At 38.4% G+C, this 53,379-nt stretch carries 52 protein-coding genes and 1 tRNA gene (1 of these 53 cut by a window edge); 22 read left to right on the top strand and 31 right to left on the bottom strand.

The features are described from left to right. The 5 genes from H5968_RS03190 to ureE form a co-directional block, all read right to left on the bottom strand. Positions 1 to 657, bottom strand: the 5' portion of a protein-coding gene (locus H5968_RS03190) for an acetamidase/formamidase family protein (RefSeq protein WP_187038782.1). Its footprint begins 306 nt before the window's first position; 657 of the gene's 963 nt are visible here — the first part of the coding sequence; its start codon is at positions 655 to 657; its stop codon lies beyond the left edge, outside the window. A gap of 95 nt (positions 658 to 752) precedes the next feature. After that, positions 753 to 1,541, bottom strand: a complete 789-nt coding sequence (locus tag H5968_RS03195; RefSeq protein WP_187038783.1) for a lipase family protein — start codon at positions 1,539 to 1,541, stop codon at positions 753 to 755. A 410-nt stretch (positions 1,542 to 1,951) separates the two neighbouring features. Continuing rightward, on the bottom strand, positions 1,952 to 2,548 hold the full coding sequence (gene ureG / locus H5968_RS03200) for an urease accessory protein UreG (RefSeq protein ID WP_096572392.1): 597 nt from the start codon (positions 2,546 to 2,548) through the stop codon (positions 1,952 to 1,954). Between the two features lie 84 nt (positions 2,549 to 2,632). Further along, the gene (locus H5968_RS03205) at positions 2,633 to 3,322 is read right to left on the bottom strand and encodes an urease accessory protein UreF (protein ID WP_187038784.1); all 690 of its coding nucleotides are present in this window, start codon (positions 3,320 to 3,322) and stop codon (positions 2,633 to 2,635) included. Then, positions 3,297 to 3,755, bottom strand: a complete 459-nt coding sequence (gene ureE / locus H5968_RS03210; protein ID WP_187038821.1) for an urease accessory protein UreE — start codon at positions 3,753 to 3,755, stop codon at positions 3,297 to 3,299. Before ureE ends, H5968_RS03205 begins: the two co-directional genes overlap by 26 nt. A gap of 52 nt (positions 3,756 to 3,807) precedes the next feature. Here ureE and H5968_RS03215 point away from each other — a divergent pair, with 52 nt between their 5' ends. After that, entirely contained in the window at positions 3,808 to 3,972 is a 165-nt protein-coding gene (locus H5968_RS03215) for a hypothetical protein (RefSeq protein WP_187038785.1), read from the top strand. 146 nt (positions 3,973 to 4,118) lie between these two features. Here the strand turns inward: H5968_RS03215 and H5968_RS03220 are convergent, their stop codons facing one another. From H5968_RS03220 to H5968_RS03235, 4 genes are all read right to left on the bottom strand, one after another. Continuing rightward, on the bottom strand, positions 4,119 to 4,460 hold the full coding sequence (locus H5968_RS03220) for a cupin domain-containing protein (protein ID WP_187038786.1): 342 nt from the start codon (positions 4,458 to 4,460) through the stop codon (positions 4,119 to 4,121). A gap of 157 nt (positions 4,461 to 4,617) precedes the next feature. Then, complete coding sequence (locus H5968_RS03225) at positions 4,618 to 5,028, bottom strand: hypothetical protein (RefSeq protein ID WP_187038787.1); 411 nt, start codon at positions 5,026 to 5,028, stop codon at positions 4,618 to 4,620. Between the two features lie 40 nt (positions 5,029 to 5,068). Next, entirely contained in the window at positions 5,069 to 6,163 is a 1,095-nt protein-coding gene (locus tag H5968_RS03230; protein ID WP_187038788.1) for a DJ-1/PfpI/YhbO family deglycase/protease, read from the bottom strand. 186 nt (positions 6,164 to 6,349) lie between these two features. Then, on the bottom strand, positions 6,350 to 6,751 hold the full coding sequence (locus H5968_RS03235) for a DUF2267 domain-containing protein (protein WP_096572398.1): 402 nt from the start codon (positions 6,749 to 6,751) through the stop codon (positions 6,350 to 6,352). A gap of 372 nt (positions 6,752 to 7,123) precedes the next feature. Between H5968_RS03235 and H5968_RS03240 the strand changes: the two genes are divergently transcribed. Then, positions 7,124 to 7,546, top strand: a complete 423-nt coding sequence (locus H5968_RS03240; protein WP_187038789.1) for a DUF6335 family protein — start codon at positions 7,124 to 7,126, stop codon at positions 7,544 to 7,546. 569 nt (positions 7,547 to 8,115) lie between these two features. Here H5968_RS03240 and H5968_RS03245 read toward each other — a convergent pair. Then, positions 8,116 to 9,009, bottom strand: coding sequence for a hypothetical protein (locus tag H5968_RS03245; RefSeq protein ID WP_187038790.1), 894 nt, complete (start codon positions 9,007 to 9,009; stop codon positions 8,116 to 8,118). A gap of 812 nt (positions 9,010 to 9,821) precedes the next feature. Here H5968_RS03245 and H5968_RS03250 point away from each other — a divergent pair. Then, the gene (locus H5968_RS03250) at positions 9,822 to 12,407 is read left to right on the top strand and encodes an adenylate/guanylate cyclase domain-containing protein (RefSeq protein WP_187038791.1); all 2,586 of its coding nucleotides are present in this window, start codon (positions 9,822 to 9,824) and stop codon (positions 12,405 to 12,407) included. Between the two features lie 492 nt (positions 12,408 to 12,899). Then, a complete protein-coding gene (locus tag H5968_RS03255) occupies positions 12,900 to 13,388 on the top strand; it encodes a hypothetical protein (protein WP_187038792.1) in 489 nt (162 codons plus the stop codon). Between the two features lie 522 nt (positions 13,389 to 13,910). On the opposite strand, the gene H5968_RS03260 is transcribed toward H5968_RS03255, so the two are convergent. The 7 genes from H5968_RS03260 to H5968_RS03290 all read right to left on the bottom strand — a co-directional run bounded on the left by H5968_RS03260 (position 13,911) and on the right by H5968_RS03290 (position 21,015). Then, complete coding sequence (locus tag H5968_RS03260; RefSeq protein WP_187038793.1) at positions 13,911 to 15,233, bottom strand: YcjF family protein; 1,323 nt, start codon at positions 15,231 to 15,233, stop codon at positions 13,911 to 13,913. A 484-nt stretch (positions 15,234 to 15,717) separates the two neighbouring features. Beyond that, the gene (locus tag H5968_RS03265) at positions 15,718 to 16,323 is read right to left on the bottom strand and encodes a Uma2 family endonuclease (RefSeq protein ID WP_137668256.1); all 606 of its coding nucleotides are present in this window, start codon (positions 16,321 to 16,323) and stop codon (positions 15,718 to 15,720) included. A gap of 122 nt (positions 16,324 to 16,445) precedes the next feature. After that, a complete protein-coding gene (gene radC, locus H5968_RS03270) occupies positions 16,446 to 17,177 on the bottom strand; it encodes a DNA repair protein RadC (protein ID WP_096572405.1) in 732 nt (243 codons plus the stop codon). 208 nt (positions 17,178 to 17,385) lie between these two features. Then, entirely contained in the window at positions 17,386 to 19,440 is a 2,055-nt protein-coding gene (locus H5968_RS03275) for a ribonuclease R family protein (protein ID WP_187038794.1), read from the bottom strand. A gap of 548 nt (positions 19,441 to 19,988) precedes the next feature. Continuing rightward, a complete protein-coding gene (gene rpsR / locus H5968_RS03280; RefSeq protein WP_096572408.1) occupies positions 19,989 to 20,204 on the bottom strand; it encodes a 30S ribosomal protein S18 in 216 nt (71 codons plus the stop codon). A gap of 3 nt (positions 20,205 to 20,207) precedes the next feature. Further along, a complete protein-coding gene (rpmG, locus tag H5968_RS03285) occupies positions 20,208 to 20,402 on the bottom strand; it encodes a 50S ribosomal protein L33 (RefSeq protein ID WP_096572409.1) in 195 nt (64 codons plus the stop codon). 43 nt (positions 20,403 to 20,445) lie between these two features. Further along, positions 20,446 to 21,015 (bottom strand): RDD family protein, encoded by a 570-nt coding sequence (locus H5968_RS03290; protein ID WP_187038795.1) that lies wholly within the window; start codon positions 21,013 to 21,015, stop codon positions 20,446 to 20,448. A gap of 230 nt (positions 21,016 to 21,245) precedes the next feature. Here H5968_RS03290 and glp point away from each other — a divergent pair, with 230 nt between their 5' ends. Next, positions 21,246 to 22,469, top strand: coding sequence for a gephyrin-like molybdotransferase Glp (gene glp / locus H5968_RS03295; RefSeq protein ID WP_187038796.1), 1,224 nt, complete (start codon positions 21,246 to 21,248; stop codon positions 22,467 to 22,469). A gap of 184 nt (positions 22,470 to 22,653) precedes the next feature. On the opposite strand, the gene H5968_RS03300 is transcribed toward glp, so the two are convergent. Next, on the bottom strand, positions 22,654 to 23,340 hold the full coding sequence (locus H5968_RS03300) for a DUF4230 domain-containing protein (RefSeq protein WP_187038797.1): 687 nt from the start codon (positions 23,338 to 23,340) through the stop codon (positions 22,654 to 22,656). A gap of 469 nt (positions 23,341 to 23,809) precedes the next feature. Between H5968_RS03300 and H5968_RS03305 the strand changes: the two genes are divergently transcribed. Beyond that, positions 23,810 to 23,986 carry a type II toxin-antitoxin system HicA family toxin gene (locus tag H5968_RS03305; protein WP_187038798.1) on the top strand — a complete coding sequence of 59 codons (177 nt, stop codon included), beginning with the start codon at positions 23,810 to 23,812 and terminating at the stop codon, positions 23,984 to 23,986. Between the two features lie 106 nt (positions 23,987 to 24,092). Here the strand turns inward: H5968_RS03305 and H5968_RS03310 are convergent, their stop codons facing one another. Then, complete coding sequence (locus H5968_RS03310) at positions 24,093 to 25,670, bottom strand: B12-binding domain-containing radical SAM protein (protein ID WP_187038799.1); 1,578 nt, start codon at positions 25,668 to 25,670, stop codon at positions 24,093 to 24,095. A gap of 192 nt (positions 25,671 to 25,862) precedes the next feature. Between H5968_RS03310 and H5968_RS03315 the strand changes: the two genes are divergently transcribed. The 7 genes from H5968_RS03315 to H5968_RS03345 all read left to right on the top strand — a co-directional run bounded on the left by H5968_RS03315 (position 25,863) and on the right by H5968_RS03345 (position 31,496). Beyond that, the gene (locus tag H5968_RS03315) at positions 25,863 to 26,159 is read left to right on the top strand and encodes a hypothetical protein (protein WP_255427034.1); all 297 of its coding nucleotides are present in this window, start codon (positions 25,863 to 25,865) and stop codon (positions 26,157 to 26,159) included. A 73-nt stretch (positions 26,160 to 26,232) separates the two neighbouring features. Further along, positions 26,233 to 26,550: an RNA-binding protein gene (locus H5968_RS03320; RefSeq protein WP_187038800.1), complete on the top strand. Its 318-nt coding sequence runs from the start codon at positions 26,233 to 26,235 to the stop codon at positions 26,548 to 26,550. Between the two features lie 94 nt (positions 26,551 to 26,644). Beyond that, positions 26,645 to 27,559 carry a hypothetical protein gene (locus H5968_RS03325; RefSeq protein ID WP_187038801.1) on the top strand — a complete coding sequence of 305 codons (915 nt, stop codon included), beginning with the start codon at positions 26,645 to 26,647 and terminating at the stop codon, positions 27,557 to 27,559. A 313-nt stretch (positions 27,560 to 27,872) separates the two neighbouring features. Continuing rightward, positions 27,873 to 28,079, top strand: a complete 207-nt coding sequence (locus tag H5968_RS03330) for a hypothetical protein (RefSeq protein ID WP_187038802.1) — start codon at positions 27,873 to 27,875, stop codon at positions 28,077 to 28,079. Continuing rightward, positions 28,069 to 28,458 carry a type II toxin-antitoxin system VapC family toxin gene (locus H5968_RS03335; RefSeq protein WP_187038803.1) on the top strand — a complete coding sequence of 130 codons (390 nt, stop codon included), beginning with the start codon at positions 28,069 to 28,071 and terminating at the stop codon, positions 28,456 to 28,458. Before H5968_RS03330 ends, H5968_RS03335 begins: the two co-directional genes overlap by 11 nt. 477 nt (positions 28,459 to 28,935) lie before the next feature. Then, positions 28,936 to 30,447 carry an AAA family ATPase gene (locus H5968_RS03340; RefSeq protein WP_187038822.1) on the top strand — a complete coding sequence of 504 codons (1,512 nt, stop codon included), beginning with the start codon at positions 28,936 to 28,938 and terminating at the stop codon, positions 30,445 to 30,447. Between the two features lie 557 nt (positions 30,448 to 31,004). Beyond that, positions 31,005 to 31,496 (top strand): SH3 domain-containing protein, encoded by a 492-nt coding sequence (locus tag H5968_RS03345; RefSeq protein WP_096572896.1) that lies wholly within the window; start codon positions 31,005 to 31,007, stop codon positions 31,494 to 31,496. 47 nt (positions 31,497 to 31,543) lie between these two features. Here H5968_RS03345 and sbcC read toward each other — a convergent pair whose 3' ends face one another. Next, the gene (gene sbcC / locus H5968_RS03350) at positions 31,544 to 34,567 is read right to left on the bottom strand and encodes an exonuclease subunit SbcC (protein WP_187038804.1); all 3,024 of its coding nucleotides are present in this window, start codon (positions 34,565 to 34,567) and stop codon (positions 31,544 to 31,546) included. 588 nt (positions 34,568 to 35,155) lie between these two features. Here sbcC and H5968_RS03355 point away from each other — a divergent pair. Together H5968_RS03355 and H5968_RS03360 are read left to right on the top strand one after the other, a co-directional pair. After that, positions 35,156 to 35,923: a hypothetical protein gene (locus H5968_RS03355; protein ID WP_187038805.1), complete on the top strand. Its 768-nt coding sequence runs from the start codon at positions 35,156 to 35,158 to the stop codon at positions 35,921 to 35,923. A gap of 390 nt (positions 35,924 to 36,313) precedes the next feature. Next, positions 36,314 to 38,557 (top strand): pyridoxal-dependent decarboxylase, encoded by a 2,244-nt coding sequence (locus H5968_RS03360; RefSeq protein WP_187038806.1) that lies wholly within the window; start codon positions 36,314 to 36,316, stop codon positions 38,555 to 38,557. Positions 38,558 to 38,793: 236 nt separating this feature from the next. Here H5968_RS03360 and H5968_RS03365 read toward each other — a convergent pair whose 3' ends face one another. The 5 genes from H5968_RS03365 to H5968_RS25040 all read right to left on the bottom strand — a co-directional run bounded on the left by H5968_RS03365 (position 38,794) and on the right by H5968_RS25040 (position 43,318). Continuing rightward, positions 38,794 to 40,119, bottom strand: coding sequence for an ABC transporter substrate-binding protein (locus H5968_RS03365; RefSeq protein ID WP_187038807.1), 1,326 nt, complete (start codon positions 40,117 to 40,119; stop codon positions 38,794 to 38,796). 195 nt (positions 40,120 to 40,314) lie between these two features. Beyond that, positions 40,315 to 40,406 (bottom strand) — tRNA-Ser (locus H5968_RS03370). Positions 40,407 to 40,628: 222 nt separating this feature from the next. Next, positions 40,629 to 41,561 (bottom strand): 15-cis-phytoene synthase CrtB, encoded by a 933-nt coding sequence (gene crtB / locus H5968_RS03375; protein WP_096572425.1) that lies wholly within the window; start codon positions 41,559 to 41,561, stop codon positions 40,629 to 40,631. Continuing rightward, positions 41,545 to 42,984 carry a 15-cis-phytoene desaturase gene (gene pds, locus H5968_RS03380; RefSeq protein WP_096572426.1) on the bottom strand — a complete coding sequence of 480 codons (1,440 nt, stop codon included), beginning with the start codon at positions 42,982 to 42,984 and terminating at the stop codon, positions 41,545 to 41,547. The genes crtB and pds overlap by 17 nt, the downstream gene beginning before the upstream one ends. Positions 42,985 to 43,030: 46 nt before the next feature. Beyond that, on the bottom strand, positions 43,031 to 43,318 hold the full coding sequence (locus H5968_RS25040; RefSeq protein ID WP_222620538.1) for a hypothetical protein: 288 nt from the start codon (positions 43,316 to 43,318) through the stop codon (positions 43,031 to 43,033). On the opposite strand from H5968_RS25040, the gene nagZ reads away from it, so the two are divergent. After that, a complete protein-coding gene (nagZ, locus tag H5968_RS03390; RefSeq protein WP_187038808.1) occupies positions 43,264 to 44,343 on the top strand; it encodes a beta-N-acetylhexosaminidase in 1,080 nt (359 codons plus the stop codon). The two genes, H5968_RS25040 and nagZ, sit on opposite strands and share 55 nt — an antisense overlap. A 238-nt stretch (positions 44,344 to 44,581) precedes the next feature. On the opposite strand, the gene H5968_RS03395 is transcribed toward nagZ, so the two are convergent. Then, positions 44,582 to 44,812, bottom strand: a complete 231-nt coding sequence (locus tag H5968_RS03395) for a hypothetical protein (protein WP_096572427.1) — start codon at positions 44,810 to 44,812, stop codon at positions 44,582 to 44,584. An 822-nt stretch (positions 44,813 to 45,634) separates the two neighbouring features. Between H5968_RS03395 and topA the strand changes: the two genes are divergently transcribed. Beyond that, positions 45,635 to 47,800 carry a type I DNA topoisomerase gene (gene topA, locus H5968_RS03400; protein WP_187038809.1) on the top strand — a complete coding sequence of 722 codons (2,166 nt, stop codon included), beginning with the start codon at positions 45,635 to 45,637 and terminating at the stop codon, positions 47,798 to 47,800. 527 nt (positions 47,801 to 48,327) lie between these two features. Here the strand turns inward: topA and H5968_RS03405 are convergent. Beyond that, the gene (locus H5968_RS03405) at positions 48,328 to 48,579 is read right to left on the bottom strand and encodes a hypothetical protein (RefSeq protein ID WP_187038810.1); all 252 of its coding nucleotides are present in this window, start codon (positions 48,577 to 48,579) and stop codon (positions 48,328 to 48,330) included. A 326-nt stretch (positions 48,580 to 48,905) separates the two neighbouring features. Here H5968_RS03405 and H5968_RS03410 point away from each other — a divergent pair, with 326 nt between their 5' ends. From H5968_RS03410 to H5968_RS03420, 3 genes are all read left to right on the top strand, one after another. Then, positions 48,906 to 49,223 (top strand): hypothetical protein, encoded by a 318-nt coding sequence (locus tag H5968_RS03410; RefSeq protein WP_187038811.1) that lies wholly within the window; start codon positions 48,906 to 48,908, stop codon positions 49,221 to 49,223. Positions 49,224 to 49,372: 149 nt separating this feature from the next. Next, positions 49,373 to 50,242 carry a KilA-N domain-containing protein gene (locus tag H5968_RS03415; RefSeq protein ID WP_187038812.1) on the top strand — a complete coding sequence of 290 codons (870 nt, stop codon included), beginning with the start codon at positions 49,373 to 49,375 and terminating at the stop codon, positions 50,240 to 50,242. A gap of 339 nt (positions 50,243 to 50,581) precedes the next feature. Further along, positions 50,582 to 51,232 carry a hypothetical protein gene (locus H5968_RS03420; RefSeq protein WP_187038813.1) on the top strand — a complete coding sequence of 217 codons (651 nt, stop codon included), beginning with the start codon at positions 50,582 to 50,584 and terminating at the stop codon, positions 51,230 to 51,232. 140 nt (positions 51,233 to 51,372) lie between these two features. Here H5968_RS03420 and H5968_RS03425 read toward each other — a convergent pair whose 3' ends face one another. Genes H5968_RS03425 through H5968_RS03440 form a run of 4 tightly spaced genes read right to left on the bottom strand, consistent with a single transcriptional unit; the run spans position 51,373 to position 52,799 of the window. Further along, positions 51,373 to 51,621, bottom strand: a complete 249-nt coding sequence (locus H5968_RS03425; protein WP_187038814.1) for a hypothetical protein — start codon at positions 51,619 to 51,621, stop codon at positions 51,373 to 51,375. Between the two features lie 28 nt (positions 51,622 to 51,649). Next, on the bottom strand, positions 51,650 to 52,132 hold the full coding sequence (locus tag H5968_RS03430) for a hypothetical protein (protein ID WP_187038815.1): 483 nt from the start codon (positions 52,130 to 52,132) through the stop codon (positions 51,650 to 51,652). Between the two features lie 2 nt (positions 52,133 to 52,134). Beyond that, positions 52,135 to 52,353 (bottom strand): hypothetical protein, encoded by a 219-nt coding sequence (locus H5968_RS03435; RefSeq protein ID WP_187038816.1) that lies wholly within the window; start codon positions 52,351 to 52,353, stop codon positions 52,135 to 52,137. After that, the gene (locus H5968_RS03440; protein WP_187038817.1) at positions 52,353 to 52,799 is read right to left on the bottom strand and encodes a hypothetical protein; all 447 of its coding nucleotides are present in this window, start codon (positions 52,797 to 52,799) and stop codon (positions 52,353 to 52,355) included. Before H5968_RS03440 ends, H5968_RS03435 begins: the two co-directional genes overlap by 1 nt. Positions 52,800 to 52,978: 179 nt before the next feature. On the opposite strand from H5968_RS03440, the gene H5968_RS03445 reads away from it, so the two are divergent. Both H5968_RS03445 and H5968_RS26030 read left to right on the top strand, forming a co-directional pair. Further along, the gene (locus H5968_RS03445; RefSeq protein ID WP_187038824.1) at positions 52,979 to 53,179 is read left to right on the top strand and encodes a hypothetical protein; all 201 of its coding nucleotides are present in this window, start codon (positions 52,979 to 52,981) and stop codon (positions 53,177 to 53,179) included. Then, a complete protein-coding gene (locus H5968_RS26030; protein ID WP_187038818.1) occupies positions 53,136 to 53,261 on the top strand; it encodes a MerR family DNA-binding transcriptional regulator in 126 nt (41 codons plus the stop codon). The genes H5968_RS03445 and H5968_RS26030 overlap by 44 nt, the downstream gene beginning before the upstream one ends. Positions 53,262 to 53,379 lie beyond the last annotated feature (118 nt).

Genomic DNA, 53,379 nt, shown 5'->3' on the forward strand with positions numbered 1-53,379 from the left:
AATAGCAGTTACATTTACCTCACCATCTCCTTGTGCAGAATGTCCATCACCAATAGAAAATAATGCACCAGGAACATATATAGGTAAAAATAATTTTGCACCTGCTTGTAATTGACGGTTATCAATATTTCCTCCATAAGCACCTGGAGGTATAGAATTACGGTTATTTTCTGGGGTAGCAACTCCTAAAATGCCAAAAAAAGGTGTGAGAGGAATTTTGATATTTGAACCGGGTGGAAATTCGGCAAAATTATTTTTTAAATCGAGGGGAATAAATCTTAATGCAGCTTCTGTAAACTGCTGTGGTAATGCTCCCCAACCTGCACGAATAGCGTTAAAACCAACAGGTAAACGCGGTGAAATTGACTTTAATTGTACTTCTAAAATATCCCCTGGTTGTGCATTATTGATGTAAATTGGTCCGGTGAGTAAATGGGGTCCTGGTGCTATTTTTTGTTCTGGTGGTAAATTTTCACAGATATCAATAAATTCTGGTGTGAGAAATTCTGAAGGAGCTTTGTCGTAAACGTAATAACCTGTATAAGTTTCGATGTCTATTGTGTCATGGGAATCAACAAATAATGCTGGTTTTAAGAGGTGAGAAAAGCCACCTAAATGTACAGTTTCTTTCGTAGCTTTTAAAATGTGGTGAGTCATTTTTGCAGATGCTTATGGCTGAATAAACAATTATCAATTATCAATTGTCAATTGTCAATTGTCAATTGATAACAGGTTATTTTGAATTTTCAGAATTAGTTCAGTGTTTTTCCCAGCAACCTAATATAATTGCGGATATCATGATCTTTAACTCGTGCTGAAATGAAGTTGTAACTAAACCAAGGTCCTAGTCGTAATTGTTGACCTACATGACTATATCTTCCTTGCCACCACCTGGGTAATGCAGGTACTATATCCATGCCATAAATAAAGCGATAAGTGTTAGGAACTCTCCGATTATAAGATTGACAAAATTTCTTATTGCCTACTTTGGGCGAGCCAAATGTATAGACTTCTAAAGAAGATAATTGAGGGTGAAAATTATATTGAATATCTACACCACATAAGGTTGCTAATGCTCCTCCTAAACTATGGCCTGTGACAATGATATTAGCAGTTTGATTATCTTTGATATATTGATGAATCTGATCTCTAACGGAAAGGTAAGCATTGCTAAAACCAGAATGCATGAGTGGTCCAGGGTTGTTGCCTTTTTTATATGGGTAAATTTGCTCGGTTTTGGCAACAATTTGTTGTTGAATTATTTTCTCATCAAATTCTTTATTTTTCTTCTGTAGATCAATGTCTTTACCTATCTTGCCAGTATCGAAGTTATATCGCCAGTCCATTCTTGATTCAGTACCACGAAAAACTATAGTTACTGCTGAGGAATCTGCTAAAATCGCCAATTGAGTATCGGTGGTTTTGTCGCTAATCAGAATTGGTTTTTCAGTCCAGCTGCTAAAGGCTATTTTAGAGAAGTCTTGATAAATTTCTTGACAGCACACTGCCATTTTCACTGCTTTGGAATAATTCACTGTCATCACTAAGTCCTCATCAAAAATTTTGAGTAATATTTTGACCAATATTCAGATGTTCTAGAACACCAATTCATTAATCGTAACGGCGTTCGCGTAGCGTGCTGGAGGCATAGCATTCGGACAGAATATGAACTGGTTTCAGCGATAGGTTATCACCCGAATGCTTCGCCCCTACAAGGTAAAAACAGATTACCTAGCATTACTGAATCGACGTTCTAGGAAACATCTATGTATTATTGGTGATTTGACGGATATCATAGCATTGTTTATTTACAAACGACTAGAGTGCAGCAAAATATAAAAAAATATAAATTTATATTACAAAAATACCTATCATACTCAGATCCCCGACTTTTTTAAGAAGTTGGGGATCTAGGGGATCTAAAAGTAAAAAAAATATAAAATTTCCAAATTTAGCAGATTTGTGTGGTAATGAATTGAATCACATCCGCTAAACCGATTTTGGTTTTTAAGTTAGTGAAAATAAAGGGTTTATCTCCACGCATTTTTTTTGCATCTCTTTCCATGACGTTTAAATCTGCTCCAACGAATGGTGCAAGATCAATTTTATTAATGACTAATAAATCTGATTTAGTGATACCTGGACCACCTTTGCGGGGAATTTTATCCCCAGCAGCAACATCTATGACATATATTGTTAAATCAACTAATTCGGGACTAAAGGTAGCGGCTAAATTATCACCACCACTTTCTAAAAAAACTAAATCTAAATCTATAAATTTTTCTTCTAGTTGTTCAATTGCAGCTAAATTCATGGAAGCATCTTCACGAATAGCAGTATGGGGACAACCTCCTGTTTCTACTCCTAAAATGCGATCGCTCTCCAATGCTTGAGAACGTACTAAAAATTGTGCATCTTCTTGAGTATAAATATCATTGGTAACAACCGCTAATTTATATTTTTCTCGCAGTGCTTTACACAAAGCATCTACTAAAGCTGTTTTTCCAGAACCTACGGGTCCTGCTACTCCTACTCGAAAAGCATTCATAAGTAATTGGTAATTGGTGATTGGTGATTGGTGATTGGTAATTAGTAAAATTATTACCTATCTTCTCTTACTGTTCCCTGTTCCCTAGCTTCTAAATAATCTAGTATATTGGGTTTCATGCTGCATACTAGCTAAAGATAAACCCCAACTACAACAAATTAGATTATCATCTTCTAAGGTGAGAATTTCTGACATTGTAATATTTAATAATGTTTGCAACTCTAATAATAATTCTTGTCCAGCAGTTTGACCAAGGGGAATGAGTTTGACTCCAGCAGTAATTAAATTATTTGCCCAACTATGCAGATATGCTAATAATGCCGCATCAGTGTTAATTTGCCAATGAGCGCAAGCAATACCAAAGGCGATCGCATAATTGCAAGGATAACCCACAGCGGTAGCTAATGGTAAAGTTTCTGGTGCAAGTTTACTTAATAATTGGATGAGCGATCGCCCCATTTGCCAACTACCAGCGCGTAATTCTTCTGTATCTCTCACCGCAGATAACCACAAATTCCATCGTTTTAAATCTGCTAAATTTCCCATTTTTGCAGCTTCTAAACCTCTAATCATCACAGCGCCATCTATGCGAATTGACCCATAATTCAACTCAGCTTCTAACCAATTTTTTAAGCTATTACTATTCTTAATAGTACCATTTTCTACCAACATTTCCAAACCTTCAGAATAGCTATAAGCTCCCACAGGTAAAGCCGGACTAGCTAACTGTAAAATAGATAAAAAATGACTATGAGTGAGAGTGATGGTGTACATAAGCTCCTCCATAAGCGCCTAATTCTGGTTGAAAAGTTACAACTTCTTCCTTAATTTCTAAACCCAACTTTTCCAACATTGTGCGTAAAACTGAATCAGGAGATAAGCGTAAATAATTAGGAGTAATTTCCACAGGTACATGACGATTACCCAAATGATAAGCTGCTCTTAATAAGAGTAAAGGTGTGTGTGCAACCACAGTTAAAACAGGTTCAGGTTTAGCAATAATTCTGATGAAATTGTTTTGAGTTTCATCTGTGAGAATATCATCATTATGTAAAACTGTACCTCTCGGTAAACGCAAAAAAACCTCCTTCCCATCTGCTAATGTAAATTTGTGACGGCTACGGGTGCGTTCTTCAGCGGTAAGTGGAAGAATGAAATGAACGTCAGTATTAAAATCGGGAGGTTGAATTTGACTTAAAATCAACATCATTGAGGAAGTAAGTTTAAGTTATAGATATCTTTGTGAATTTTACGCCCTAATGGTGCAACAAAACAAAAAAAATACAGCAGGAGTCGTAGGGGCGAAGCATTGGGAAAATAGCCTGTTCATAAAACTGATAATTGGTTGCCCGAATGCTTCGCCCTTACAGGAAAATAGCGTTAGAGAAAAATTAATAGCTGTTCGCTTGAACGCTTCCCCCTGACAGGAGTCATGAGTACAACTCTCTCTGTCTAGGTTTTAAATTAGATTCTGTACCTGATTGATATGCAATCTAGTGTAACAGAAAAAAATCCCTGACATCTCACAGAAGTCAGGGATCTATATATGTATATCCTGTACCTTTTATATTTAATTTTCATCCCTAGCATGAATTTGAGCCGGGGGACTCGTCGCTTCAACTGCTGTAAATGGTTGCAGAATTCTATAAGAATGAATTGCACCTTTTGGTACAACCCAAGAACTACCTTTTTCTAGTAAAATTGTCTGACCAAAAATATCTAATTCTGCTTGTCCATCAATTACATAACCAACAGTTTCATATTCCCGTTGAGTTGGTACTTTTTCCTCACCTGGTTCTTCATTTTCCCATAGTCGCATTGAAACAGTTTTCCCCGATGCTAGATACTTTTGACCAAGTTTACCTGTGGGAGAATAGGCAGAATCTACTTTTTTAACACTTGTGTCACTCATATAATTTATGATCCTTATTAACAAGTTATTTGCGGAATTTTTGGCTTTTTTCTCCTTAAAAATGGAGGTTTTGAACCTTGAATGAAACAGTTATCAATTATCAATTGTCAATTGTCAATTGATAATTTCCCATTACAAAAACTGCCTCCTGCCTTCGTTATCTCTTGTCTCTCAACATTCTTTCTGGTGGTATATTCTCTTGATAATAACCTGGTTTATCACCAGTAATTGGCTCTAAACTTTTGTCAATATTTGTGCGTACATCTTCTAAAAACTGTCTGGTAGATTCAGGAATAGGTTCATCAAGATTGAGTTTTTCTCTAATATTATCAGCAGTTTCTTGAAGTTGTCTTTGAGTATTTTCTAGCGACTGCTCATTTCTGATTGCTTCTTGATCAGGAGTACCTTTATAATAAGTACCTTCTGGAGTTGTCACGGTATCAGCTTGTGCTAATAGCATAGCATTACTAGAGCTAAAAGCTTGGAAGCCAAAAAAGGCAAATACTACAAAAGAAATTACTAGCAGACGTAAAATTAGACGTTGAAAACTCTTAAAAAGACGATTCATAATTATCCTTGCTAATAGGGTTTTCCTGAATAATAAATGCTTACACCACAGCAGCACTAGAAGTAGGTTTAGGAGGCTTAATACCAGCAGCAATTCGTGAACGATATAGTTCAACTAATCGCTGTTCATATTTACCTAAATCATTATGAATTTCTTTAAAAATTGCCGTTGCTACTGGGTCAGTATACATTGCCGACAAATGGCTAACATCACCAATACCTGTTTGTACATCACCCAATGCACAACGAATTTGATAGATATCATCACTACCAGTCAATGCAGATTTTACCTTAGCATATTGATTAGCAACATTAGCGCCAAAAGATGGTTTTTCATGTAATCTATGCAGATAAGTTTCCAGTTTTTGAATGTGACGTTGCTTATTAATTATCATTTCTTGAAACAGGTTTTTTACCTCCTGTTCAGATTCTTTTTCTAGATACTTTTCTAGAGCTTCTAAAGAATAACGTTCTCCACCTAAAGCAATATTTAAACCTTTAACAATTTCATTCTTGGTTGAACCACCCCAAGCATCAGCTAATTTCCACCATTCTGCACTTGTGTCTTTTTCATCAGGCAAATTAGCATCTTTACCACCATAACCTAAACGTTTTAAAAGTGCCGTTGTAAAAATTGCCAAGTCTCCAGGTTCACGAGATGTAATCAAATTACCATCCACAACTACAGGCTCATCTATATAATTTGCTCCTGCATTACTGATATCTTTACGAATAGCAGTAAACCCAGTTACTTGTTTACCTTTGAGTAAATCACCTTCAATTAAAACCTGTGGTCCATGACATATTGCGGCTATTAATTTGCCTTGCTTCATGGCTTCCCGCACAAAGCAAACTGTGTGACAATTACGCCGCATTTTATCAGGAGCCATACCCCCAGGAATAACCACTGCTGCAAATTCATCAACTATAGCTTCTGTTGTTGTTCCATCAGCTTGTACGCTCAGTTTTCCCCTTTTACCCTTATATTTTTCATTCATCCTTGAACCCAAAACTACTACATCCATTCCCGCTTGTTTGAGTGCGTGACAAGGAATTATAAATTCTAAATCTTCTACTGCTTGTTCAACGAGAATAGCAACTTTTTTCTGACTAGAATGATGATTATTGTTGATCATTGGTTTTCTTTCCCTGGCTAATTATCAAATAAATTGATTTTTTAAACTTATTCAGTTTCAGTGATTTGAGCCAGCCATCTCGAACTGTAATTGATTGTTATAGAAACAATCGGGTCTAAAACCGGACTTCGTTCAAATTTTTTGGAGCAGTGTCTAAATCCCTGTAAAATAGACCTCCTGCCTTCGTTATGCTGGCATTTCACTTGTTGATGAAGTGGCAAATAATTCCTCATAATCATGGGTAAAATAAGCATGAAATTTCTTGAATTTCTCTGGAGTTACCGCATTTTGTAAAACCGCAAAAACTGCCCGCACGTGCATTGCTGCTGTAGTTGGTTCTATATTTTCTTTCTGACTAGCACGCTCAATAAACTCTTGCAGATGAAAAGATTGACTAGCTTCTGTTTCTCTGCCACGTAAATATTTACCTAATTCTGGTGGTATTTGTGCAGCTAATTCTTGTGCTTCATCTTTAGGAATCAGTTCTCTCACTGTTTCTAATGTCGCACGAGTAGCAACTTCTGCTTCTTCACGGGAATTTGATTGAGCTAGACTTTGTACATGGGTAATAAACTCTGTATATTCCATTTTTTAATCTCCTCTATTTATTAAATCTGAAAATCTGAAAATAATTTCTTACCAATTACCTTACTAAACTAATTGCTAGTTATAATTGCTAATGATTTACCACCTACTAGATTAATACTTCATAGATTGCTTCACTTCTTTCTCAAGGGATATATTTTTTATAACTAAAGTTATAAATCTTTAGTTAGATAAATATATTTGGCGAAAAGTTATAATAAAAAAGTTATAATAAAAACGTTAAGAATTCAGCCCTCAGCCATCAGCCATGTAGCTAAAATATTGAAATACAAAGAGTGAAAATAAACAGATGCAGATAAGGTTCATGAAATTACAATTTCTAAATCTTTGTTATTGCAGCAAGTAGCTATTATCATGACAAAAAAACGAAAAAAACAGGAAAATAAAACTGATGATTTGCCACAGGGAATTACTGAATCCTATGGTACAGGCGTAAAAAACTTACCGGGATATAATATTGGTGAGCGATCGCTGTGGGAAAATAGACAAGAGTATACAGAAAACAGTCCTGAATTTCCTGCTGAATACCCTATTGCGGGTGATGAAGTTGATAGTTATTGGCAAGATACGGTAGGAGATGAAGCTGTGGGTGGTACTGTTGCTACTCCTGAGAAAAATGTAACGGAGGAATTAGAAACAGCAGTAGGTTTAGAAATGAAGGATTATGCTTTTCTTCGCACCAACGATATTTTAAAACATCGTGATGATGCACGTTGGGAACTAGATCCGAAATCTTCTGAAGATTATGAACAACGACGAGATGAAAATAATTCATAATCATTTAGGAGTCAGAGGAGAATTGAAAAAACGGAATTTTTGCCTTTTTCCCCTAGAAAGGGAAGGTTTTAAACTTTTAATAAAAAATTATCAATTGTCAATTTTCAATTGATAAACAGATAAACACAGAGTAAACACTATGCTTGTTACTCTGTGTTTTTTATTTTGGTGATTGGCGCAGCTGCACCCATCGTCACGCCCTTTGCTTCTTGTCTGCTAATTTAAAGCGATTTAAATTAGTCCTCATCTGTCCTGAGACTGGTTTAAATTTAGGGTTTTTTGATTAGGATTCTGTCTTTTTATAGTGTTTACAGTCAGTGATTATTTTTTCATACAAATGCCAACATTTGTAGTCACATTTCAAGTTTTATATATCGAATTTTACCATGTAGATTTAATGACCCCTACCTCATAAATTACCAGGTTTTAAAGGGAGACCTTTATTGATTTCCCCCCTGAATAAGGAATGTTTACCTCATCTCAGAAAGAGTAAAGAGTAAAGGTGTTATTACTCCTTACCCTTTCACCCTTATTTGTTACCCAAAAGTTTGAGGTTAAATTTAATTCAACTAATTCAAAGACTGATTAGATGAAATATAATCCTGTTGACAATATTCCTGAGTTGGGGTTACAGAAACCACTTCCACCTCTACAGGTTTTTCTGGTGTGGGGTTAATAATAAATTCACTAGGACCTACATGGGGTTTTTGTGGATTTCCCCAATCATAGGTATAACCTAAACCAGACCAAGGATAATATTCTTTTTTCGCATTGCTGAAAGAATTGGTGTATATTGTCTTAATTACAGGACTACTATCTGGTACTGGTAAAGGTAAAACATTACAACTAGCATCGTCAATTTCTGGATCAATACATGGTCTGATTAAATCTTCTGCTTTTACCCACATTTCCACAAAATGGGTTTTGCTAGAATATTTGTTTAAAATCAATCCCAAATATTGCTGTAACCTTAGTGAAAGTTCAATTTTATCAGGAATATTGGCATCTATGGCTTGATATTGCTGGCAAAATTCTTTAACTTGTGGTACTGCTGTAAACCATGTTTGATAAGCCAGTTGTTTTTTTGCACCTATTGGCCAATCTACACTGGGGTTACTCACATATCTCCAAGTTGACATTAAATATTCAATTTTGCCATTATTTTCTCTCCATTTAATTCTAGGATTACTGGGAGATAATGCCCACAGATCACTCACTACTTCATCTGCTAACGGCTGTTTTGCATCTTCAACAGCATCTGCTAATGTCTTGCTCAAAACATTATAAGTTTCTGGTTGATATTGCAATAGATACTCATAAACATTGACAGGTAATTCTGCTTGGGCTAATTGTGCATTTAGTATTTGTGTACTATTTGCAGCTAAAGCCCGCTGTGACCATCCGAATAATAAGAAAACACAACATAATAAGCCTAGCAAAAATTGTTGTTGCCAATTCTTCATGGTAAATAACCTAGTAGTGTTTATTGCTGTTGGAAAGTAATACTAGGTCAGATTTTATAATTATTTTTTACGAAATAACCAACGGTGTTTATTTTTTTTAACTAAAGATTTATGTATAAGTAGGTAGGCGTTGAAATTTATCGTTGTGGCAAGGCAGGAGGCAGAAGGCAGGAGCGATGAGGTTTTTAGGCATTTTACATTTTGTTAGATAACTTTTTTTCATGCCTACTTACTTAAATAAAACCGAAAATTTACGATTTTCTCACAAATTTCAATTCCCCTTTGAATTGAGCAAAATGGTTATTTTCAAATTTGTTCTAAAAACAAAGTGTTTTATCTTCTTAGTATATCTACTAGATAAAAGCTGAAAATTGAAATTGGATTATACGAATTTTTACTGAAACTATTTAATCTAAGTCTAACCATATAGTTGTATTTTACACATTTATCTCAAAAATTTACTCAAGTAATTTCCCTAGATGTGTTGTGAGAATTGATACGTGGATTAAAACGTCGAATCAAAAGAACAAATGAAGAGGTTTAAAAGCTGCTGAAGATTCCTATATAATGACTGGTAAACCTTTCTGCTTTCACGTCTAGGATTGTTTCACCATGCAAGTAGTTTTTAACTCTAATTTGAATTATCAAATTTTCAGCCTCTATCCTCAACAGGATCAATGGGGCTAAACAATTGATTAACGAACAGGGTATACTGTCAAGGAATAATAGTTATAACGGAAACTTAACATAATAAATTTTCTAGACCAATTCAACCTTCGTCAACACTAAATCATAGTATATTAAATAAAGTTATGTCAGCGCAAAACCCCAATGCTGAAGAGACAATAGATTTGAATTTTGGTGTTAACCACCAAGGAACATATCAGGTACAAACACACTCTTCACCTGTAGTTAGTCTGGCTCCCAAAAAAGGAACGATTTCCCAGTTTCTTGCTCCCTTAACTCAGGATACTTTTAAACAAGTAGTTCAGGAAGTTGAGCATAAATTGAAAATTGTTAACGAAACCTTATCCATGTTGGATTATAAAGGTTTTGAAACAATCCTTCCAGAAATGCTGCATTCAATTACCTTGAAAACAGGGGAATTACTAGGAGCAGATCGGACAACGATATTTTTATTAGATGAAGAAAAACAACAACTCTGGTCTATCTTAGCAGAAGGGGAAGGAAAGCGACCATTAGAAATTAGAATTCCAGCGGATAAAGGTATTGCCGGGGAAGTGGCAACTTTTAAGCGAGTCATCAATATTCCCTATGATTTTTATAACGATGTGCGGTCAAAATTTGCTCAAGAACAAGACAAGAGCAATGGCTACCGCACTTACACAATGTTAGCTTTACCGCTATTAAATGAAAATGGAGAATTAGTAGCGGTAGTGCAGTTATTAAATAAATTAAAATACCTACACAATCCCGATGATCCTCTGAAAGAACGCATTGATAAAAAGGGTTTTACCAGTGCAGATGAAAAATTATTTCAAGATTTTGCGCCGTCAATTCGCCTGATTTTAGAGTCGTCTCGCTCTTTTTATATTGCTACTCAAAAACAAAGAGCCGCAGCAGCTTTGATGAAGGCAATTAAGTCTTTAAGTCACAGTAGTTTAGATTTAAAAGATACCCTCAAACGGGTAATGGATGAGGCTAAAGAATTGATGAATGCTGATCGCAGTACCCTGTGGTTGATAGATGGCGATCACCAGGAATTATGGACAACAATTACTCAAGATAACGGTACAACTAAAGAATTACGAGTACCCATAGGTAAAGGCTTTGCTGGGATCGTTGCTGCATCTGGAAAAACCTTAAATATTCCCTTTGATTTATATAAACATCCAGATTCACAAACTGCCCAAAAAATAGATCAAGAAAATGGCTATCGCACTTGTAGTCTGTTGTGTATGCCAGTATTTAACAGTGATCAAAAATTAATTGGTGTTACTCAATTAGTAAATAAAAAGAAAGCAGGAGATTTTGCACCTTATAATCCCTCCCTTTGGCCTCAACCTCCTGAATGCTTCCAAGCTAGTTTTGACGGCAATGATGAAGTATTCATGGAAGCTTTTAATATTCAAGCAGGTGTAGCATTGCAAAATGCCCAATTGTTTGCCAAAGTCAAACAGCAAGAAAAAATGCAGGGGGATATTTTGCGGAGTCTTTCTAATGGTGTAATTTCCTCGGATAAGTCTGGATATATTATCACTGCTAATGAAAGTGCTAAACGTTTACTAGGTTATTCTACAGAGGCGCGTTTAGAGGGGAAATTAGTTAGTGATGTTGTCAATATTAAAGACGGAGATTTTAGCCAATGGTTTGCAGATGCTTTAGCTGCAAATGATGTCAAAGATACCCAGCAGTATTATCCAGATCGTACACTTCTAACTACTACCCAAGAACAGCACAGCATTAATTTATCACTCAACACTATTGCTGATGCGAATGACGAAAATAAAGTGTGTGGCGCACTGGTGGTAATGGATGATATCAGCGATGAAAAGCGTCTGAAAAGCACCATGTACCGTTACATGACTCAGGAGTTGGCAGAAGAATTACTCAAATTAGATGATGCTAAATTAGGAGGCGATCGCAAAGAAGTTACTATCTTATTCTCGGATATTCGTGGCTACACCACCCTCACAGAAAATATGCAAGCTGAGGAAGTGGTAAGTATGCTTAATGAATATTTTGAATCAATGGTAGAAGCTGTATTTAGACATAAAGGCACTCTCGATAAATATATCGGTGATGCCATTATGGCTGTATTTGGTTCTCCCTTACCTTTAGAAAAACACGCCCGTATGGCAGTCGAAACTTCTCTAGAAATGCGCTATCGTTTGCAGGAATTAAATCACCGTCGAGAAGCCTTAAATCAATCCAAAATCAAAATCGGCATCGGCATTAATTCTGATACTGTAATTAGTGGTAATATCGGTTCTAGTAAGCGGATGGAATTTACCGCTATTGGTGATGGTGTCAATCTTGGTTCTCGATTAGAAAGTATTAGCAAACAATATGGTTGCGATATTATCATCAGCGACAATACCTTTAACTTCTGTCATGATGATATTTGGGCAAGGGAACTAGATTTAATTCGTGTTAAAGGCAGAAATGAGCCTGTATCTATTTATGAGTTGATCGGAATGCGTTCTGATTCTATTAACAGTGCCAAACAAGAACTAATTGAACATTATCAGAAAGGAAGAGAGTATTATCTGCAACGTCAGTTTTCACTGGCTCAAATGGAATTTGTCAAAGCTTTAACTGCTGATAATAATGATAAAGCCTCAATGTTATATCTGAGTCGTTGTCAACATTGGTTACAAACACCTCCCACAGATACAACTTGGGATGCTGGTGTTTGGACTTTTCATGAAAAATAAAAGTCAGCCATCAGCTATTCAGGAGAAAGAATTAGTTTTTCTCCCTATCTCGCCAGTCCCCAGTTCCCAGTCAGTAGAAGGAAATAATACTGTCTACTATCTTAAAGCTGATATAGTGATCGGATTTGATTCATGAATTTTTCGTAGAGGCAGGGAATAGGGAACAGGGAACAGGGAACGGGAAAGAAGGCTGTCAGTATTTATGGTGAGCGAAGCCGAACCATGTACGGAGTTCTGTTCAAAAATCAAATATTAGTCCTATAGCTGAATACTTACGATTTATCTTATCTTCACCAGATTTAGCACAAGTTTTTGTTTTTTAATTCTTCTTATTATTTGGTAATAAAACTTAAAAAAACAACAAAAATTAATTCAAAAAACATTATAAAAATGTTGCATATAGTCTTGTTTGTAACAGTTAATTTATATTTGTTGTCAAAGTGGTTTTCTTAGTTAGAAACTAGAAATAGATTTAACAAAGCAATTATTGTTATGAACACTATTTCTAACCTGCAATTAAAACGCTCAACTTGGCAAACCGCCACTCTGTTGACTTTGGGCTTTTGGCTCAGTTCTAGTCTAGTATTAGATTGGGTAATTATGCCTAGCCTTTACATTACTGGCATGATGAAGGAAGCGAATTTTACCACTGCTGGATATGCAATTTTTTGGAATTTTAACCGCTTAGAATTACTAGCTGCTGCTGTTGTCTTGACATCTATGCTGGTTATTTGCAAGACTAAATCTAATTGGTGTTTAGGAAGTATATTTTTATCTTGCTTGCTGTTAACAATAGCTTTGCTGGATACCTATTTTCTAACTCCGCAAATGTGCGCTTTGGGTAGTGATTTAAGTCTATTTGCTAGTGCAGGTGGTGTTCCCTACAGTATGAATTTACTGCATGGTAGTTACTTTATGCTGGAAGTTTTGAAAGTATTAGCGTCTGGGGTGCTGTTAAATCGTTGTTGGAAAGAAGCTTAGAGGTTGTTTGAAAAGTCTCTCATGGGGTATCAAATATTTTTACCGGGATCTAGTCTAAGTGGACTCGTTGAATCAAAAATCTGCGCTCCTTTAGGACCTTTGGGTTAAATTTACTCATTAGCATCTCCATAAGCGTAGCCTAAAACTGTTGGGGACAATTCATGAATTGTCCCTAAATTCATTTCACCAGATGTCAATTGATAATTTTCCTGACTAATTCTAACCATTAGACTTGTCCAGAAAAGAAATTAGGGTTTGCTGAAAAAATGCAAAACGCAGATAAATCAAAAGTTTGAGGCTGATAAATAGGAAAAAAGTGCAAGGGTTTTGAAGGGTATACGTGAAAAAGTGTGCATTTTTTGGTATTTCGAGAGATGGAAAAGGAATTTTCAAACTTCCTCCTGACTCCTGACTCCTGACTCCTATCCCCTCATGGAAAGACTTTCTCAGCAAGTCCAAATTATGGAGCCTATAATATTAGCATTTTTTTCCTGTACTTTGGTCTCTTGAATTTTCTAATTCCTAACTTTTCATCCCCTTAAACCGTTCTTTTGCCCCTTCAAAAGCCTCTTGCATGACATTTTGAATTTTTTGAGGATCTGGCTTTTTTCCACCCATTAAATCCCCAAAATACACACAAGCAGCTTCACCTAAAGACCATGTATAAGCACCCGCCCAAGATGCCGCAATAATAGTACCCAAACCAGGGACAAATTTAATTAATTCCCGTGCCACTGCTTGAGCTAAAAAACCACCAGCAATGGTACTTACAATACCCCCAGCTTGAGATGGTGTCAATGTCTGACCATATAATTTACCCAATAATCCCACCATTGAAACTTGTAAAGCTGTTAAAACTGGCATAGTTGCAAAAGGTAAAGGTACAGCAGCTAAAGTACCTGCCATAATGGAAAAAGGTAAAATATATCTTCTAGCAGCATCACGATAAATATTACTTAATTCCTTACCTGCTTGTTTATCTAACAATTGATAAATAGCTTTTGATTCAGCTTCCGGTAAAAGTTCAGCTAAATTATCTCGCAGTGCTTCTAAACCATAAAATACTGGAGTATAACCATCTGCTTCTAAAGTAAAATCAATCAAAACTGCCCGATCATATAAACCAGTAAAATTATTTTTAATTTCTGTAAAAGCCCGGTTTAATTCCTCAAATTCTGGGGGATAATAGGGATGATTTTCTATTTCGTTGGGATAAATTTCATGCAAACAAGTTACCGCTAACAAACAGGGAATATTGGGATATTGTTGGCGTAATTTTTGGGCAATATTTCGCAGAGTATCCGTAGCAAAATCATTAATTTTCACAGTCAAAAGGAAAACCCTAGCACCATTAATTTCGGTTTTTAAATCAGTGATTAACTCTTGAATAATAGTTTCCGTATCTTTATTAACATCCCCCAAACCCACCGTATCAGTAAATACAATTAAAGGTAAATCATCAGCAGGATAAGCATAACGTTGGGTATTTTGAGTATGGGGGCGAAAACCCTGGCCAATAATTTCCGCAGAAACCCCCGTTAAACCGCGAACAATAGAACTTTTACCCGTTTGGGGTTTTCCTATTAATAAAGCTTCTGTAGTCGGTAGTTGAGTGCGGATAGTTGCTAAAATTTCTGCAACTTGGGCATCATTGACACTAAACCATTGTCCTATATTTTGTTTTACTTGTTGTTTTACTTGGTCTACTGGTAGGAGTTGGGTTAATTTAGCAGTAGTTTTACTGACAACACCAACAATGCGATTTTGCCAAGAATCATTTTCTGACTTGGGTTTTGGTGCATCCGTTAGTGTGTTGGATGAGTCTGGGTTGGGTTGTTCAGTCATGGGTGTAATTTTAATAGTCCACCATTCCTAGTATAACTTGTCTTGTGAACCATGTAAGCAGCAATCAAGAATCATCAACCTTCATAAATTATGACATTAAGAAAATGGATAATGTAGAGAACTTACGAAAAATATCTCTAGAACCCTCTTTCCTTTGTGTCCTTTGCGTTCTTTGCGGTTAGTTTTTCCGTGAGTTGTGCGTAAGTCCTAATGTAGATAAATTACCATCAAAAGATTGCAAATTGAGCAATACCAAAAACTCAATTTTTTACCTGTTTTGTTCTTTGAAATAACCTATGATATCAGTCTCAATCAGAACACTGAAGATTAAAGGATTTTTAGGATGAACTGATTTTGATCATCTAAAGCAAAAAGATCATTAACATCACATCGTTATGAAAAACATCCTGTAAATCCTTAAATCCTGGATATCCTGATGCAGACAGATAAAATGCTGATCCCATAGTTTAGCTAATCAGCAAATTTATTTTGGTAAAATGTCATTCAGTCGAAGTTCTAAATTCGGTAAAATGCGAGAAATAATTGACTCACCAAGACGATACTGTTTTTGGCTATAATCATCACCACTCAACTGACAAACGGTGAAAGTTGGCTGTTTCGGTCTACCGATAAAAGCGACACCACCCAGCCCTCGGTAATCAGCAATCCAATATTCAGGGATTCCTAAAAGGGCGTATTCTTCAACCTTGCGAGCATAGTCAGTTTCCCAGTTACTACTCACAACCTCAACAACTAATTTAGCTGAACGACCATGAGTGATTACTGGTTCATGTTCCCAAAGAGGTTCATTAAAGAGTACGGTTTCATCCAAAACAACAATATCAGGTCTACGGGCAGTAATAGCGTCAGCAAAGGGGCGAATTAGGCAAGTGCGGGGAATAAACCAAGGTAGTTGGGCATTAGTAATAGCAATACCGATTTTAGTCGCTAGTTTGCCACTGACGGTTTCATGAAGTCCAGTAGGTTCCATATCAATTAGTTCTCCGTCAGCCAACTCATAGCGCGGATTATCGCTATATTTGTCCAGAAAATCCTCAAAGGTAAGAAGTTTTGATGGTACATAAGTCATGGGACTTTTCCTTTTTACAGTATATTTCATGTCAATGAGGTACAAACTGAAACCATAAAACCCTTGTGGAACAGGCATCCTGCCTGTTAATCCTGTACCGCATAACTCAGTAAACTGCTGTATCAATCTTCCTGGGGGCAATCATCCCACAAAGTAGTAATTTCTCGCAAACTCTGATGAGTACCATTACCCAAAATCAAATGATCCAATAGAGGAATATTTAAAAGTTGCGCCCCTGATAATAATTGCCGAGTTAATTCTATATCTGCTTCACTAGGTTCTAGATTACCAGAAGGATGATTATGGGCCACTATCATCCGTGTAGCACCATGTCGAATAACTTCCCGAAAAATATCACGGGGAGAAGCTAAAGTTTCGGTTGCAGTACCAATGGTAATGATTTTTGTCCCCAAAAACCGGTTTTTCACATCTAACAATAAAACCGCAAACCGTTCTTGACTTTGCCACATTAAGTCTTGACTCAGGGTAGCGGCCGCCGCAAGGGGACTATCAATAACCGCACCCTCCGCAGGACGGGATAAAAAAACCCGTTTACCTAATTCTATCGCTGCCAGAATTGATGTAGCTTTTGCAGAACCCACACCATGAATTTCCATTAACTCTGCGGGGGTAACATCCCGTAAAGCAGCTAAAGGATCTCTTTGATCTTTTCCTAACTCTTGTAACATAAGTTGCCCTAAACCGACAGCAGACAGTTTACCCGGTCCTTGTCCAGTTCCTAGCAGAATAGCAATTAATTCCGCAGTGGCTAATATTTTCGCTCCATGAGTCATCAATCTTTCACGGGGACGCTCATTTTCAGGTAGGTCGGCAATTCTGAGGCAATAGGTCATATACAAACCAAGGGATTATGCACCAAGATGGAACTATATTTTATTTATCCCTTGTTCAAGCTCAAAATTATATCTGGGGGGGAAAATATTTGTTAAGGAGTCAGGAGTTCAGGAGATGGGGAGGTGGGGAGAAAAAGATTTTTTCCAGTCACCAGTCACCAGTCACCAGTCACCAGTCACCAGTCACCAGTCACCAGTCACCAGTCACCTACCCACTAACAGCTTCTTGATAAATTATCTCTTGAAACTGAATGATGTCTTTTTGAGGATCAGCAATGCTGACTTTTACTAATACTTGTTCACCTAAACTTACAGAACGCCTAAAAACCATTGGTAACTGTAAACCCAAGTCTTCTAAGAGAATTAATGCTAAGTTGCTATCTTCCCGTAACCACATCAAAATTGTGACTTGCCATATTTCTTGAGGATTACGACGTAAATATTCTAAAGCATAATACCTGTTGGTTTGCCGTTCTACCATTGTTAGTTCTTGGGTGGTAGTGCTGACTGTCATCATCACTTCTTTGAGTTGTTCGGCAGAAAATGGCAAATCTTCACCCCGTAAATGTGCTTTCAGTTGAAAGTGGGTAAGTAAGTCACTGTAACGACGGATGGGGGAAGTTGCTTGAGTGTAAGTATCTAAGCCTAAACCGGCATGACGTACTGGGGTAATACTCATTTCACTTTTAGGCATACAGCGACGCAGGGCGCAAAAACGAACGAAACCGGCGGGAAGCTGTAAGAGTTCTTCTTCTGGGGGGAGTTCTGGTTGGGGTTGTCCGCGAAATGGTAAGGGGATGTTATGGGTTTGACCATAACGTGCTGCTACTTCCCCAGCAAGGATCATCATTTCTGCTACTAACTGCCGAGATGGAGAATCATCTAATATATCAATGCTGATATCATCGTCTTTGACTTTGATCATTGCTTCGGGCATATTGATGCTGATCGCGCCTTGGTTATATCGCCAGGTTTTCCGCTTTTGTGCCAAATTGGCGATCGCCTCTATTTCTGGTTCTGCTTGTACTCCCAACTCCAGCATTTCATCTACATCTTCGTAGGTGAGGCGATAGGTAGGTTTGATTAAAGTGGGATGGATAGTATAGTCTTCAACTGCACCGCTTTCATCTAAAACTACACCAAAGCTGAGAGCGCAACAAATTTTCCCCTGTACCAAACTCATTGGACCTGTAGCTAAGACTTCGGGGAACATAGGTATCATTCCCGTAGGTAAGTAAACTGTACTACCCCGTTTTCTCGCTTCTAAATCTAATTCATCTTCTGGCATTAACCAGCGGGTAGGATCAGCAATATGCACCCAAAGCCGTTGTCGTCCATCGGCGAGATTTTCACAACTTAAACCGTCGTCTATTTCTGTGGTACTTTCATCATCAATAGTGTATACCTTGAGATGTGTTAAATCCAGACGATTGGTGTCTAAGTCTGCTGGTGGAAAATCCAAATGTTGTTGCGCCACTTCTAATACCTTACTAGGGAACTGAACGGGAATTGAAGAACGACGCAGGAACAGGTTTTCATGGGGACTCCACCAACCCAAGTCGATCAATAGTTGCAGGGCTGCTTGGGGAGTTGCAGAACGTCCCAGCATATTCATGGTTTCTAATACTGGGGCTGGGGGTGGATAATTCCGTACCAAGGCCTCCGCATTTATCCCCATTCGCACAATATCCGCCACGAAAGTCGCATATTTTTCTAATGCTTCCAAACGCTGGCGGTCTGGTTTTTGCCATTCTACGCTTTCGCCTTGGAGTGCCTGTTCTACACGCGCTAGAAATTCCTGCTGTCCCTTGGCTTTTTGCGCTTCTACTTCTATTTGGTGTTTCCGTTCTGCTACTTGTGCGGCGCTACGTGGTTCGTAAACATCGCCTTTTTGCTTGAAATACATTTTATCATCGGATAACAAGCAATGGGCGGCGTAACAGTGCTGTGGTTCTGATTCTGAAAACAGCAAATTTGCCATTTGACTGGGAGTGACTGTTTCCCCGTCTTCCACCAATATTTCCCAAGCTACTTCTAAACTAGATGGATCTAGATAGGTTTGAACTTGACTTAAAAAGCTGGGAATATCAGCAGGTTTATAAGTTTGTCCATTAACTGTATAGGTTAGTTGTCGCGGCGCGAGGCTGTGGGATTGACCTCGTTCATCTACCACAAACCAACGGGTCTTTCCGTCTGGACGATCTACCACTCCCAGACGGCGATCGCCTTGAACCCTAAATTCAACTAGCGTCCCCTTCTCCACAACTCTCGCACTCTTTTACTAATTTTAGATTTTAGATTTTAGATTTTGGATTTGTTTTAGGTTGTTAATGGGTAATTGGTAATGGGTAATTGGTAAACACTCTTTGCTGTCACCTGTTCCCTGTTCCCTGTTCCCTGTTCCCTGTTCCCTGTTCCCTATTTCCTATCACCCAAATCCCAGGATTGGAAATCTCGAAGCATATTATACACTCCTTTGGCTGGAAGCGAAATTTTAGATTTTGGACTGAAAGTAAACGTTTCATTGTTATTACCAACGTTACTTTTGTTGGATTTTTACAGCAGATTACAGATAAATCTGGTACACAGTCTCACTTGAAACCTAGACAGAAAGAGAGTTTTACTTCTGATTTCTGACTCTTGTAATGGCGAAGCATTCGGACGACCAGTTATCAATTTTTGTCCAAAGTAAGGGCGAAGCATTTGAGCGAACAATCATCAATTTTTATCACCGTTTATTTTCCGAATGCTGCGCCCCTACGACTCCTGACTTCTGCTCTAAAATCCTTTCATCCAAAATCCAAAATTTTTTTAGCCTTCGGCGTTGATAAATGGCAATAAAGCCACAATTCGAGCGCGTTTAATCGCTAATGTTAATTGCCGTTGTTGTTGTGATGTTAACCCGGTAATGCGTCTGGGTAGAATTTTACCACGTTCAGTAATAAATTTACGTAGTAAATCAACATCTTTATAATCAATTGGTTCTCCTGGCTTAATTGGCGACAGGCGACGACGATAATAGCTCATCTCTTACTTAATTTCCTTGTGAACAGTGTGTTTGTTACAGTGGGGGCAGAACTTTTTCAGTTCTAAACGGTTGGTGGTGTTCCGGCGGTTTTTGGTGCTGGTATAGCGAGAAACGCCTGGAGAACGCTTGTCTGGGTTGGTTCGACACTCGGTGCATTCTAGTGTCACTATTATGCGGGCACCTTTACTCTTAGCCATAATTTTACAAACAGTAAAGCCGGGAGAGATTTAACACAAATGACTATCTTCTCACATTTCGCTGCACTTTTTCAACTAATCGCTTAATTTTTAGCTTAATTTTTAAATCCAGCGAATAGCCACGCCGTGAGGAAACAATTATAGTTCTAGCATAGCGGTCATGGAAAGCCCGTCGCATCTGAGGATCTGACAATGCCGCACCACAGTCAATGACTAGGGGAAGTATTAGCAGTATAGCAGTGGGATTAGCTATTATATTCGTTAAGCAAATGGAAACCAATAAACAGCTACCGCCAATAATCGCTTCACGCTGTAATAATGCTTGTAATTCGGGTATTCTGCTTACGGGTTGTCCATTTTCTATTTCTAACACTTTTAAATTTACTGCCCATCTTCCTAAACTTTGCCCCTGATTGTTGTAAACTATGATGACCCGTAGAATTAACCAAGCAAGGATAAAAACGAAAATTTGGATAAATTGAATACCTAGATTATTTGTTCCTAAAAAAGAACTAACTAACCATGCTCCTGTAAAATCTATTCCTAATGCCATCACACGACGGGTAATTTCTGGCTTGGGATAGTGTTTTTGTGGTGTTTTAATGATAGTCATAATATTTATAAAATCAAGAGAAACACAAATAAGTAGGTAGGCGTTAAAAATTGTCGTTATGACAAGGCAGGAGGCACGAGGGAAGAGGTTTTTAGGAATTTTACATTTTTTTTACATACCTCGGTTTTTTCGTGCCGACTTACTTAAACCAGCCGGTTTTTCCCACACGGATTTTTATATGGTAATTTTTTATATTAAAATATCCAAAACTATCATCATTAACTATAACTATGCTGTCAGTCAGAGATGCAGAAGCTACTATTTTAAATGCTGTGAAACCGCTAGATAACCAGCTAGATGTGGAATTTGTTGATTTATTAATGGCAAATAATCGCATTTTAGCAACTCCTGTGATCAGTTCCCTGGATTTTCCCCACTGGGATAACTCGGCAATGGATGGTTATGCTGTGCGTTATGCAGATGTGCAGCAAGCAAGGGCTGATAAACCCATTGTTTTGCAGGTAGTGGAAGAAATTCCCGCTGGATATGAACCACAGGTAACAATTAAACCAGGACAAGCTGCAAGAATTTTCACAGGTGCAATGATGCCCGCTGGTGCGGATACTGTAGTTATGCAGGAAAAAACCCACCGACAGGAAAACCGGGTTTTTGTGTTTATTGCACCTCAACCCCAGGAGTTTGTCAGACATAAGGGGGATTTTTATCAAGCTGGAAACGAACTTTTACCCGCTGGTATTCCTTTAACGGCTTCTGAAATTGCGGTTTTAGCTGCTGCTGGACGTGAACAAGTGAGTGTTTTCCGTCGTCCCCGTGTGGCTATTTTATCAGTTGGCGATGAGTTGGTGATGCCGGAACAATTGCTAAAACCAGGACAAATAGTAGATTCTAATCAGTATGCTTTAGCTACTTTGATGCGGGAATTGGGGGCAGAAGTGTTACTGTTAGGAATTATTCAGGATGAGCCGACAACTTTACAAGAAATTATCGATTATGCGATCGCCAATGCTGATATAGTCATTTCTACTGGTGGTGTATCCGTAGGTGATTATGACTACATATATAAAACTTTAGCATCATTGGCAGCAAAAATTCATTTTCGTTCTGTACAAATGCGTCCGGGGAAACCTTTAACTTTTGCAACTTTTGGTAATAAATTATATTTTGGTTTGCCGGGAAATCCTGTTTCAGCGTTGGTGACTTGTTGGCGGTTTGTAAAACCTGCAATTAAAAAAATGTCAGGACTGGCTAAAGGTTGGGAAAGTAAATTTATCAAAGTGCGATCGCAATCAGAATTACAATCTAATGGCAAGATGGAAACCTATATTTGGGGTAAGTTAAATCTGGTAAACGGTGTTTATCAATTTCAGAAAGCTGAGGGTAATGATAGTTCGGGTAATTTAATTAATTTAGCTCAAACTAACGCTTTGGCTGTGTTACCAGTGGGTAAAACTTTTGTTTATCCAGGGGAGGAAGTTTTGGTTTTACATTTATAAATAGGAGGGAACAGAGAACAGAGTTTTTGACTTTTGACTTGATTTTTCCCTATCTTTGAGAGTCCAGATTTAATAATAGGCTCTGATTCATATACTATTTAGTGTAAGTCAGAGCCTGATAGATGACATTCTGATATTATAACTTTAACGTGGGACTGAGAATAAAGATAGATATTCCTAGATATTAATTCTTAGGACATGAACCATCTTTAGGTTCTTGAGTTATTACAGTAATGTCTTTGTAACCTGCTGCTGATAATATTCTTTCTACTATTTTTTTTGCGTTACTATTAGCAGCATCTATAATATCATTTCCGCAAGCTTCTAATTTAATTCTAGCAAGTGCATCTTTTTGTGCTTGATCTAGTAGTTCAATCTCAGCGTTAGGACCAAACCAGTTTTTGTGATGATCTAAAAGTTGAGATTTATCAGCTTCTAGAACTGTTTCGGTAATATAAGGAGGAGGTAAAGTAATTGTAATTTTCTGGTTGTTGATATCTACATCTGTTGCTTTCAATGCTTTCATATCTATACCAGCACGTATTGTACCTTGTCCTTCATAAATAACCTTAGTATCTCCAACATAGAATGAAAACAACCTTTGCTCTTTAGTTTCAACTAATGATGCTTTACTGGACATTTTTACAGTATTGAGTTCACTTGTTTCTTTTAATCCACCCAAAATAACATCTATCATTTTTGCACTCTCATTTGTTTTAACCCACGGCCAGCTAAAAAACAAGAATGCTGCTAGAATAAATGCTAAGATACCAAATAAAATCCATCTGTAAATGATTAATTTATCTGTAGTAGATTGTATGGTCTGTTTTAAGCCACTGAAAGAAGTCATTTTTATTACTCCTAAATCCACTTGTATTTATATCCATCTCTTATAGACTAACAGAGTACACAATTAAGTTCTACAGTAGTTATACTTATTTGTGCTAATTTTTACATTACATAATCTTGCTCTAAAAACAGTAAGTACCTTAAATAACACCGAAAGTTGGAATAGTTTTTTTAGCGTTCGCTTGACATTCAAGACAGTCGCTACATAATTTTCTGATTTCCTTTTTTTTTGAGCTTAACCGATATAATATTATTCAGTAATAACCTAGTTTAAGGAGTCAAGTATATGCAAAAAAAAAATTTACTCTCGAATACTGGTTAGATGATAGCTGGTATGTAGGAAAATTAAAAGAAATTCCGGGAATATTTAGCCAAGGAGAATCATTAGAAGAGTTAGAAGAAAATATTAAAGATGCCTATCAGCTAATGTTAGAAGAAAGCTTAGAAAATCATCCCCAAGCGCAAACTAAAGAAATTTGGGTTGATGTGGCGTGAAACGAGGAAATTTTATTAGAGAATTAGTTGATGCAGGGTGCTATTTAAAACGTCATGGGAAGAAACATGATATCTATATTAACCCTATTAATAGAAAACAATCGCCTGTACCACGTCATCCAGAAATCAAAGAAAGTCTCTGTCGTTTAATCAAAAAACAGTTAGGAATTTAAATAGGAAATGCGCTTGAAAGTCTTTTATTGATGGCTAGTAGGCAGGAGGCAGGAGGCAGAAGGTAAATATTTTTACCCATCTACCCATTTCTACTGTCCCCAGTCCCTAAGCTACTACTTTTTCCTTTTCAGGAACATAGGGTTTTTCTGCACCTTGGGCTAAATAAGCAGCTAATTGACTTTCAATTTCATCACGGACAATTTGCCGATATTCCACAAAATGTTCAATGTGAGCGCAGGTAGAAACGTACTGTTCTATCACCTTGGGATTATGCTTGAGAATGCTAAAGAAGTGATGCCAGAATTTCCAGCGAGTTTCTCTTTTAAAACCTTGTCTCCAAATCACAATTAGCAGTGCTTTGATAACTACCCATTCTGGCGTTTTAGCTGGTGCTGTCCATTGGGGATAACCCAACATCAAGAAACAGCGATAGGTGCGATCTAAATAGGCTACAGGATCATATAAAGCACAAAAAGCTTCCACATATTCCCTAGCCAATTCTTCTAAAGGACGGGTAGGAATAAAGTTCATTAATGTGGTTTGATTGATATTTCCGTCTTTATTCTCCCGCAGTCTACCTTCTTTTTTCAAACGATGCCATAAAGCGGTATTTGGCAATGCTTGTAACATAGCAAAAGTGGTGGAAGGAATAGCAGCTTGTTCAGCAAATCTCACAATGCGATCGCCCGCACCGGCTTTTTCACCATCAAAGCCAATAATAAACCCTGCCATTGGTCGCAGTCCAGCTTTAATAATAGTTTGTACTGCGTCTGTTAAAGAACTGCGCGTATTTTGAAACTTCTTCGTTAGCTGTAAACTATCCTCATCTGGGGTTTCAATACCCAAAAATACGGCTTTAAAACCACAGTCAACCATCAACTCCATCATTTCTTGATCTTGTGCCAAATCAATGGAAGCTTCTGTGTCAAAATTGAATGGATATTGATGTTCAGCCATCCAAACTTTTAACTCTTTTAGCAACAATTTCACATTCCGTTTATTGCCAATAAAGTTATCATCCACCATGAACACACCACGCCGCCAACCCAACTCATAAAGATAATCTAATTCTGCTAAAAGTTGTGCTGGTGTTTTGGTTCTCGGTTTACGTCCATATAAAACAATGATGTCGCAAAATTCACATTGGAAAGGACAACCCCGCGAAAATTGCACAGACATCATATCATAGGCATTAAATTCTAATAAATCAAAGCGGGGAATCGGTGTAGTTGTCACATCTGGTTTTTCAGTGGCGCGGAAAACCCCAGATGTTTCACCTTTTTGTACCGCTTCCACAAACATCGGTAAAGTGATTTCCCCTTCATCTAAAATCAGGAAATCTGCCCCTGCTGCTTCCACTTCATGGGGTGTGGATGTGGGATAGGGACCACCTAAAGCTACCAACTTACCCCGGCGTTTTGCTTCCCGGACTTGATCTAATAAATCTTGTTTTTGGACAATCATAGCCGAGAAAATGACTATATCTGCCCATGCCCATTCTTCCTCTGTTGCTGGGCGAATGTTACGATCTACTAGCTTAAACTCCCATTCTTGGGGTAGGATAGCTGCCACTGTGACTAAACCCAATGGTGGTAATAGAACCTTTCTATCTACGAGTTGTAGGATTTTTTCATAGGACCAGAAGGTTTTGGGAAATATTGGATAAACTAGCAAGATACGCATAGTATCACCCCTCATGATTGATTTGTTATCTAACTGTAACTAAATTTAGGACTGATTGACTTTTTTATATGTTGCCCTGCTGTGTGTGAGAATAAGGAACTGTCAGAATCAGGATATCCAGGATGTAAGGATTTACAGGATGAAGACTAGGAAAAATAAAAAAATACAAACAGTTTTGAGCTTATTCTACTCATGCAGTCCGGTCAATTAGCATCTACTCTAAGTGTTACAATTTACAAAACACCACAAAAAGGTAAAGGTCAAAAATTATTACAGGAAGGTTTTCAAGTCGCTGATTTTCCCTATAATCCACCTACCTTGATGGAAGTTGCTACTTTGCAGGACCAAACGACAGAAGCATTGCTGAGGAGTTCAACGAAAGCTATCAAGAGGGGATTCTTGAGGTATATATTGATCAGGCAAGCTACGAACAGTATTTCAAATCTCTTGAATATCGTTATGATGAAAAAGATGGTTGTGAGCGAATAGAGGTGGTTGTTCCTCAAAGTTTGTTTCCCATCCTTAACCAATTTCCACGAGTCCTTAAATCACGGTGAATATTATGGATAGTATAAGTTGGGAAAATATTAAATCTAAGTATAAGCTAGGTCAGTTTGTACAAGGTCAAGTAGAATTTCATACACCATTTGGCGTTTTTGTCAATATTAATGAGTCTTTGGTTAAGGGGTTGATCAAAATCCCAGATTTTTTAGATGAAGGGGGGATGAGTCCAGAAATGTATCCAGAAATTGGTACAACTATAGGCGCGGTTGTGGTTGGATACAATGAGAGTAATTGTCGGGAAGTATATTTAAATGCTAAACCCAGTGTACTGCATAAAGCCCTTGTGCCTTTGAAAATTCCTACATTAGCGAGTTAGGATTACTTTATGTAGGTGTAAAAAGCAGAATTAGCTGGTATTAAGACAGTAATTTTCTGTATAATAATTAATGATTACTTATAATTAGTTTTTTATGGCTCTGCTGGATGCTGTTTTTAAAGGTGTTGGGTTTCTTGCTTCTGTAGCTGGTGCAGCAGTTGAGAGAGTTGGATCAGTTGTAAAACAATGGGGAGAAAGTTTACTCTCTAATTTTCAAGTAGCCTATGGTGCAAATGCAGAGCCTAGTAATACAAAGGAAAATTTGGATACACTAGAAGTCCTTGATGCTGAAGTTATTGAACTAGAGAGAAAGCGATGGCGAGATGGAGGGCTTGCTCAACGCGATAAAAATAGATTATATGAACTTAATGCACTTAAAAAGCAAGAATTTGACAAGTATCAGCAATCTCAAACAATAGAATCGGCTCTTGAGCAGGTATCAAATCCTGACAACTATGAATCTACTCTTTTAGATAATAACAAAGCTCATATTCTTCAGTACCAAATGGGTCAGATAGTGCTTGAAAAGAAATGCCCGAACTGCGGAAGACCAATGTTTCTACAGCATGAAAAGCGTCCTGATGGTAGCCCATTAATACTCAGTAATTTCTTCTGGTCTTGTACTGGTTTCTATGAAAATAACCCAGCAATACTATGTAAAACTACAATCAGTTTTAATACTAAAGATATTGGATTATTACATAAAGTAGATATTCCTGAACTGAATGTTACCAACAGTGATCTTTCCATAATTTACTCGCAAAAAAGTGTCCAGCAAGTAATTACAAAAAGAGTAAAACAGCATATTCGAGAAAAAGATGGGGATATAATTTGTCAGGTTCATTATGTGCCTATGATACTTAGAGAAAAAAGAGAACATAATGGTCAGGTTTTAGATATGTTTCATTTAGGTTGTCCACATCCTGGTTGCGGACAGGTCGTTAAGCTTAAATCTCCAGCCCAACTAGCTGCATTTCTGAGGCGCAAGGAAGGACAAGGAATATTGTAAAAATAATTATTCTTGTGACTGCTGTTTTTGTGTTAAATCAGGTTTAAAAATTACTGATTTTGTATAAACATAACCCAAGTTTTTGATTCTGTATAAGTAGGATTTATAATAAATCTCTCTTACACATTACTCAGGAACATCCGTAAAGAAGGCGTTTTGCTATGACCGATGAACAAAGAGAACTCCCGATGAAAGCTAAACAGAGTCTAGAAGCCGCAAAACTACTACTTAACAACAATTAGTCCACAAACACAAATTGGTAAAATTGCCCATTAATCGCAAATTAAACAAATAGTTTTAGAGGTTTAAATCTATGACAAACCGCGAACAATTAATCCAAGAACTCGAAGAAACTCCTGATGATATAGTGCAACTTTTACTAGATTATTTACATCGTGTGAAAGCTACACGCAAAGACCATCCCTTATCTAAATTTGCAGGAATTTTAAGTGATGCAGAAGCAGCAGAGATAAAACAGTCAATTGCGGAATGTCGGCAGGTAGATAAAAATGAGTGGTGAAATTGCTTTGGATACTTCTGTTGCAGTTCGTTTCCTAAATGGTGACACCGCGATTATTGAAAGAGTATTAGCGTTACCGGAAGTTATTTTACCTCTAGTAGTAGCAGGAGAATTATTATTTGGGGCGGAAAATTCATCGCGTCCATTGCAAAATTTATCGCGTTATCTGGAGTTTATTTCCACTTGTACTGTTGTACCTTTGGGAAGAGAAACAACTTCTATCTATGCTCAAACTCGTTTAATGCTAAAGCGGAAAGGACGACCAATCCCCATGAATGATATTTGGATTGCTGCTCAATGCTTGGAAAAAGGGTGGATATTAGTTACAGATGATACGGATTTTGATTATGTAGATGGGTTGGTATTGGAGCATTGGTAATAAGGTCTACTAGCCATATCTCTCCTCTAGCGATTTGTGCCACTAACCTTCAACCCCGTCCGCTATAGTTTGCTCCCATAACTGTCTCTCAGAAACCTCCTCTTCCCACAGAGTTTCATTCTGCCAACAGTGAAAGCTTCATTGGCTCGTGTCAGAAACATTGAAATCTCAGGCTAATAGCAAAAGTCGTCTGAAGACGACTGAGAAAATATTGAATTTTTGATAATTATTGAGTCGGTTTGAACAGACTTCCGCTATGAGACTGGGAATTCATTCCCAAACTGATAATACTACTAAACGATAATAACGATACTACCCCTTATTCTCTCATCCTCCTTTGCGCCTTTGCGTCTTTGCGTGAGATAAAGCCCTTCTTCCTTCGCTTCCTATCCTTCGGGAACACCTCCGGTGAATGTGTCTTCGTGGTTCATTACCTTAAAAATAGGAAAAGAACAAAAATCACCAAACATCTACATCATGAACTTCCGCGAAGAATTTAAACTCCTCCTCCGCGCCCGCTACCCCCTCATTTACATCCCCACCTACGAAGAAGAACGGGTAGAAGCTGCTATCCGTGAAGAAGCGACAACCCAAGGAAACCGCCCCGTTTATACCTGGGATTTTGTGGACGGATATCAAGGAAACCCCAACGATACCGGCTTTGGCAAACGCAACCCCCTGCAAGCATTAGAATTTATTGAAAAATTACCTCCTACCGCCCCAGCAGTGCTAATTCTCCGGGATTATCACCGCTTTTTAGAAGATGTGGCGATCGCTCGCAAACTTCGCAACTTAGCCCGACTGCTGAAATCTCAACCGAAAAATATTGTTTTATTATCCCCACGGATTGCTATTCCCGACGATTTAACCGAAGTTTTAACCGTGGTAGAATTTCCCTTACCCGCAGCACCAGAAATAAAAACCGAGGTAGAACGCCTATTACAAGCCACTGGTAACGCACTTTCCGGTAAATTTATTGATGACTTGGTGCGTTCCTGTCAAGGGTTATCAATGGAACGGATACGCCGGGTTTTAGCCAGGGCGATCGCATCCCACGGAGAACTACAACCAGAAGACGTTGATTTAGTTTTGGAGGAAAAACGCCAAACTATCCGCCAAACCCAAATCCTGGACTTTTACCCCGCCACTGAGCAAATATCTGATATTGGGGGACTGGATAATCTCAAAGATTGGTTAATTCGTCGGGGTGGTTCATTCACAGAACGAGCGCGACAGTACGGATTACCGCATCCCCGTGGTTTAATGTTGGTGGGGATTCAAGGAACTGGTAAATCTTTAACAGCAAAGGCGATCGCCCATCATTGGCATTTACCTTTATTACGCTTGGATGTGGGGCGCTTATTTGGTGGTTTAGTCGGTGAATCAGAATCTCGCACCCGGCAAATGATTCAAGTTGCGGAAGCCCTTGCACCCTGTGTATTGTGGATTGATGAAATTGACAAAGCCTTTTCTGGTTTAGGTAGTAAAGGTGATGCAGGAACAACTAGCCGGGTATTTGGGACATTTATCACTTGGTTAGCAGAAAAAACTTCCCCGGTGTTTGTCGTTTCCACCGCTAACGATATTCAAGCTTTACCCCCAGAAATGCTGCGGAAAGGGCGATTTGATGAAATTTTCTTTGTCGGTTTACCCACCCAAGAAGAAAGAAAAGCCATTTTTACTGTACACTTATCCCGCTTGCGTCCCCATAACCTCAAAAGCTATGACATTGATCGGTTAGCTTACGAAACTCCCGATTTTTCCGGTGCAGAAATTGAACAAACGTTAATTGAAGCGATGCACATTGGTTTTAGCCAAAATCGTGATTTCACGACTGATGATATTTTAGAATCGGCTAGTCAAATCATACCTTTGGCGCGAACTGCGGTAGAACAGATCCAAAAACTGCAAGAATGGGCAGCAGCAGGGAGAGCGCGTTTGGCTTCTAAGCATAATGCTTTAAGCGATCGCATTCAACGTCAAATGTAATAATATTTTGCTGGGGACTGGAGAAGAAGGTGAAAGGTGACAGTGAAGAAGAACTTTCTATTATTTCTGATTCCTTGATCTTCTGACTCCTGTACGGGCGAAGTAGGGGCGAAGCATTCGGAAAATAGCCTTTTGATAAAATGATAATTTGTCGCCCGAATGCTTCGCCCTTACAGGAAAATAGCCTTTTGATAAAATGATAATTTGTCGCCCGAATGCTTCGCCCTTACAGGAAAATAGCCTTTTGATAAAATGATAATTTGTCGCCCGAATGCTTCGCCCTTACAGGAAAATAGCCTTTTGATAAAATGATAATTTGTCGCCCGAATGCTTCGCCCTTACAGGAAAATAGCCTTTTGATAAAATGATAATTTATCGCCCGAATGCTTCGCCCTTACAGGAAAATAGCCTTTTGATAAAATGATAATTTGTCGCCCGAATGCTTCGCCCTTACAGGAAAATAGCCTTTTGATAAAATGATAATTTATCGCCCGAATGCTTCGCCCCTACGACTCCTGACTCCTTGATCTCCTGACTCCTGACTAAAAAATATGAAAATAATTTCTGGATTTTTTAAACTTATACTTGGTTTTGTATTAGCGATCGCAGTTTTATTAGGTAGCGGACTGACAATAGCTCTCTATTTTGTTAATCGTACCGCCATTCCTCCCGAAAAACCCATGTTTGCTAATGATAGTCCCAAACCCAAAGCGAACAAACCAAAAGTCACACCAGTAAAAGCTACTACCACACCTAAACCTAGTCCTACTAGCAGTCCTAAACCTAGTCCTAGTCCTACTCCTACTCCCACTGAATCACCTGATACCTTACCACCAGGAGCTTACCAAGCTATTGTAACTTGGCCGCAAGGTTTGAGTATGCGAGATAAACCAGCCTCAGATGCACAAAGTATTGGTGGTGTTGGTGGTAATCAAAAAGTTATCATCTTAGAAGAAAGCGCGGATAAAAATTGGCAAAAAATTCGCATTGCAGGTACTGATCAAGAAGGTTGGGTGAAAGCTGGTAATACTAAACAAGTTGAAGAATAATTCTTGATCTTTAGGGAACAGGGAGTTCACTTTCAATTTGATCATGATTAAATTGACAATGATAAATGTGAACCTTGCTGATTTTTATTTACTTCAATCCGGGCTTGAAATGCTTCTTTGAGGTGAGGAATGTGTGTGACAGTGAGAATACAAGCAAAATCAGCAGCGATCGCATTTATGGCCGCAATCAGGCGATCGCACCCTTCTGTATCCTGTGTACCAAATCCTTCATCTATAATCAACAACTGCAACGCCGCACCCGCACGCTGGGCTAATAATTTTGCTAATGCTAAACGAATCGCAAAATTAATTCTAAATGCTTCTCCACCCGAATAAGTTTCATAAGCTCGTGTACCCCGCGCATCAGCAATTAAAATATCTAAGGTATCTATCAACTTGGCATTTTTCCGCGTTGACTTACCACTTCTTCCCGCTTTCTGAGTAACAAATTGTACGTGCAGTTGATTGGCACTCAACCGCGCCAGGAGTAGATTTGTCTCAGCTTCTAGTTGGGGTAACAGATTTTCAATCATCAAAGCTTGGATACCATTTTTACCAAATGCTTGCGCTAATTCCTGATATACCCGTTGTTGCTGTTTACAATCTTGTAATTGCTCTTGTTCTTGCTCATATTGATTTTGCAACAGTTCTAACTGATGTACTTGTTGTTCTAAACGCCCCAAATAAGCAATTTTTTCATCCATTTCTCGGCGAAAAATGGCTATTTTCTGTTCTAAATCATGAATTTGCTCAACAGGATTCTCACTAGCTTTTAATTGCTCTACAATACTATCCATTTCAATGGCAAGTTTTTGTTTATCTGCGGTTCTGCTATTATAAGCATTTGTTAAATCCTCCAATCTTTTCTGTAGTTGGGGATATTCTTGTTGAGCAGATAAAAACTGCTGATAGGGTAACTGCCAACATTGAAACTCTTTAACACCTTTACGAATATTACTATGTTGCTCAGAACTGTAAGCAATTTCTGTAATTTGGGTTTCTAGTGCTAATATTCCTCTTGCTATCTCTGAATTTATTTGTTCTGATGCTATTTGCGCCTTCAATTCCTCAATCATAGCTTGTAGCTCTGGTTTTCTCGTTGCTATTTGAGCTTGTTTTTTCTTGGCATCTTTAATCTGGACTTGTTTAATTTCTGCCCATCGTAAATTTTCTACTACACTTCTAGCTAAAGCATGATCTTGTTCATTGTAATTCAGTTGTTTGATATATTCATCTAACTCTTGAATTTCTGCTTGTTTATCAGGTGCATAATCACCTTCTAAGACCCTATGTAACTTTTCTTTTTCTATTAAAACCTGTTTTAGTTGCGTTTGCAGTTCAGCCGACGCTTGTAACTGGGCTGCTAATTTCCCCTTTTTTTCCCTTAAAGCGTCATAATTTGCTACTTGCTGCGATATTTCTCGATACTCCTGCCTTAATACTTGAATTTCTCGGTCAGAAACTGCCATCTGTTCCCGCAGTACCCAAAATTGCCCTTGAGTATCTTCATATTCTATTTGGGTTTTTTGTATTACTCGATGCCAGTGATTTTCATCTAAAGGATGTTCACACAAGGGACACAAAGCATTAGGATTTTGAAGAAGTTGTATTTTTTGTTCTAAGTCTCCTAGTAATTTTTCGTAGTCTTTTTGATGAGCTTGTAAACGTTCTATAAAATGGCGACGTTCATGGCCTTTGTCCTGTACCCTTTGCAAATAAACTCGCTTCTTCTCCAATTCTTCAATTTGTAAATCTACTTCTATCACATCTTGTTGTAACTGAGATTGTTTGCGAATTTTAGATTCAATTTGATTTTCTGTAACTTGTAACTGTTCTAAACTTGCTAATAATCTACTATGGATACGTTCTAATTCAGTTTGTAAATTTGCTCTTTGTTCTAATAAAGGTTTGACTTGTATTTGCAAATTTTCTAAAGAGTTAAGATGCTCACGTGCAGCAGATAATTGAGATAAAGCTGTTTCAATTTCTCCAGACTTTTTCAAAATTGGTTTGATTTCTTGTTGTTCTTTTTCTAAATTATTTAATTCAGCTTCTGCTGCTTGTATTTTGCGTTCAATAGATTGAATTTGTTTATCCAGTTGTTGTTGTTGTTGTTGTTTTAAAGTAATAGCGCGGGTATGTTGTTCAAACTTAATAGCAAAAACTTCTTCTTGACATTGCAAAGTTTGAAATTGAGAGTATCCAGCTTGAATTTGGTCGGATTGATGTAAAATAGATTCTAAAGCTGCCAATTGGGATTTGACAGCTAACTTGTCTTGATGTAGGCGATCGCAATCTTCACTAAGATTTTGATATTGCTGTCTGACAAAACTCAGTTTTTCCTCTAAATTTTGGCGTTGACTTTGAATAACTTTCAAACTTTGTAATTGAATATTATCAGCAGCTTGCTGTTGTTGCAGATGATTGAGTTGAACTTCTAACTCTGCTTTTTCTGCTGTAGTTGCTTCTCGTTGTTGAAGTTGAGATTTAATATTATCCAAAGAACGTTCTAACTCTTCCGCCCGTCCTTTATACTGTTTAGAATTATCCTTAGCCTTTTCTGCCAACAGATCATATTGATTAAGTTTTAATAATTCCGCTAGAATTTCCTTCCGTTCTGTTGGACGCTTGAGCATGAACTCATCCGCCCGACCTTGACGCAGGTAAGCAGAATTAATAAAAGTCTCATAATCAAGCTTGATATGTTGTAAAATCACATCTTGGGTTGCTCGCATCCCCTTACCAGTCAGAGGACGAAAACCAGCGGGAGTTTCAATTTGAAATTCCAAAACGCTAGTTGCACCCCGGACACGAGTACGAATCACCCGATATTTTTGTAAATTATTGTAGAAAGTAAAATCTACTCTGACTTCTTTTGCGCCAGAATAAATCACATCATCTTCAACAGTAGCACGACTTTCACCCCAAATAGCCCAAGTAATAGCTTCCAGAAGAGAAGATTTACCCGCACCATTAGAACCACAAATACAAGCCGTATGCAACCCGCCAAAATCTAAAGTTGCATCACGGTAACTCAGGAAGTTTTTTAGGATCAGTTGAACTGGAATCATTGAGGCTATAGTGCCATATCTACAATTTCTATTATTAACAGTACAGATGCACTTTGTGTGAGTTTACAGCAATTTTCAGGTAAATAAACCACATTTTGATTTAGGTTTCTGATTTAGGTTTCGCGTCAACAATGTAGGGGCGTTCGCAAAGCGTGCTGGAAGCATCAGCATTCGGATGATAGTCTTAGGTAAAAACCGATAATTAATTGTCCGAATGCTTCGCCCTTACTGTGGTCTAAAGACATGAAAACTGCTGTCACCATATAGATATTAGCTTTCTAGTCTGGAAAACATCTGATTACAAAAATTTATAACTAACTAGGGAATAGGGAATAGGGAACGGGGAAAAGCCACCCCTCTTGATAACTTTTGTAACTTATACATCAGTGCTATAAATCATCTATCAGATTCAGGATTCACCATATTCATAATCTATCCTGAGATTCTAATTGCTTATGTCAAATTAAAGATGTAAAAAATGTTTTTTTGGTTTTAAATGTTGAATATTGCTCAAATTTGTTACATTAAACCCACAGCAACAAAATATCTGTTGTCATCATAATTCATGTAGGAGTGAATGTGAATACTATGTTTCTACGTAAACATTTTATTTGTGTACCAAGTCTAGCCGCCCTGACAGTTTTAGGTAGCAGCGTTTGTGCAACTGCGCAGACAACCCATCCAGAGTCTGCTGTCATCTCTAAACACCAGGAAAGCACAGAACTTAACACCACTGTGTCTAACATACAGCAATTTCCCAACGCCGCTACTCTAAAAACGGCTAATCGGACAATTATACCCATTCCAGGGACAGTAGCTACCTCATCAACAATCTTGACTTCTGAAGATACAAAGCCTACTTCCCAACCATCTGCGACTCAAATAGCACAGCCGAAAGAAATAGCACAAGCAGATATTGATTTAGGAAGACCTACCCGTGGTGGTAGTAGCTATGTTGGCGTTGCTGGCAATATTGGGTTAAGTGGCGGAGCTTCAGCCTTGGGCGATGGTAATTTTACAGTCATCAGCAAAGTTGGTTTCACCAGGACTCTATCAGTTAGACCATCGGCAATTTTAGGAGATGATACTGTATTTCTCGTTCCCCTAACTTATGATTTTTCCTTCCAGCCCATAGGAGATCCATTTAGTGAACCTTTACCTATAGCTCCTTATGTGGGAGTTGGTGCAGCTATTAAAACTGGTAACAACTCGGAAACTGCTGTCATGGTGACAGGTGGAGTTGATATACCTCTAAATAATAGATTCACTGCCACAGCCGCTATCAATGCAGGATTTTTTAATCAAACTGATGTCGGTTTGTTAGTTGGTGTTGGGTACAACTTTGGTGGATTCTAAGTAGGTTAACTACCCAGATCCTCAACTTCTTGGAAAAGTCGGGGATCTATCCAGTATACAGTATATTAACGTTTTATTTCTTGCTAGGCAGCAATAAAAACATCAATTTTTGAACGCGTATTATAAAAATATAAACATTATTATCTATAAAAAATTATCTATAAAAAGTAAATTAATACTTATTTCTAGAGATAGAGTTAATGCAAAAAAACAGAGTTTACCGTTAAAGAATCAGGAATTTTACAAAAATAAGTTACTTCCAAATACAAAAAGATATAAATATTTCATTTCTTGTGGTGCGGGCATCCTGCCCGCTAATTATACAGGTTATACAGGGCAGACAGGATGCCTACCCCACAACATGAGATACTTGATTAAATAGGAATAATTATGGTTGGACGTATAGTTAAAAACTTCAGCTTTAAGGAAATCAAAAAAACAGACGACGGTGCATTATCTATTGGTCAATTTACTAATGTTCCTGATATTAACCCACCACAACCACCTGGCAATATTGCTAATTGGTTTTTAGGTACACGGGCGGAAAATGGAACAGAATTTAAACAACTTATTGCCCAAGCTGTAGATCATATTATAGATTATCGGCAAAGTTATTTACCAGGTGATCCAGAAACAATTACTCAGGATGTTAAAGCTTCTCTGGAATATCAAGCAGGAATGCAAGCTTTAAGGGATGCCTACAATCAATTGTTACAGCATTTGCGAGAATATGGTACGCCATTTTTTAGTATGCGTTATCAAGGTCATATTCTTTGGGATACCACCATACCAGGAATGCTTGGTTATTTTGCCGCAATGCTGCATAATTCCAATAATGCCACCATTCAAGCTTCTACTGCCACCACTTTATTAGAATTACAGGTAGGGCGTGATTTATGTGCAATGATTGGTTTTCCTGAAACCGATAAAATTGAACCTTGGTGTCATATTACTGCTGATGGTTCTATTGCTATTAATGAGGCGACTTGGGCAACAAGAGAATTAAAATTCTTTCCTTTTGCTGCGAAAAAAGCTTTACAAAAACAACCAGTATTAGCTAAAGCTAAAGCATTAGAAATTAAAATTGCTGATGGTAGTCAACCAAAATTAGTAGAAGCTACTTCTTGGCAATTATTTAATATTTGCATGGATGATATTTTGGCTTTACCACAGCGAATTTGGGAATTATGCGGTGAAAGTGAAAATATCAAAGATGTTTATGATGTTTGGGATTTAATTATTCCTTATAATCTTAATGTCCGGGGCTGGTTGGAAATGACTCGTTCTTGTTTTGAGGATGTGGGGGAAATAAAAATGATTGCCCCATCCTCTAAACATTATGCTTGGCCAAAAGCAGCAGCAGTTAATGGTATTGGCACAGATAATTTAATTGATATTTTTGTTGATGCTGATGCCAGATTAGATTTAGGAAGGTTAAATCAAACTTTAAATCAATGTTTAGAAAATCGCCATCCAATATTGTTAACTTTAGCGGTTTTAGGGAGTACAGAAGAAAGTGCAGTTGATCCCATAGATGGGATTTTAGAATTAAGAGAAACCTACAGGAAAAAGGGTTTAGAGTTTAATATTCACGTTGATGCTGCTTGGGGTGGTTATCAAATTTCTACTATTCGCCGTGATTATAATTTTGAAGAACAAAAATCACCTCTATTTATTGATGATTATAGTCAAGTGATGTTTAATGAACACACTATCAGGCAGTTTAAACACCTTCGAGATTGTGATTCTGTTACTATAGATCCTCACAAATCTGGGTATATTCAATATCCGGCTGGTGGTTCACTTTATCGTCATAGTTTATTAAAACATTTGACAACTTTTACCGGGACTTATATTGGCGGTTCTAAATCTATTCGTCCTCTAGAACCATCGGTAGGAATTTACGGTTTAGAAGGTTCAAAACCTGGAGCAGCAGCAGCTTCTGTTTTTCTTTCTCATCAACTAATTCGTCCTTCTGTAAGTGGCTACGGTAAGATTATTAATCAAGCGATGTTTAATAGTAAGTTGTTTTATTTGCGGTTACTTTTTATGGCCGCAGAAACAGATAATTTTATTGTTGTTCCATTACCACGTTTACCTATTGATCGCAGTGATATTAGTGATCATATTAATGGTGAACATGAGCATTATATAGCCCATTTGCGTCAACATCTCCAGGGAAAAAATCAAAGTCAAATACTTGCAGTTCCGGAAGCTATGGCATTATTTCGAGAAATTGGCTCAGATCAAAATATTCTCAGTTATGCTTTTAATTTCAAACATTGCGATCATCGTCTCAATGATGATGCTGATTTATGTAATGAGTTGAATAATCAAATTTATGATCGTTTTCACATTCATTACTACCAAAGTGGTGAAGCTGAAAATATTCACAAATACCAATTCATGCTAACTAGAACTATTTTTAGATTGGCAGATTATGGTGAGACATTCATTAATAATTATGCTCAACGTTTGGGACTAGCAACCACTCCAGAGGAAATGTCAATTTTGCGATCAGCAGTGATGGATCCTTATTTAAGTGATTTACCCAATGGGGGATCATTTTTTGATGAAATTATTGAACTGATTCGTCAAAATGTAACTGAAATTATTGAACAAAATTTTCGTTAATTGAAAATCAATACAGGATTTTATAAAATAAATACAGCAGTTTCTAGGTAGATGAGGTACATCATTAGGAAGAAATCTGCTGTAATTTAATTTTGGCAAATAAATTGTTTTTGGTAGTAGTAAGCTGTTACACAGCTAAATTGTATAATCCTAATATTCTGAACTCTTGTAGAACAAGCCTCTTGCCTGTTCCACTTATACAAATTCAATGCACAACAGCTTACCAGGAAAAATGTTTACTGAGGACTAACTTTGTCTATCACCTTTATTTTACCCTCATCTCCTACTGTCCAAACATCATAAACACCAACTACATCACCGTTAGCATCAACATCTACATTACCGCTTGCACCTTGGTAGTTGATTTTTTGCCCTTCTTTCAGTAGCTTCAGTCCTTCACAGACATCACTAACTTCTGTTCCTTCACCAGCAGCAACTTCTCGAAGTTTAGCAGCAATACCGACACCTGTATTTTCTTTAGCAGCTTGGGCTGATAATACTAACAAAGCTGCTGCATCCCAAGCTTGAGGTGCATATTCTCCTGGTGTTCCGCCTTTTTTCTCTTGCCACAATTTCTTAAAGGCTGCTAATGCTTTACCATCAGAACCAGGAACAGTACCAATAGCCCCAGTTAACAGATATTTGCCATCAGAACCTTTACCCACTTGTTCCGGGAAAGTATCTGATTTTACTCCGTCAGTGAGCATGATCTGTACTCCCTTGGCTACACCTTGCTGGTAAGCAGCTTTGAGGAATAAACTACCTGTTTCGGCATACATGACTGCTAATACCGCATCTGGTTTACCTGCAAAAGCAGCAGCAGCTTCAGTATCAAAGGTTTGGGCTTTGGGATCGTAACGAACTGGTTTATCTTTATTAACTATTGTTCCACCTAATTTTTCAAAAGTTTCTACAAATGCTTTTTCAAAACCTACACCATAGTCGTTGTTGATGACGACGGTAGAAACTCGTTGAAAACCTTTTTTCTTAGCAAGTTGGGCTAAAGCTAATGCTTGGTAAGTATCTGGGGGAGCAGTCCGCGCCCAAAATCCTTGAAAATCGCCTTTTTGCGCTTTTTCGGTAAATACGGGACTGGTGCTACCAGGGGAAATTAACATGACTTTGTTAGGGGTAGCAACGGAAATGGCAGCGGTAGAAACACTACTAGCAAATGAACCCACGACACCAGCAACTTTATCTACTGTTGCTAGTTTGGTCATACCTGCTGCACCAGCTTTAGGATCTGTTTGATCGTCTACTTCTATTAATGTGACTGGTTCTCCGTTGACTCCTCCACAAGCGTTGACGGTTTCTACCAGTAGGGGAACTGAACCAACCATTTGTTGACCGATGGAAGCTAAGTCACCTGTTGTTGGTAATAAACTACCAATTTTCAAACCTTTAGCACTGCTGGTTGTTGTGGTAGTGCCGGCTTCTGGGGTAGTTGTAGTTCCGTTTGTGCCTGTATTATTTGTTGTAGTGGTATTTTCACAAGCAGCCATGAACAAACTACTGGCTATAGTTACTAAACTCAAGGCTAGGGAAACACTCAATTTTGGCATATCTTCCTTTCACTCCTCTATGTTGAGGAGCTTGAAAATCAATTATTAAACTAACTGATTAGTTTAGCTGGTTAATGGCTCAAACTCCACAAGCTAAATATTAACATTAAGTTTTGGAAATCTAGGAAGGAGTATTTATTATCAAGGAATTGCCTTGAATTCTTTTCCGCAACTAGAGTTTTTATAATTTGTAAACGGAGAGGGAGGGATTCGAACCCTCGGATGGACCTTACGATTCCATCAACAGATTAGCAATCTGCCGCTTTCGACCACTCAGCCACCTCTCCAGAGGTAACACTATACTATATTAGCAGTGGTTTTTTGGTTCGTCAAGAGATATTTTGTGATTTGTCAGGGAAAAGGGGACTGGTGACTGGTGACTGGGGACTGGGGAAGAAAATTTTAGATTTTAGATTTTAGATTTTAGATTGGAGATCACAAAAACAATCCAAAATCCAAAATCCAAAATAAAAAACTCCTGCCTTCTGCCTCCTGCCCCCTGCCTCCTTCTATAGCACTTGCGATCGCATCCAAGCAACTGGTAAGGTGCGTAATTTTTGCCACTGGGGAACATAAGCACGTTGACTGAAAACTTCATAATCATTGCGCTCAATTACATCTAAAATCTGTCCATAGAGCATAGATGCTGCCCACACTGGCCAACGGGCATCCGGGTCAAGATAAGTAATTCCCTTATCGGCTTTAGTATAAAATTCCCTAGCTCGTTCAATTTGAAACCGCATTAGGGAACGCCAACGTTCATCTAATACACCTTGGAAAAGTTCTTCTTCGCTATAGTTGAATTTAGCCAAGTCTTCTAGGGGAAGATAAATTCTGCCCCGACGTGCATCTTCGCCCACATCACGAAGAATGTTAGTTAGTTGGTTGGCGATACCCAAGGCGATCGCTTCATCTATGGGTAAATAGGGTTTTTGATTTCGATGCCAAGGGGCGGTATAAATGCTGGTATCTACACCCATAATTGTGGTTGACATCAAGCCCACAGTGCCAGCAACGCGGTAGCAATAGAGATACAAATCCTCAAAGGTTTCATAGCGACTGCGGTATAAATCCATGCGCTGACCCGCAATCATATCCCGAAAGGGTTGAATATCCAAAGGGAAATGTTGCAGGGTATCTACTAAAGCGACATCGTAATTATCTAGTGGGTGTCCAGCAAAAATTGAGTCCAGCTGCTTTTCCCATAGTTCTAAAGTTTCTGGGGTGGTTCTAGCAGCAGCAGGACCATCTACTAATTCATCTGTACGGCGACACCAAGCGTATATTGCCCAAACAGATTGACGCTTTGCCGGACTCATCAGCAATGTACCCAGGTAAAAGGTTTTGGCGTACTTGGCTGTGAGTTCTTGGCAAAGTTTGTAGGACTCGTCTACAGAGACCAGCGTTTTCATGCGCGGGGGTGAATCAGGCAGTTGCAGCATTCGTTGCGGGCGGTCGAGTTAGCGTTTGCAGGTTGGAAGTATTGGCTACCGATGGCGCTTGAGAGATCGCCTGTGCTGTTAGCTTACCAGAAAGCACTGCACCTTCCATACTGCCTAAATAGCGTTGCATGGTATAACTTCCGCTTAAAAAGAAGTTGGCTATAGGGGTTTTTTGGTCTGGGCGGTACTGTTGACGACCAGGGGTAGCTGTGTAAACTGAACGGGGCGTTTTGACGACATGAGACTTCAGCAGTTTTGCTGGGTTGTCTCCTGTAAAGTGGTCAGGGAAGAGTTTTTCCAACTCGGCCATAGTAGCGGAGATGATTTCCTCGTCAGATTTGCTAATCCAGTCTTTGGCAGGTGCGAGAACTAATTCCAGCATTGACCGATCCGGGTTAGCATATTCCCGACAGGTGTTACTCATATCAGCATAAACGCTGAGGAGGGGCGATCGCGAAAATAATAGATGATCAATATCTGTTAATTTCCGATCAAACCACAAATGCAGGTTAATTACTGGTACACCTTCTAAACCATCTAATTTCTGGAAAAATTCCATTTTTTTCCAAGGTTCTGGCAACATCACTTTTAATGGGTCAACCGACATGGCTGAAACGTAAAAGTCTGCTGTTACTATTTCATCTGGTTTTCCATCTAAACCCCGCAGCAAGAAACCTTTAACTGTACCATCGGAGTTCAGCAAAATCTCTTTTAGGGGCGCATTGAGTCTGACTTCTCCACCCCGTTTGGTAATGTAATCTACGATGGGTTGGCAAAGTCTTTCTGTGGGTGAACCATCTAAAAAGGCAATTTTTGATCCGTACCGTTCTTGTAAAAACCGATTGAGGGCGGTTAATAAAATTGTAGAGGAAACTTCTTCAGGGTTGATAAAAGTTAAGGCTTTGGAAGCAGCAATAAATACATCACTAGCGACTCTTTCACCTATACCTTGTCTTTTTAACCATTCAGCGAAGCTGTATTTGTCCATGTCCTCTACATACTGTTGACCCCGCACGATGGCAGGAAACAAACCAATGGCAAAACGGATCTTTTGTTCCCAGGTCAACATATCATTGTTCCGCATAATGGAAGCAATGATGTTAAATGGTGAGGGAATGTCAGGAACATCAAAACGGGAGAGAGTTCCTGGTTTATCTGGTTGGTTAAAAATCAGGGTATGCTGTTTCCACTGGAGTCGGTCTTCAATACCTAACTCTTTGAGTAGTTGTAACATATTGGGATATGCCCCAAAGAAGGCGTGTAAACCGGTTTCGTACCAGTCACCATCAGAGTCTTTCCACGCTGCTACTAAACCACCGAGTACATCCCTCCGTTCTAAAACAATGGGAGTGTAACCCTCATCTACTAGATATTTAGCGCAGGAAAGTCCTGCTAAACCAGCGCCGGCAATAGCTACTCGCATTTAAACCTACTGTTTTCAATATTTCTTAATAGTTTTGTCGTTTTCATTATACTTTGCATTCTGTTACATTTGGCATGGCTTTGGGAAATTGGTGACTGGTGACTGGTGACTGGTGACTGGTGATTGGGGACTGGTGATTGGTGACTGGTGACTGGTGACTGGTGACTGGTGACTGGTGACTGGTGACTGGTGACTGGTGACTGGTGACTGGTGACTGGGGAAACAGGAAATATTTACTTTCTCCTGCCTTCTGCCTTCTGCCTTCTTGATATTCTGAATATGAAAGATCTACAAAAATTCGGTAATCATTTAATTCTTGGTGTTTCTGGTACAACTCTTAGTGATGATGATAAGCGGGCATTGAGTGAGTTGAAACCCGTCGGGGTGATTTTTTTCGCTAAAAACTTTCTTGACGGTGTTCCTTATCCAGTTTGGTTAGAGAAGTTTAAAGATTTACTTAAACAAATTAAAGAATATACTGAACGGAAAACTCTATTTACCAGCCTCGATCATGAGGGTGGAAGGGTTGTTAGGACTCCATTTCCTATTACTCGTTTTCCTTGTGCTTACTTGGTGAAGTCCCAAGCTTATCAAGTAGCTAAAGCCACATCTATAGAATTAAAATCACTGGGAATTAATCTTTCTTTTTCCCCTGTCGCTGATATTTTTTCCAACCCCCAAAACCCTATTATTGGTTCTCGTGCTTTTGGTATTACTCCCAAAACTGCTAGTCAAAGTGCGCGGGAATATTATCAAGGACTCAGGGAAGAGGGTATACTTGGCTGTGCTAAACACTTTCCTGGACACGGAGACACTAGCACAGATTCTCATTTAGAGTTACCAATATTAAATTTAAGTTTAGAAGATTTACGAAACCGAGAGTTAATTCCTTTTCAAACATTAATTCAGGAACAAATACCGCTAATTATGACAGCACATATTTTGTTCCCGCAAATTGATCCAGAAGTTCCAGCGACATTATCTAAAACTATTTTAAATCACATTTTACGCCAAGAATTAAATTTTAAGGGCGTGATTGTTTCTGATGATTTAGATATGAAAGCTGTTGCGGATATGTTCATGCGTCCGGGAACAGTAGCACGGGCTTTTAATGCTGGATGTGATTTATTTATAGTATCACGAAATATCAATTCTTCCTCTCTAGAAAGAACCTATAAAATAGCCGAAGATTTTACTCATTGTTTGAGTAATGGTAGTTTAAATGAAGAAATAGTAGAAGCTGCTAGGGTAAGAGTCGAAAATTTATTAGAAATTACACCTCAATATCCAGTTTATCAACTGGAGAAAGAGGTTTTATTCAATCATGCAGAGTTAGCGATTACTTGCTGTTTTGAGTAGACATCTGGTTATATAGCGTTTCCCAGTCTCATGAGGTACACCCTAATTTATTTACTGTTACCAATTCCCAATTCCCAATTCCAAATTCCCATGCTATAAAGTAGAGACGTTCCATGGAACGTCTCTACAACTTCTCAAAGAAGTAGGGTATCTAGTTATTCATGAATTGGATTAAAAGCGGGATTTATTTTTAGTAGTTGAATCTTAGTGGAAGAAGCCTATAAATAAATCAATTTTGCTAGTCTTCCCAGCCTTGGTATTGGGCTAACAACGCTTCCTTATCTGTGATGCTACCAACTTCTGGGGGACTCAAGTAAGCAATACCCAATGCTTTGAGATATCTGCTGTAATTGAACTTACTTTTATCCTCTTTACCACCTTGTTCACCTTGTTCACCTTGACCACCGTTAATATTAGCAGCAAGTTCAGGAGTGAGTTCAGCAAACAATTCATTTTTGATGTTTAACATCAGTTTTTCTCCAAAATTCACCTGGGAAATAACGTTAGTTGAAAAATGATTTTTGTTATTCAACTAATCGCTTGATTTCTATAGTAAGTTTCCTAATTTTTAATTACCTCCGAATTAGATAATTGAATTTAGGTACTAATTTTAATATTGTCCAACTGCTGCGAGTTATTGAGATTAATATAAAAATTCCCTGACATATATAACGTAAAGTTTACGTTTTCAGCAAATGAGTTTTGGCTGATTTGTCAATAAGCGAGTTATTGAGAAATCAGTTAAAAATATTAGCTGTTAAATGCTGTAACTATTGTGTGGTAATGCTTCCAATATTTGCACTTAGTAATATCAATTTTTCTATCTCAGTAATATTTGGATGCAAGCTGGTTATGGATTAAGCTTTAGATGAGAAAATGCAACATTTATTAATATAAGAAGATATTTTAAAAGTCCTCTTAGACTTCTCCGAAAAAGATGTAGGGACAATTCATGAATTGTCCCTACGAATGGGTTTCAGGTTATGCTTATGTAATTTTCGGAGATATCTATTAATTTGTCATAATTTGTAGGGGCGAAGCATTTGGGCGATAATTTAACGGAACAATCACACATCTAGATATCCCAAATGCTTCGCCCTGCCCCCATAAATAGGTTCCATAATTTCTTTTCTGGAGATGTCTATTCTGTTTTGTCGGTGATGTGGGTTATGATCCTGATGATATGTACAATCGTGAATATAGATTTGAAGATGGTAAAAAAATCTATGGTTTTTACTTTAACCCATGATCATAATTAATTCTATACTTTTCGGTTAAGGTTTTGTACGCTATGCCCAAACGCCTCTTAGTGGTTGAATCACCCGGTAAAGTCAAAAAACTGAGTCAAATTCTCGGTACAGATTGGATAGTTCGCGCTAGTTGTGGACATATCCGCGAACTCAGTAACGAAGGTGAAGATTCACTAGGATTTACAATGGAAGGTAACAGTGTCCGTTGTAATTATATCCCCCGTGACCAACGGGCTAAAGAAACCATTCAACAACTTAAAACTGCTGTTAAACAAGTTGATGAAGTCATTTTAGCAACGGACCCAGATAGAGAAGGAGAAACCATTGCTTGGCATCTCAAAGAAACCCTGGGATTAAGAGAACCCAAGCGAGTAGTTTATACTGAGATTACACCATCGGCGGTTAAAAGTGCGATCGCTCATCCTAGAAAACTTGATTCTAACTTAATCGGTGCGGGATTATGTCGAGATTGTCTCGATAAGCTAGTAGGATACAAAGGTAGTCCTCTAGTTTGGGCATTAAATAATGGTGCAAAAAGCGTCGGTAGAGTCCAAAGCGCGACATTACACCTTATTTGTCAGCGCGAAAGAGAAATACAAGTATTTGTCCCCCAAGATTATTGGAGTGTGTGGGTAGATTATCAAGAAGGATTTCGCGTTTTTTACAAAGGTACAGCTAACACTCCCACAGAAACACCAGAAACGGAAACGGAAACCCACGATGATGCAGCTAGTAATAACCCAGACAAACCAGAATCTAAGCGGGTTTTATCAGAAGCAGAAGCAGATAGATTAGTTGCAGAAGCCAAACAACATCCCCATCAAGTCATCCAAGTTGAAGGTAAACTCACCTATCGTCAACCCCCTCCACCTTTTACCACTTCCACCCTACAACAAGCAGCCGGATCTAAACTGAAATTTGCCCCGGAAAAAACTATGCAGGTGGCACAGAAGCTATATGAGGCGGGTTTAATTACCTATATGCGAACAGATTCAGTGATGTTAAGTCCTGAATTTTGTGCCAGTGTGCGTAAGTGGTTAGAAGAACATGATCCGCAAAACGTACCACAACAAGTAAAAAAACATCGTAGTAGCAAAACAGCACAAGAAGCACACGAAGCAATTCGTCCTACAGATGTATTCCGTCCGTCGGTACAGTTACGAGCAGAATTACCTGAAGATGAGTTTAACCTGTATGTGATGATTTGGAAAAGAGCAGTTGCGTCTCAATGTCGTCCGGCACAGGTGAGAAAAACTCTAATAATTACTCAATCAGGTAATATTTTATGGCAAGCTAGGGGACAAGTTGTAGAATTTTATGGTTATGCGAAATATTGGCCTAATTTGGGTAAAGATGCCGTTTTACCAATTGTACAACAGGGGCAAAAATTAACTTTAGAAAATGCCGGACATGAAAAGAAACAAACCCAACCACCACCAAGATATAGTGAACCAAAACTCGTACAATTAATGGAAAGAAAAGGTATTGGTCGTCCTAGTACCTACGCGCCTACAGTGGCTACATTAAAGAAACGTAATTATATTGAATTAATAAAAGATCATCTTCATCCTACAAGTTTAGGGTTAGAAGTTGATGAGTTTTTACAAAAGGCATTACCAGATTTATTAGAAGCAGAATTTACCGCCAAGATGGAAGCCGAATTAGATAAAATTGCTGAAGGTAAAAATTCCTGGCAATCTTATTTAACTACTTGGAATGAAAGTTATTTTGTCCCTGCGCTGTCTAAAGCTAAAACTGTGGTTATTAATTCAGGAAATACTGGTAATAATCATGGTAAAGTTGAGCGTAAATATGAAAGTTCAAAAACCAAATGTCCTGAATGTAGTAACTTTTTAGTGAAAATTCCTAGTAGTAAGGTGAAGAAGAAATACTTTCTTAAATGTGTGAGTGGGTGTGAAAATATTGTTTTGTTTTGGAGTGATTTTCATAAACGTTGGGAAGCACCGAAAACAAAAATATCAGCAGATGAAAAGACTAATAAATCGGAAACTAAACTCACATCTTATCCTTGTCCGGTATGCAAGAAACCGTTGGAGGAGTATAGTTATATTAAAGATGGAGAGAATAAAACTATGTTACGTTGTTCTGGTCAAGATTCTTGGAAGGATAAAAAACATAAGGATGCGGCTTATTTTCATACCGCAAAAGGGTGGTGGAGTCCTAAGTTTGGGAATTTGATAATATAAAAATAAATTTATCATATATATATGTTTTAAAATACTGATTTGGCATGAAAGCAGTGGGTGATCTGAGATTTGAACTCAGAACCAGCGGATTAAGAGACTCCTAATATACAAAAAATCATGAAAAAATCCACCGATTGTAGTCGGTGGTATTCACAAAAATTAAAATTTTACCAGGGCATGATACAAACCGCTGTGAACTGATTCTGCATCAGAATCTGCAACGTTAGCTGCTGCATTTTACGTTGCACTTTGTGTATGTTTTGCGGTATGTCATAATCTTGGTGGGTTCATAATTTTATTGCTTAACCTCGCCTGCCAGTTAGGTTTTCTATGCCTGTAACTTAAAAAGTTATAGATTGGGAAGTAACGGAAGTAAAGGAAGTGCTTGTGTTACCGTACTTACCGCTACTTCCAAAACTTACCATTACTTACGGTCATGGAAGTGCAATTTTAAAAATGCAAGTGATTACGTACAAAAAAAACACCGCAAAATATGAGTCGCGGTGTTGCAGATGTTGAGTTAGGTTTTAAGCATTGTCTATATGTTTTTTCAGTTGTTTCAATTCAAACTGTAATGTATCCAAGTCTGTTGTCAAGAATCCCTGGTAAGCATCCAGCAATACGGCTATCCGGTCAAAATTCTTTTCGCTAAACTCATTCGTTAGTTGGATTGCCATATCAATGAGTTGACTATGCCATTTGAGTTCTTCTAATGCCTCAATGGACAAGTTGACAGATTCACCAATTGAGCTATTGGTGATTTGCTGAATTTTTGTCATGATAATAATGCCCTAATCAGTGGAGTTGATTTTGGTGAAGTCGTGCCAGTAGGAGAGACGGCCATCTCTCTTACTGGGGCGCATAACCGTAACAGTCTTGTTACGCTAATTTTTTCACAGTTATAAAAAAAGAAATCCAGTAAGCATTAATAGGAAGCGTGCGACGCTACGACTTATCGCCATCTGTAAACACTGCTGTTTTTTCTTATGTACACATTCTAAATCATGGTTTGATTTCTGTCAACAAAAGTTGTTGTTAGTACCTGTTTACATCTATGCAGTATTTGATTACAATGTAAACATCGTCGTCTACACTATGGTCAACAATGGCAAGTAAAGTAATCTCGTTCCGCTTAAGTGATTATGAGATTGAGGTATTGCAATCTCTACAGTCCCCAGATGATGAAGAGTCGTTAAACGTAACTGCTGCCAGATTACTGAGAAGTATATTAGGCACGTCTACAGAAGATAACAAGCCTGTAGACAACATAGGCATTCAGGAAATAATTAGACGGGAAATAGAAAATATCTTGGGTGCGTCTGAAATTCTCAACAGTGCAAATATCCAAGAACTGATCAGGCAGGAAGTAGAAAAAGCGATTGCCAGTGAGTTTGATGAACGCCTGGGGGAGTTGGTCGCTTGAGAGATAACACCCAAACTCTCAGGCAGTCAGTAAATTATGAGGCAGTACGCGACAAAGTATTGAAAAAGCTGAAAGTAGGCAGACAATCAACCCCAGGTAAGGCAATTGACGCATTTATCAAAGAAATCACATCACAAGGAGTTTAATTCATGTCAGATATAGAAAAGTTCAGTGAGTTGGTGCAAGATGCACAACGAGAGGACAGCTATGTTAACGCTACCAAATGGGCTAAGGCTTTTGGTTATAGACTAGATAATTGGAAGGAGTTGCCAGAAACAAAAGCAAGACTCAAGGCGTTAGAAGAAAATACCCTGAAAAATAGGGATTCAGTGACAGAAGATGCTAATAATACAGTGGATACTGAATGCCCAAAAATTAGGGATTCAGTAATGGAAGGCTTCAATAATACAGCCAATACTGAATACCTAAAAAATAGAGGGACAAAATCTCATAAGTTCATTTATTCAACTGGTAGGGGATATGGTGCTGTAACCTGGGTTCACCCAATCATGGCAGTTCACCTCGCCAGCTATCTTGACCCGGCGTTTGCTAACTATGTTGCTGAGGTTTTCGTCAGGTATATTACTGCAGATCCATATCTTGCGGCGGACATTGCCTCAAGGCAGGAAACCACCAAAGGGCTGGACATTATCAATGAGGCGGTTCAGGAACGTTATAAGTTTCTCAAGTCTCGTTTAACCAGGAACTATTACATAATTAGAGATGGTTGGGGTCATAAATTGCGCTACAACACCAAAACCAAAGGCATTGAATTAGATGGGCGTGTTCTAGATTTAGATGACCTTCATCTCGAAATAGCAGTAGACCTTAATTTAGACATCAAGATCCAGGATGCGAAAGATATTGTGAAAAATCTAGCCATAGTGAATACCTATCCTTCAATGGACGAGGAAGATCAAAAGAGGTTCTACAGCACGTACTGTCAGGGAATCAGGTTCTTCAACTTTGTCCCCACAAAAGACTGTCCAAAAATAAACGTTGGGGATGGGAAAAATTAAATTACGAAAAAAATAGAAATTTTGACTTTGGAGATGCGACAGGTGTAACAGGTGCAACTTATCCCGAAACTATTGATATATCTACAATCCAGCCTGTTGCACCCCCTGTTGCACCCCCTGTAACAGGTGCAACTTATCGAGAATTTCAAGAACCTACCCAAGAATCTACTACTGAACTAGCACAAGGTATCAATAATTTAGCTGTTACTCCGGTTACACCCCCTGCAACAGGGGTGCAACAGCTAGAAAGTAGTGATATCAAGGAAGTTGCACCCCCCCCACGAAGTTGCACCCCTTAGCGTGAGTTTTAAGGTTGGCGATTTTGTTTTGATAGACAGAATGGCTAATGCTGTAAATAGTGTTTTTGAAAAGACTGTTGTACAAATAAAAGGAATTGCCCCCCCGTACTTCAGAACAGATTACGGGAATCACCTTGTCTGTGATTTAGAAAAAGTCGAACCTTCAATAAGCGCAGATTTCCTCAGAGAATGTATATCGGCTCAAGATTGGGAGATGCTTGAGCAATTAGCTGTAGGTTGGTGTCAGGAATTTAAGAGGGCGGTTTATGGATGCTTGTCCAGTGAAGAGCAGCAAGCTATCAAACAAATGAAACAGCCCGCGCCGAAGAAACCAGTGAAGGCGATTAACCTACCTATACTCGAAGTGGGGCAAGAATATTTTTCCGCAATAAATCAGCAGATGGTGAGAGTAGTCTCGATCCAGGATGGTCTAGAAGTTTGTGACTGTGAGTTGAATGGGAAGCGCATTGTTTGTGACTTTGGGGATTTGAGAGCGATTCCGACTTCCCAAACTTTAGCAGTTGACTTAAACGATGGGGTTGAAATTCTGGTAGGCAAGTATAAAGGCAAAAAAGCTACCATATCAAGCCAACTCTGTGAACATGGTCCCCTTTTCTTAAAAATTGAAGGGGTTAGAGCGTCCGTTAGCAGCAAGTTCAAGTTTTGGGGGCATCAGTTAAAGGCACTATGACTAACAAATGGGGAGAAAGGCTATCTCCTGACTCCTGACTCCTGACTCCTGAAAGGCACTATGACTAACAAATGGGGAGAAAGGCTATACCCATCTCCCCTGGTCAGTTAAGTTTGTTCATTCAATAAATTCTTGATTCCTTAATTACCTTTCCTTTGCTGTATACAATGGTGAAGCTCAACAAATCTATCTTCCAGATTTGATAAGCGGGCGGACACCCTCTTATCCAAATTTTTAATTATTGATTCCATAGCCAAATAATTGGTTTTGGTTTTGGAATCAATTTGTAATTCTATTTCCTCTTTAAAATTTTTGAATATTTTATATAGGAAAGAGGCAAGAGCAATTTCTATTCCTATAAATCCTATTAATATCTCGATTTCCGCCACAAATTCACCTCATTTTAAAATCGCCAAGCTAATTTATTAATTGGTTTGTTAATTGATCTATTTTGAAATTTAAATTTGCAAATTCTTGGGCTAATGTAATATCTTCCGTTGTATCGTCAGTCCCCGTATATTGCCAGCACTGCAAACTGACAGACTTAAACCAAGTAGGGAAGTAGAAAGAAAGAGTATATTCAACAGTCACCTTGGGGAAGAAAATTATAGTTAATTTATTCACATACAAAAATTCGGGTTTACTCGCCACATCTGAAACACCCCCCACAGTTAACCCACTTCTAAATTCCCTAACAGCACAACCTCCAAAAGTCCAGCGCCGTCCTTCCGGCACGGTCGTACTGATATAGGCCGCAATAATAGATGAGGTTAAAATTATTGGGGCGGTAGCCGGGGGAATAGGGATGTGAGAAGATTCGCCGCCAGTAGTGCCAGCAGTGGCTGAAAAATTAAAAATAGAATCCCAATTAGAACTATTAAATTCAACTACACGCCCCATAATTAGAACCCCATTAACCTCGCATTTTCATCATTGATTTCTAAAAAATCATTGACATCAATTTGGGCAATTTCCAAACAATCAAGAAAATCTTGAAAGGAAATTTCACCAGCCATAAATTTCTGCCTAGCCAGACTGGCGACTTCCTCTCTCTCTATTAAATTCTTGATTTCATCTTCACACGCCCCTCCAGGATGAATTTCTATCAAGAATAAAGTCATCAGAATTTCTCAGGAATGAAGGAGACAGACCTACTGGGAGTTTGTTCAATCAGTGCGATAATTGCCCCTTTTTGTTCGGAGAAAGATGGGTTAGAGGTTGTTCTTCCTAGTGGGAAAGTGTACGACGATGAAGCCTTTGATTTGTAAGGCAGACCCGTCAGTTTGGATGTTCTCGTCTGAGCGGTAGTTCCTGTTACATTGCGTGCAACTGCCTTAGCAGGTTTGAATCCCGCTAACTTAATAGCGGTATCCCCAGATGGTGCTAGTTGTGCTATCCCTAAAGCATCTTCGGTCAAACCAACAATTGAAAACTTTTCGGCACTGCGATTACTGATTTCCACAATTACTGAAGTAATATCAGCCGCTGGATATCCAAAAGGCTTGATTTTTACCAGATTTAATGAACCAGGGAGACTAGGAATAGATCGTGGGTAGTCGAGATCCACCTTACCGGCTTTGTAGTCCTGGAATTTCCGGAGGACAGTACCTGCTGGTGCGTCAGGTACTGGAGATCCTTCTGCCGCTCCTGGGGTTGGGACTGTAGGCTATATACCTAAACATTTCTGGTAAAACCTCCACAAATCTCCTCGTGGTATGCTATGATTATAGTATTGAGGTCGAGATCATGTTAAGGAAGAAAGTTATTCGTGTTAGTTCTACAGAGTTTGAGCTTGATGATGGTTCTGTTTTCCCTCACGCAGTTGAGTTGGAAGAAGTACCTACTCCCGAAGAATTTCAGAAGTTCTATGATCATTGGTTTTCCATATTTGAGGATTTAACTGATGGAGAGGCTTCTGACGATAGGACAAGTTGCAAAGCAGCTTAATGTCACAATTAAAACTCTTAGACTTTGGGACAAAGAAGGTAAACTAGTAGCTGTAAGGACTCCTGGTAGACACAACATATGAAGCAGAGTTAGTTGAAGATATGCTATCTCTTATGTCTTCTTTTTCGGCTCGAATTTATGGTAAGCGTTCGGCCGAGCGGAGGAAGAAGAAATGATATTAGTTGAGAGACACATGATTA

The sequence above is a fragment of the Sphaerospermopsis sp. LEGE 00249 genome (genome assembly GCF_014299995.1).
Classification (GTDB): domain Bacteria; phylum Cyanobacteriota; class Cyanobacteriia; order Cyanobacteriales; family Nostocaceae; genus Sphaerospermopsis; species Sphaerospermopsis kisseleviana.

What these genes read in the sequence shown, in the direction of transcription:
- H5968_RS03320 (WP_187038800.1), top strand. Translation starts at nt 26,233, where the DNA reads ATGGATAGTATAAGTTGGGAAAATATTAAATCTAAGTATAAGCTAGGT.
- nagZ (WP_187038808.1), top strand. Translation starts at nt 43,264, where the DNA reads ATGAAAGATCTACAAAAATTCGGTAATCATTTAATTCTTGGTGTTTCT.
- H5968_RS03250 (WP_187038791.1), top strand. Translation starts at nt 9,822, where the DNA reads ATGTCAGCGCAAAACCCCAATGCTGAAGAGACAATAGATTTGAATTTT.
- ureE (WP_187038821.1), bottom strand. Translation starts at nt 3,755, where the DNA reads ATGTTGATTTTAAGTCAAATTCAACCTCCCGATTTTAATACTGACGTT.
- H5968_RS03225 (WP_187038787.1), bottom strand. Translation starts at nt 5,028, where the DNA reads ATGAATCGTCTTTTTAAGAGTTTTCAACGTCTAATTTTACGTCTGCTA.
- rpsR (WP_096572408.1), bottom strand. Translation starts at nt 20,204, where the DNA reads ATGAGCTATTATCGTCGTCGCCTGTCGCCAATTAAGCCAGGAGAACCA.
- H5968_RS03405 (WP_187038810.1), bottom strand. Translation starts at nt 48,579, where the DNA reads ATGACAAAAATTCAGCAAATCACCAATAGCTCAATTGGTGAATCTGTC.
- H5968_RS03335 (WP_187038803.1), top strand. Translation starts at nt 28,069, where the DNA reads ATGAGTGGTGAAATTGCTTTGGATACTTCTGTTGCAGTTCGTTTCCTA.
- crtB (WP_096572425.1), bottom strand. Translation starts at nt 41,561, where the DNA reads ATGCTGCAACTGCCTGATTCACCCCCGCGCATGAAAACGCTGGTCTCT.
- H5968_RS03330 (WP_187038802.1), top strand. Translation starts at nt 27,873, where the DNA reads ATGACAAACCGCGAACAATTAATCCAAGAACTCGAAGAAACTCCTGAT.
- topA (WP_187038809.1), top strand. Translation starts at nt 45,635, where the DNA reads ATGCCCAAACGCCTCTTAGTGGTTGAATCACCCGGTAAAGTCAAAAAA.
- H5968_RS03395 (WP_096572427.1), bottom strand. Translation starts at nt 44,812, where the DNA reads ATGTTAAACATCAAAAATGAATTGTTTGCTGAACTCACTCCTGAACTT.
- H5968_RS03240 (WP_187038789.1), top strand. Translation starts at nt 7,124, where the DNA reads ATGACAAAAAAACGAAAAAAACAGGAAAATAAAACTGATGATTTGCCA.
- H5968_RS03420 (WP_187038813.1), top strand. Translation starts at nt 50,582, where the DNA reads ATGGCTAATGCTGTAAATAGTGTTTTTGAAAAGACTGTTGTACAAATA.
- H5968_RS03265 (WP_137668256.1), bottom strand. Translation starts at nt 16,323, where the DNA reads ATGACTTATGTACCATCAAAACTTCTTACCTTTGAGGATTTTCTGGAC.
- H5968_RS03290 (WP_187038795.1), bottom strand. Translation starts at nt 21,015, where the DNA reads ATGACTATCATTAAAACACCACAAAAACACTATCCCAAGCCAGAAATT.
- H5968_RS26030 (WP_187038818.1), top strand. Translation starts at nt 53,136, where the DNA reads ATGGAGAGGCTTCTGACGATAGGACAAGTTGCAAAGCAGCTTAATGTC.
- H5968_RS03315 (WP_255427034.1), top strand. Translation starts at nt 25,863, where the DNA reads ATGCAGTCCGGTCAATTAGCATCTACTCTAAGTGTTACAATTTACAAA.
- H5968_RS03235 (WP_096572398.1), bottom strand. Translation starts at nt 6,751, where the DNA reads ATGGAATATACAGAGTTTATTACCCATGTACAAAGTCTAGCTCAATCA.
- pds (WP_096572426.1), bottom strand. Translation starts at nt 42,984, where the DNA reads ATGCGAGTAGCTATTGCCGGCGCTGGTTTAGCAGGACTTTCCTGCGCT.
- radC (WP_096572405.1), bottom strand. Translation starts at nt 17,177, where the DNA reads ATGACCTATTGCCTCAGAATTGCCGACCTACCTGAAAATGAGCGTCCC.
- H5968_RS03220 (WP_187038786.1), bottom strand. Translation starts at nt 4,460, where the DNA reads ATGAGTGACACAAGTGTTAAAAAAGTAGATTCTGCCTATTCTCCCACA.
- H5968_RS03340 (WP_187038822.1), top strand. Translation starts at nt 28,936, where the DNA reads ATGAACTTCCGCGAAGAATTTAAACTCCTCCTCCGCGCCCGCTACCCC.
- H5968_RS03415 (WP_187038812.1), top strand. Translation starts at nt 49,373, where the DNA reads ATGTCAGATATAGAAAAGTTCAGTGAGTTGGTGCAAGATGCACAACGA.
- ureG (WP_096572392.1), bottom strand. Translation starts at nt 2,548, where the DNA reads ATGAATGCTTTTCGAGTAGGAGTAGCAGGACCCGTAGGTTCTGGAAAA.
- H5968_RS03245 (WP_187038790.1), bottom strand. Translation starts at nt 9,009, where the DNA reads ATGAAGAATTGGCAACAACAATTTTTGCTAGGCTTATTATGTTGTGTT.
- H5968_RS03310 (WP_187038799.1), bottom strand. Translation starts at nt 25,670, where the DNA reads ATGCGTATCTTGCTAGTTTATCCAATATTTCCCAAAACCTTCTGGTCC.
- H5968_RS03255 (WP_187038792.1), top strand. Translation starts at nt 12,900, where the DNA reads ATGAACACTATTTCTAACCTGCAATTAAAACGCTCAACTTGGCAAACC.
- H5968_RS03410 (WP_187038811.1), top strand. Translation starts at nt 48,906, where the DNA reads ATGGCAAGTAAAGTAATCTCGTTCCGCTTAAGTGATTATGAGATTGAG.
- H5968_RS03430 (WP_187038815.1), bottom strand. Translation starts at nt 52,132, where the DNA reads ATGGGGCGTGTAGTTGAATTTAATAGTTCTAATTGGGATTCTATTTTT.
- H5968_RS03355 (WP_187038805.1), top strand. Translation starts at nt 35,156, where the DNA reads ATGTTTCTACGTAAACATTTTATTTGTGTACCAAGTCTAGCCGCCCTG.
- H5968_RS03325 (WP_187038801.1), top strand. Translation starts at nt 26,645, where the DNA reads ATGGCTCTGCTGGATGCTGTTTTTAAAGGTGTTGGGTTTCTTGCTTCT.
- H5968_RS03360 (WP_187038806.1), top strand. Translation starts at nt 36,314, where the DNA reads ATGGTTGGACGTATAGTTAAAAACTTCAGCTTTAAGGAAATCAAAAAA.
- glp (WP_187038796.1), top strand. Translation starts at nt 21,246, where the DNA reads ATGCTGTCAGTCAGAGATGCAGAAGCTACTATTTTAAATGCTGTGAAA.
- H5968_RS03260 (WP_187038793.1), bottom strand. Translation starts at nt 15,233, where the DNA reads ATGACTGAACAACCCAACCCAGACTCATCCAACACACTAACGGATGCA.
- H5968_RS03205 (WP_187038784.1), bottom strand. Translation starts at nt 3,322, where the DNA reads ATGTACACCATCACTCTCACTCATAGTCATTTTTTATCTATTTTACAG.
- H5968_RS03230 (WP_187038788.1), bottom strand. Translation starts at nt 6,163, where the DNA reads ATGATCAACAATAATCATCATTCTAGTCAGAAAAAAGTTGCTATTCTC.
- H5968_RS03365 (WP_187038807.1), bottom strand. Translation starts at nt 40,119, where the DNA reads ATGCCAAAATTGAGTGTTTCCCTAGCCTTGAGTTTAGTAACTATAGCC.
- H5968_RS03435 (WP_187038816.1), bottom strand. Translation starts at nt 52,353, where the DNA reads ATGACTTTATTCTTGATAGAAATTCATCCTGGAGGGGCGTGTGAAGAT.
- H5968_RS03445 (WP_187038824.1), top strand. Translation starts at nt 52,979, where the DNA reads ATGTTAAGGAAGAAAGTTATTCGTGTTAGTTCTACAGAGTTTGAGCTT.
- H5968_RS03195 (WP_187038783.1), bottom strand. Translation starts at nt 1,541, where the DNA reads ATGACAGTGAATTATTCCAAAGCAGTGAAAATGGCAGTGTGCTGTCAA.
- H5968_RS03215 (WP_187038785.1), top strand. Translation starts at nt 3,808, where the DNA reads ATGGTGCAACAAAACAAAAAAAATACAGCAGGAGTCGTAGGGGCGAAG.
- rpmG (WP_096572409.1), bottom strand. Translation starts at nt 20,402, where the DNA reads ATGGCTAAGAGTAAAGGTGCCCGCATAATAGTGACACTAGAATGCACC.
- sbcC (WP_187038804.1), bottom strand. Translation starts at nt 34,567, where the DNA reads ATGATTCCAGTTCAACTGATCCTAAAAAACTTCCTGAGTTACCGTGAT.